Annotated in this window: 53 protein-coding genes, 2 tRNA genes and 1 pseudogene (2 of these 56 only partly in view); 25 read left to right on the top strand and 31 right to left on the bottom strand. The window is 74.1% G+C overall.

All coding sequences use genetic code 11. From position 1 onward, the window contains the following. The 5 genes from KCH_RS18170 to KCH_RS18190 form a co-directional block, all read right to left on the bottom strand. A protein-coding gene (locus KCH_RS18170; RefSeq protein ID WP_035864282.1) for a helix-turn-helix domain-containing protein crosses the window boundary here: on the bottom strand, window positions 1–125 show its 5' portion. 829 nt of this gene lie to the left of the window's left edge; only the first 125 of its 954 coding nucleotides appear in the window; the start codon lies at window positions 123–125; its stop codon lies off the left edge, out of view. After that, window positions 122–1,072: a LuxR C-terminal-related transcriptional regulator gene (locus KCH_RS37425; protein WP_051653187.1), complete on the bottom strand. Its 951-nt coding sequence runs from the start codon at window positions 1,070–1,072 to the stop codon at window positions 122–124. The genes KCH_RS18170 and KCH_RS37425 overlap by 4 nt, the downstream gene beginning before the upstream one ends. After that, window positions 1,065–2,033, bottom strand: a complete 969-nt coding sequence (locus KCH_RS46080; protein ID WP_157032097.1) for a helix-turn-helix domain-containing protein — start codon at window positions 2,031–2,033, stop codon at window positions 1,065–1,067. The genes KCH_RS37425 and KCH_RS46080 overlap by 8 nt, the downstream gene beginning before the upstream one ends. Beyond that, window positions 2,026–3,030 (bottom strand): LuxR C-terminal-related transcriptional regulator, encoded by a 1,005-nt coding sequence (locus KCH_RS18185; protein WP_035864286.1) that lies wholly within the window; start codon window positions 3,028–3,030, stop codon window positions 2,026–2,028. Before KCH_RS18185 ends, KCH_RS46080 begins: the two co-directional genes overlap by 8 nt. A 637-nt stretch (window positions 3,031–3,667) precedes the next feature. Continuing rightward, on the bottom strand, window positions 3,668–4,768 hold the full coding sequence (locus KCH_RS18190) for a TDT family transporter (protein ID WP_035864288.1): 1,101 nt from the start codon (window positions 4,766–4,768) through the stop codon (window positions 3,668–3,670). Window positions 4,769–4,839: 71 nt separating this feature from the next. Here KCH_RS18190 and KCH_RS18195 point away from each other — a divergent pair, with 71 nt between their 5' ends. From KCH_RS18195 to KCH_RS18205, 3 genes are all read left to right on the top strand, one after another. Beyond that, window positions 4,840–5,769: a LysR family transcriptional regulator gene (locus KCH_RS18195; RefSeq protein WP_035864290.1), complete on the top strand. Its 930-nt coding sequence runs from the start codon at window positions 4,840–4,842 to the stop codon at window positions 5,767–5,769. 77 nt (window positions 5,770–5,846) lie between these two features. Next, window positions 5,847–8,450: an ATP-dependent chaperone ClpB gene (gene clpB / locus KCH_RS18200; RefSeq protein WP_035864293.1), complete on the top strand. Its 2,604-nt coding sequence runs from the start codon at window positions 5,847–5,849 to the stop codon at window positions 8,448–8,450. 185 nt (window positions 8,451–8,635) lie between these two features. Beyond that, a complete protein-coding gene (locus KCH_RS18205) occupies window positions 8,636–9,202 on the top strand; it encodes a type III secretion system chaperone family protein (RefSeq protein ID WP_035864296.1) in 567 nt (188 codons plus the stop codon). 76 nt (window positions 9,203–9,278) lie between these two features. Here the strand turns inward: KCH_RS18205 and KCH_RS18210 are convergent, their stop codons facing one another. Together KCH_RS18210 and KCH_RS37430 are read right to left on the bottom strand one after the other, a co-directional pair. Then, entirely contained in the window at window positions 9,279–10,076 is a 798-nt protein-coding gene (locus tag KCH_RS18210; protein ID WP_208865963.1) for a peptidase, read from the bottom strand. 291 nt (window positions 10,077–10,367) lie between these two features. After that, entirely contained in the window at window positions 10,368–10,637 is a 270-nt protein-coding gene (locus KCH_RS37430; RefSeq protein ID WP_051653188.1) for a hypothetical protein, read from the bottom strand. A gap of 439 nt (window positions 10,638–11,076) precedes the next feature. On the opposite strand from KCH_RS37430, the gene KCH_RS18220 reads away from it, so the two are divergent. From KCH_RS18220 to pyrE, 5 genes are all read left to right on the top strand, one after another. Continuing rightward, entirely contained in the window at window positions 11,077–12,237 is a 1,161-nt protein-coding gene (locus KCH_RS18220) for a pyridoxal phosphate-dependent aminotransferase (RefSeq protein ID WP_035864299.1), read from the top strand. A 378-nt stretch (window positions 12,238–12,615) separates the two neighbouring features. Next, window positions 12,616–13,215, top strand: a complete 600-nt coding sequence (locus KCH_RS18225; protein ID WP_051653189.1) for a DUF2617 family protein — start codon at window positions 12,616–12,618, stop codon at window positions 13,213–13,215. 79 nt (window positions 13,216–13,294) lie between these two features. After that, window positions 13,295–13,954 carry a hypothetical protein gene (locus KCH_RS47215; protein ID WP_425268778.1) on the top strand — a complete coding sequence of 220 codons (660 nt, stop codon included), beginning with the start codon at window positions 13,295–13,297 and terminating at the stop codon, window positions 13,952–13,954. Between the two features lie 29 nt (window positions 13,955–13,983). After that, on the top strand, window positions 13,984–15,948 hold the full coding sequence (locus tag KCH_RS44600) for a spermine/spermidine synthase domain-containing protein (protein WP_425268779.1): 1,965 nt from the start codon (window positions 13,984–13,986) through the stop codon (window positions 15,946–15,948). Window positions 15,949–15,979: 31 nt separating this feature from the next. Beyond that, entirely contained in the window at window positions 15,980–16,516 is a 537-nt protein-coding gene (gene pyrE, locus KCH_RS18235) for an orotate phosphoribosyltransferase (protein ID WP_035864301.1), read from the top strand. Between the two features lie 97 nt (window positions 16,517–16,613). Here pyrE and KCH_RS18240 read toward each other — a convergent pair whose 3' ends face one another. After that, the gene (locus KCH_RS18240; RefSeq protein ID WP_035864304.1) at window positions 16,614–17,339 is read right to left on the bottom strand and encodes a DedA family protein; all 726 of its coding nucleotides are present in this window, start codon (window positions 17,337–17,339) and stop codon (window positions 16,614–16,616) included. Between the two features lie 264 nt (window positions 17,340–17,603). Between KCH_RS18240 and fbaA the strand changes: the two genes are divergently transcribed. The 5 genes from fbaA (at window position 17,604) to KCH_RS37440 (ending at window position 21,943) form a co-directional block, all read left to right on the top strand. Continuing rightward, window positions 17,604–18,626, top strand: coding sequence for a class II fructose-bisphosphate aldolase (fbaA, locus tag KCH_RS18245; protein WP_035864307.1), 1,023 nt, complete (start codon window positions 17,604–17,606; stop codon window positions 18,624–18,626). Between the two features lie 104 nt (window positions 18,627–18,730). Then, window positions 18,731–19,150: a DUF3151 domain-containing protein gene (locus tag KCH_RS18250; protein WP_035864309.1), complete on the top strand. Its 420-nt coding sequence runs from the start codon at window positions 18,731–18,733 to the stop codon at window positions 19,148–19,150. A 596-nt stretch (window positions 19,151–19,746) separates the two neighbouring features. Continuing rightward, on the top strand, window positions 19,747–20,313 hold the full coding sequence (locus KCH_RS18255) for a DUF3152 domain-containing protein (protein WP_341865384.1): 567 nt from the start codon (window positions 19,747–19,749) through the stop codon (window positions 20,311–20,313). Between the two features lie 55 nt (window positions 20,314–20,368). Next, window positions 20,369–21,061: an SUKH-4 family immunity protein gene (locus KCH_RS18260; protein ID WP_035864311.1), complete on the top strand. Its 693-nt coding sequence runs from the start codon at window positions 20,369–20,371 to the stop codon at window positions 21,059–21,061. An 18-nt stretch (window positions 21,062–21,079) separates the two neighbouring features. Further along, window positions 21,080–21,943 (top strand): nucleic acid/nucleotide deaminase domain-containing protein, encoded by an 864-nt coding sequence (locus tag KCH_RS37440; RefSeq protein WP_051653191.1) that lies wholly within the window; start codon window positions 21,080–21,082, stop codon window positions 21,941–21,943. A gap of 3 nt (window positions 21,944–21,946) precedes the next feature. Here the strand turns inward: KCH_RS37440 and KCH_RS18270 are convergent, their stop codons facing one another. The 4 genes from KCH_RS18270 to purS form a co-directional block, all read right to left on the bottom strand. Then, window positions 21,947–22,759 (bottom strand): maleylpyruvate isomerase family mycothiol-dependent enzyme, encoded by an 813-nt coding sequence (locus KCH_RS18270; protein WP_035864312.1) that lies wholly within the window; start codon window positions 22,757–22,759, stop codon window positions 21,947–21,949. 74 nt (window positions 22,760–22,833) lie between these two features. Continuing rightward, window positions 22,834–25,089 (bottom strand): phosphoribosylformylglycinamidine synthase subunit PurL, encoded by a 2,256-nt coding sequence (purL, locus tag KCH_RS18275; protein ID WP_035864316.1) that lies wholly within the window; start codon window positions 25,087–25,089, stop codon window positions 22,834–22,836. Then, a complete protein-coding gene (gene purQ / locus KCH_RS18280) occupies window positions 25,089–25,766 on the bottom strand; it encodes a phosphoribosylformylglycinamidine synthase subunit PurQ (RefSeq protein ID WP_035864318.1) in 678 nt (225 codons plus the stop codon). The genes purL and purQ overlap by 1 nt, the downstream gene beginning before the upstream one ends. After that, window positions 25,763–26,017 carry a phosphoribosylformylglycinamidine synthase subunit PurS gene (gene purS, locus KCH_RS18285; RefSeq protein ID WP_033250393.1) on the bottom strand — a complete coding sequence of 85 codons (255 nt, stop codon included), beginning with the start codon at window positions 26,015–26,017 and terminating at the stop codon, window positions 25,763–25,765. Before purS ends, purQ begins: the two co-directional genes overlap by 4 nt. Window positions 26,018–26,429: 412 nt before the next feature. On the opposite strand from purS, the gene KCH_RS18290 reads away from it, so the two are divergent. From KCH_RS18290 to KCH_RS18320, 7 genes are all read left to right on the top strand, one after another. Next, entirely contained in the window at window positions 26,430–26,747 is a 318-nt protein-coding gene (locus tag KCH_RS18290) for a histone-like nucleoid-structuring protein Lsr2 (RefSeq protein WP_035864320.1), read from the top strand. A 154-nt stretch (window positions 26,748–26,901) separates the two neighbouring features. Next, window positions 26,902–26,974: transfer RNA gene (locus KCH_RS18295), tRNA-Gly, on the top strand. A 38-nt stretch (window positions 26,975–27,012) separates the two neighbouring features. Then, window positions 27,013–27,088 (top strand) — tRNA-Gly (locus KCH_RS18300). A 153-nt stretch (window positions 27,089–27,241) separates the two neighbouring features. Further along, window positions 27,242–28,216, top strand: coding sequence for an ABC transporter ATP-binding protein (locus tag KCH_RS18305; RefSeq protein WP_035864323.1), 975 nt, complete (start codon window positions 27,242–27,244; stop codon window positions 28,214–28,216). Further along, window positions 28,213–29,016: an ABC transporter permease gene (locus KCH_RS18310; protein WP_035864324.1), complete on the top strand. Its 804-nt coding sequence runs from the start codon at window positions 28,213–28,215 to the stop codon at window positions 29,014–29,016. The genes KCH_RS18305 and KCH_RS18310 overlap by 4 nt, the downstream gene beginning before the upstream one ends. A gap of 51 nt (window positions 29,017–29,067) precedes the next feature. Continuing rightward, window positions 29,068–30,315: a sensor histidine kinase gene (locus KCH_RS18315; RefSeq protein ID WP_244305362.1), complete on the top strand. Its 1,248-nt coding sequence runs from the start codon at window positions 29,068–29,070 to the stop codon at window positions 30,313–30,315. Beyond that, on the top strand, window positions 30,312–30,926 hold the full coding sequence (locus tag KCH_RS18320) for a response regulator transcription factor (RefSeq protein WP_035864327.1): 615 nt from the start codon (window positions 30,312–30,314) through the stop codon (window positions 30,924–30,926). Before KCH_RS18315 ends, KCH_RS18320 begins: the two co-directional genes overlap by 4 nt. A gap of 30 nt (window positions 30,927–30,956) precedes the next feature. Here the strand turns inward: KCH_RS18320 and KCH_RS18325 are convergent, their stop codons facing one another. The 4 genes from KCH_RS18325 to purD form a co-directional block, all read right to left on the bottom strand. After that, complete coding sequence (locus tag KCH_RS18325; protein ID WP_035864330.1) at window positions 30,957–31,856, bottom strand: phosphoribosylaminoimidazolesuccinocarboxamide synthase; 900 nt, start codon at window positions 31,854–31,856, stop codon at window positions 30,957–30,959. Window positions 31,857–31,916: 60 nt separating this feature from the next. Next, window positions 31,917–33,461: a N,N-dimethylformamidase beta subunit family domain-containing protein gene (locus KCH_RS18330; protein ID WP_035864332.1), complete on the bottom strand. Its 1,545-nt coding sequence runs from the start codon at window positions 33,459–33,461 to the stop codon at window positions 31,917–31,919. Between the two features lie 151 nt (window positions 33,462–33,612). After that, window positions 33,613–35,100, bottom strand: coding sequence for a M48 family metalloprotease (locus KCH_RS18335; RefSeq protein ID WP_051653192.1), 1,488 nt, complete (start codon window positions 35,098–35,100; stop codon window positions 33,613–33,615). A 432-nt stretch (window positions 35,101–35,532) separates the two neighbouring features. Then, a complete protein-coding gene (gene purD / locus KCH_RS18340) occupies window positions 35,533–36,777 on the bottom strand; it encodes a phosphoribosylamine--glycine ligase (protein WP_035864337.1) in 1,245 nt (414 codons plus the stop codon). A gap of 414 nt (window positions 36,778–37,191) precedes the next feature. Here purD and KCH_RS18345 point away from each other — a divergent pair, with 414 nt between their 5' ends. Continuing rightward, window positions 37,192–37,977, top strand: a complete 786-nt coding sequence (locus KCH_RS18345; RefSeq protein ID WP_035864340.1) for an SLATT domain-containing protein — start codon at window positions 37,192–37,194, stop codon at window positions 37,975–37,977. 72 nt (window positions 37,978–38,049) lie between these two features. Here KCH_RS18345 and KCH_RS18350 read toward each other — a convergent pair whose 3' ends face one another. The 3 genes from KCH_RS18350 to KCH_RS18360 form a co-directional block, all read right to left on the bottom strand. Next, on the bottom strand, window positions 38,050–38,700 hold the full coding sequence (locus tag KCH_RS18350; RefSeq protein ID WP_035864342.1) for a hypothetical protein: 651 nt from the start codon (window positions 38,698–38,700) through the stop codon (window positions 38,050–38,052). 45 nt (window positions 38,701–38,745) lie between these two features. Further along, complete coding sequence (locus KCH_RS18355) at window positions 38,746–39,651, bottom strand: GntR family transcriptional regulator (RefSeq protein WP_063750166.1); 906 nt, start codon at window positions 39,649–39,651, stop codon at window positions 38,746–38,748. A 114-nt stretch (window positions 39,652–39,765) separates the two neighbouring features. After that, window positions 39,766–40,563: a carbon-nitrogen family hydrolase gene (locus KCH_RS18360; protein ID WP_035864344.1), complete on the bottom strand. Its 798-nt coding sequence runs from the start codon at window positions 40,561–40,563 to the stop codon at window positions 39,766–39,768. A 155-nt stretch (window positions 40,564–40,718) separates the two neighbouring features. Here KCH_RS18360 and KCH_RS18365 point away from each other — a divergent pair, with 155 nt between their 5' ends. Next, window positions 40,719–41,546, top strand: coding sequence for a maleylpyruvate isomerase family mycothiol-dependent enzyme (locus KCH_RS18365; RefSeq protein ID WP_035864347.1), 828 nt, complete (start codon window positions 40,719–40,721; stop codon window positions 41,544–41,546). A 7-nt stretch (window positions 41,547–41,553) separates the two neighbouring features. Here the strand turns inward: KCH_RS18365 and KCH_RS18370 are convergent, their stop codons facing one another. Genes KCH_RS18370 through KCH_RS18380 form a run of 3 tightly spaced genes read right to left on the bottom strand, consistent with a single transcriptional unit; the run spans window position 41,554 to window position 44,196 of the window. Beyond that, window positions 41,554–42,912: an MFS transporter gene (locus KCH_RS18370; RefSeq protein ID WP_035864349.1), complete on the bottom strand. Its 1,359-nt coding sequence runs from the start codon at window positions 42,910–42,912 to the stop codon at window positions 41,554–41,556. A gap of 58 nt (window positions 42,913–42,970) precedes the next feature. Next, on the bottom strand, window positions 42,971–43,990 hold the full coding sequence (locus tag KCH_RS18375; protein WP_035864351.1) for a M64 family metallopeptidase: 1,020 nt from the start codon (window positions 43,988–43,990) through the stop codon (window positions 42,971–42,973). Beyond that, a complete protein-coding gene (locus KCH_RS18380) occupies window positions 43,987–44,196 on the bottom strand; it encodes a hypothetical protein (RefSeq protein WP_157032098.1) in 210 nt (69 codons plus the stop codon). The genes KCH_RS18375 and KCH_RS18380 overlap by 4 nt, the downstream gene beginning before the upstream one ends. Before the next feature lie 278 nt (window positions 44,197–44,474). On the opposite strand from KCH_RS18380, the gene KCH_RS41420 reads away from it, so the two are divergent. Further along, a complete protein-coding gene (locus KCH_RS41420; protein ID WP_035864354.1) occupies window positions 44,475–44,738 on the top strand; it encodes a helix-turn-helix domain-containing protein in 264 nt (87 codons plus the stop codon). A 62-nt stretch (window positions 44,739–44,800) separates the two neighbouring features. Here the strand turns inward: KCH_RS41420 and KCH_RS18390 are convergent. From KCH_RS18390 to pdhA, 3 genes and pseudogenes are all read right to left on the bottom strand, one after another. After that, window positions 44,801–46,230, bottom strand: a pseudogene (locus tag KCH_RS18390) (dihydrolipoamide acetyltransferase family protein). Between the two features lie 12 nt (window positions 46,231–46,242). Continuing rightward, window positions 46,243–47,217, bottom strand: a complete 975-nt coding sequence (locus tag KCH_RS18395; RefSeq protein WP_035864356.1) for an alpha-ketoacid dehydrogenase subunit beta — start codon at window positions 47,215–47,217, stop codon at window positions 46,243–46,245. After that, a complete protein-coding gene (pdhA, locus tag KCH_RS18400; protein WP_035864359.1) occupies window positions 47,217–48,362 on the bottom strand; it encodes a pyruvate dehydrogenase (acetyl-transferring) E1 component subunit alpha in 1,146 nt (381 codons plus the stop codon). The genes KCH_RS18395 and pdhA overlap by 1 nt, the downstream gene beginning before the upstream one ends. Window positions 48,363–48,671: 309 nt before the next feature. Here pdhA and KCH_RS18405 point away from each other — a divergent pair, with 309 nt between their 5' ends. Together KCH_RS18405 and KCH_RS18410 are read left to right on the top strand one after the other, a co-directional pair. After that, the gene (locus tag KCH_RS18405; protein ID WP_035864363.1) at window positions 48,672–49,331 is read left to right on the top strand and encodes a response regulator; all 660 of its coding nucleotides are present in this window, start codon (window positions 48,672–48,674) and stop codon (window positions 49,329–49,331) included. Window positions 49,332–49,389: 58 nt separating this feature from the next. After that, window positions 49,390–50,478: a phosphotransferase enzyme family protein gene (locus KCH_RS18410; protein ID WP_035864364.1), complete on the top strand. Its 1,089-nt coding sequence runs from the start codon at window positions 49,390–49,392 to the stop codon at window positions 50,476–50,478. 21 nt (window positions 50,479–50,499) lie between these two features. Here the strand turns inward: KCH_RS18410 and KCH_RS18415 are convergent, their stop codons facing one another. From KCH_RS18415 to KCH_RS18435, 6 genes are all read right to left on the bottom strand, one after another. After that, entirely contained in the window at window positions 50,500–52,188 is a 1,689-nt protein-coding gene (locus KCH_RS18415) for a protein kinase domain-containing protein (protein WP_035864367.1), read from the bottom strand. A 110-nt stretch (window positions 52,189–52,298) separates the two neighbouring features. Continuing rightward, window positions 52,299–52,451, bottom strand: coding sequence for a hypothetical protein (locus tag KCH_RS44605; RefSeq protein ID WP_244305363.1), 153 nt, complete (start codon window positions 52,449–52,451; stop codon window positions 52,299–52,301). 2 nt (window positions 52,452–52,453) lie between these two features. Next, the gene (locus KCH_RS47220; protein ID WP_425268781.1) at window positions 52,454–53,704 is read right to left on the bottom strand and encodes a protein kinase domain-containing protein; all 1,251 of its coding nucleotides are present in this window, start codon (window positions 53,702–53,704) and stop codon (window positions 52,454–52,456) included. 113 nt (window positions 53,705–53,817) lie between these two features. After that, complete coding sequence (locus KCH_RS18430; RefSeq protein WP_035864373.1) at window positions 53,818–54,441, bottom strand: bacterial proteasome activator family protein; 624 nt, start codon at window positions 54,439–54,441, stop codon at window positions 53,818–53,820. An 88-nt stretch (window positions 54,442–54,529) separates the two neighbouring features. After that, window positions 54,530–54,682 (bottom strand): hypothetical protein, encoded by a 153-nt coding sequence (locus KCH_RS42585; protein ID WP_167574078.1) that lies wholly within the window; start codon window positions 54,680–54,682, stop codon window positions 54,530–54,532. A gap of 874 nt (window positions 54,683–55,556) precedes the next feature. Beyond that, window positions 55,557–56,439, bottom strand: partial view of an NAD(P)H-quinone oxidoreductase gene (locus KCH_RS18435; RefSeq protein ID WP_035864375.1) — the 3' portion only. The gene runs 86 nt beyond the window's last position; 883 of the gene's 969 nt are visible here — the last part of the coding sequence; its start codon lies beyond the right edge, outside the window — the gene reads right to left on this strand; it ends in the stop codon at window positions 55,557–55,559.

Below are 56,439 nucleotides of genomic sequence, written 5' to 3' on the forward strand. Positions count from 1 at the left end.
CGCGCGGTGGCCGCCGGGTCCTGCTCCATCGCCTCCCGCACCAGGACCTGGCCGCCGGCCCGCAGCACGGCCAGGTACATCGCCTTCTCGGCGTGCGACGGCGGGCCGGGCACCGGAGCGGTCACCGCGCACCGTCCCGCATCAGCCAGCCGAGCTGGAACAGCGTCTCGGCGCCGTAGCGCTCGCGCAGCCGGGCGATGTGGGCGGCGACGGTGCGCTCCGACAGGCCCAGCCGGGTGGCGACGGCGCGCTGGGTCAGGCCGGTGGCGAGCAGTTCGCCGATCCGGCGTGCCGTCTCGGGCAGTTGGCGGCCCGTCAGGTCGTGCCACGGGACGCGGGCGGCGCGGGCGAAGTCGCGCTGGAAGACGGCGACCAGGTGGTCGACGACGACGGGGTCCTCGACGAAGGCGGCGACGGCGTTGTCGGCGGCCGCCGGGATGACCGCGACCCTGCGGTCGAAGATCAGCATCCGGGTGAACGGCTCGTCCAGGACCCGCACCCGCACGCCCCAATCGGTGGCCGCGGCGGCGTAGCAGGCGGTGTGCGCGGTGTCCCGGGAGACCGGCTGGTAGAGGACGTCGGCGGTGACGCCGCGGGCCAGCGCCTTGCGCATCCGGGAGTCGTCGTCGAGGAACTCCGGTGGGCGCGGCCCGGGTTGGGCGGCCAGGCCCTCCTCCCGGTACTCGTCCTCGATCACCAGCAGGCGGTGCTGGATCTGTTCGAGGCTGGCCACGTGGGTGATCCCGGGGCCGGGGCGGGCGCGGCGCTGTGCGGAGTCGTAGGACTCGGCCAGCTCGCCGAGGTCGCCGGCCACCCGGTCGGCCCGGGCGAGCAGGCCGGTGGCGTGCTCGCGCAGGGTGGCGCCGAGCCGGGCGCCGACGGTGCGCGGGTTGACGGCCGCCACCCAGCCGTCCACCTGGTAGTGCACCAGCAGGCCGAGTTCGAGCAGCCGGGCGGCCGCGGCGGCGTCCTGTTCCATCACCTCGCGGAGCGAGACCCGGCCGGCCCGCAGGACGGCGTGGAAGAGGGCCTTCTCGGTCTCGGTCGGCGGGGCGACGTCCGGTTCAGTCACCGCCCTCGCCTCCGCGCATCAGCCAGCCGAGCTGGAACAGCGTCTCGGCGCCGTGCTGGTCGCGCAGCCGGGAGATGTGGGCGGCGACGGTGCGCTCGGACAGGCCGAGGCGGGCGGCGACGGCGCGCTGGGTGAGGCCCTGGGCGAGCAGGCGGCCGATCTGGTCGGCGGCGGCGCGGGTGGGGGCGGTGTCGATCAGCAGGTCCCAGCGGACGCGTTCGGCGCGCGCCCAGTCGCGTTCGAAGCCGGCCACGATCATCGCGACGGTGGCGGGGTCGAGGATCAGCGCGGCCCGGGCGTGGTCCTCGGCGGCCGGGACCACGGCGGTGGTGCGGTCGAAGACCAGGGCGCGCTGGAACGGCTCGTCGAGCAGCCGGACCTCGCCGCCGGCCGCGGTGAGCGCCGCGGAGTAGCGGATCGCGGCGGGCTCGGCGAGCACGCCGGGCCGGTACAGGGTGCGGATCCGGCAGCCGCGCCGCAGCACCGGCAGTTCCTGGTGGAGCGAGGTCTCCAGGGCTGCGGGGGCGAGCGACCCGGGGTGCGCGGTGAGCGCCTCCTCGCGGCAGTCGGCGCCGAGTTGGGCGATCCGCTGGCGGATGTGTTCGAGGCCGACCATCTGGACGTCGCAGCTGACCGGCTCGATCGGCCGGGGGACGCTCTCGTACGCGGTGATCAGCGGTTCGAGGTGGGCGGGCAGCCGCTCGGCGCGGTTGAGCAGGCGGGCGGCCTCGGTGTTCATCTCGGCGCCGAGGGTCTCGGCCACGAAGCGCGGGTCGACGGCCAGGTAGGCGCCGTCGAGGCCGTCGGAGACCAGCAGGCCGGTGCGGAGCAGTTCGGCGAGGGCGGCCTGCCGGTCGGCGACCAGGTCGGCGGCGATCCGGCCGCCGGCCTCCAGGACGTCCAGGTAGAGGCGCTGCGCCGGGTCGTCGACCGGCGCGGGCACGGGGGCGGGGTCAGCCACGTCCGCCGCCTCTCATCAGCCAGCCGAGCTGGAACAGGGTCTGGGCGTTGTGCAGTTCGCGCAGCCGGGAGATGTGGCCGGCGACGGTGCGCTCGGACAGGCCGAGCCGGGTGGCGACGGCGCGCTGGGTGAGGCCCTGGGCGAGCATCCGGCCGACCCGGTGGGTGACGGTGCGGGTGAGGGTGCGGCCGTCCAGGCTGTGCCAGTGGACCTGGTCGGCGCGCGCCCAGTCGCGTTCGAAGCCGGCCACCAGGTAGGCGATGGCCGCGGGGTCCTCGACGAACGCGGCGCGGCTGTGGTCGTCGGCGGCGGGGATCACCGCGATCCGCCGGTCGATGACGATCATGCGCAGGAACGGCTCGTCCAGGACGCGGAGTTGGGCGCCCTGTTCGGCCATCGCGGTGGCGTGCCGGACGGCGCTGTCCTCGGTGAGCGCGACCGGCTGGTAGAGGGTGCGCATGGTGCCGCCCCGACGGAGCATCAACTGGTCCTGGGTGTGCGCGAGTTCGAGCACCCCGGGCGGGCGGAGACCGGGCTGGGCGCTGAGCAGTTCGAGCCGGCAGTCGGAGACCAGCTGGGCGATCCGGAGCCGGATGCTCTCCTGACCGTCCACGTAGACCGCCTGCCGGGCCCGGTCGGCGGGCCGGGGGACGGCGTCGTAGGCGCGGGCCAGCGGGTCGAGGGCGGCGGGCAGCCGGTCGGCGTCCAGCAGCAGGCGGGTGGCCTGGGCGCGCATGTCGGCGCCGAGGCGCTCGGCGACCGCGCGCGGGCTGACCGCGACGTAGCAGCCGTCGATCCGGTTGGGCAGCACCAGTCCGACGGCCACCAGCTGTTCCAGCAGGGCCTGTTGGCGCTCCGGTGCGAGGTCGGTGCCGGGCAGCGCCGGGTTCTCCAGCGGGATCCGGCCGCCGGCGGTCAGGATGGCCAGGTACAGCCTGGCGGCGTCGTCCTCCGGCAGCGTGTCGTCCGGGTCGGACTTCGGGTGGTCCGCAGCCACGTCGAGCTCTCCCTGCCGTGTTCCTCCGTTGCGGACGATGATCTCAGCAGGGCCGTCCGGCTCGACGGCGGGAGCCCCCGCGGACGGGCGTGTCCCCCGGGGCGGACGCCGAAGCGTCCGGCTCCCGGAGGACCCGCTCGTGTCACGCCAAGCGTCAAGGCGCTTTCGGCGAGGCGGAGCAGCAACGCCTCACCGATACCGGGCCCGGCAGCCATCACCACACATGGCGTCCGGGTCGGTGCTCTTCCCCCCGTTGCGCAGATACGAACGCACCTGTCGCCCCCACGCGAAGAGCAAGTCGCCGACTCGGGCTGCGGCGGCCCGGGACGACTTGACGTGTCTACACCTTCACAGCGCGGCGAACGCCGAACAAGTGCTCTCCGACTGCAGGTTCCCGCAAGTGCAGGAACCTGCAGCAAACCGCTCGCCCGAGTGACCGGAATCCCGGATTTCGAAGCATTTCCCCCCTCCCCGAACAGGCATTCGGCACCCGCGGCCGGTAGCGTCGCGGCCTGCCGGAATGTCACTGCCGTCGCCGGGAATTCCGCAATCTTCGCCGAATCCACCGATCCGGAACCGCCCGCCCCGAATCGGCCGGTCCGATTCCGCGCCCGGCGAATGCGGACCGGCGCGCCCGCTACAGCAGCCGCCCCGCCCGCAGTCCGGCCACGGTGTGCGCCGAAGCCACCGCCCAGGCGGTGAACAGCAGCAGCCACAACCCGGCCGCCAGCGCCGTGAATCCGCCGAACCCGGTGTGCCGGGCCAGCGCCGCCGCACCGGTGACCAGGGTGCCGACCGGGAAGGTGAACGCCCACCAGGTCATCGCGAACGGCATCCCGGCACGCAGCGCCCGCCCGTTCGCGACCAGCGCCACCGCCAGCCACAGCAGCGCGAAGCCCATCACCGCCACCCCGTAGACCTCGGCCAGCCCGCGCGCCACCTCCGCACCCGTACGCCCGGCGCCGGGCAGCGCCGACGGCACCGCGTCGGCGAACTGGTGGACGGCGGTGGTGGACTGGCCCAGCGGGCCGAGCACCAGGAACAGCGACGGCGTCAGCACCACCGCGGGCAGCTTGCTGTGCACCAGCCCGCCGAACACCACCGGCAGCAGCACCAGGGTCGCCAGCAGGCTGGCCCCGAACATCGCCGCGCACCCGTACAGCAGCGCCTGCCGGGCCGCCCCCTCCGGCAGGTGCGGCACCAGCGCCGGGCCGAGCGCGGCGGCCACCATCGGGGCCACCACCGGCAGCAGCCAGGTCGGGTTGGCCTCCAGCGCGGACAGCCGGTGCCGGGTGATCATCAGGTACGGCAGCCCGGCGGCCACCACGAGCGCGTACAGCGTCCCGGCGCCCCACAGCACCGCGTACAGCGCCAGGCCGGCCCGCTCGCCGACCACCGGGCCGCCGACCGCCAGCGCGCCGTAGCCGACCGCCAGCAGCGCCATCGGCGGGCAGCCGTAGAACACCGCGGCGGCCGGGTCGTCCAGCAGCGTGCGGCGGGCCTGCTCGCGGTGGCGCAGCAGGTGCACCGCGCGGGCCGCCGACAGCGCGGCGAGCAGCAGCAGCGACAGCGTCCACACCGCCTCGGCGAGGGCGAGCCGGCCCGGCACGTCGACCGGCAGCGCGGCGGCGCCGTTGCCGGTGATCGCGGTGCCCATCACGGCGGCGTACCAGTTGGGGCCGAGCCGGGACAGGTCGAGGGTGCGCAGGCCGGTGCGGGGGGCGAGGAGGGTTGCCATGGTTCCCACCCTCGGCGGGCGGGCGGGACGGCGGTAGCGAGGCGTCCGCTATGAGGACATAGCCTGGGCCTATGGCTCTCTCCCCGCACGTCCCGGAAATCGGCGCCCTGGAGCTGCTGCTCGCGGTGGCCCGGCTGGGCAGCGTCGGCCGGGCCGCGGCCGAACTGGGCGTCAGCCAGCCCGCCGCCAGCGCCCGGATCAAGGGCATGGAACGGCAGATCGGGGTGGCCCTGCTGGAGCGCTCCCCGCGCGGCTCCCGCCCCACCGAGGCGGGCCGGCTGGTGGTCGAGTGGGCCCGGCAGGTGGTGGAGGCCGCGCAGGCGCTGGACGCCGGGATCGACGCGCTGCGCGAACGCCGGGACGCCCGGCTGCGGGTGGTGGCCAGCCTGACCGTCGCCGAGTACCTGATGCCCGGCTGGCTGCTCGCCCTGAACGAGGCCAGCCCGGGCACGGCCGTCACGCTGCGCACCGCGAACTCCGCCGACGTCGCCGCCCGGGTGCTGGCCGGCGAGGCCGACCTCGGCTTCGTCGAGGGCACCTCCACCCCGCCCGGGCTGTCCGGCGCGGTGGTCGCCGCGGACCGGCTGGTGGTGGTGGTCTCCCCCGACCACCGCTGGGCCCGCCGGCGCGCCCCGGTCACCGGCGCCGAGCTGGCCGCCACCCCGCTGGTGCTGCGCGAGGTCGGCTCCGGCACCCGGGAGGTGCTGGAGGAGGCGCTCGCCCCGTACGGCGGGCCGTCCGCGCCCCGGCTGGAGCTGGCCTCCTCGACGGCGCTGAAGGCCGCCGCGATGACCGGCGCCGGCCCGGTCTGCCTCAGCGAGCTGGCGGTCACCGAGGAGCTGGCGACCCGCCGGCTGGTGGCCGTCCCGCTGGCGGGCCTGGAGCTGCAGCGCCCGCTGCGCGCGGTCTGGCCGGCCGGCCAGCGCCCGGCGGGCCCGGCCCGGGTGCTGCTCGGACTGACCCGGGGCAGCACCCCCGCCCAGCCGGTTCGAAAAAGTTGAGCGGAATAGACTCAACTTAGTGCATGCTGTAGTCAGCAGAGTTGAGATGTCCCGAAGACGAGAGGGGTATGCCCGCAGTGGACGCCAGTAAGTTCACCAGCAAGACGCAGGAGGCCCTGTCCTCCGCCATCCGGCAGGCAGGCGCCGCGGGAAACCCGGACGTCAAGCCGGTGCACATCCTGCTGGCCCTGCTCGACCAGCCCGAGGGCCTGGCCCGCCCGCTGCTGAAGGCCGTCGGGGCGGACGCCGCGCCGATCGCCCTCGCCGCCCGCCAGCAATCCGCCGCGCTGCCCGCCGCCCAGGGCTCCACGGTCGCCGCCCCGCAGCTCTCGCGGGACACCCTCGCGGTGCTGGAGGAGGCCGGAAAGCGCGCCGCCGACCTGGACGACCAGTACGTCTCCACCGAGCACCTGCTGGTCGGCCTGGCCGCCGAGGGCGGCCCGGTCGCCGAGCTGCTGAAGCAGCACGGCGCCACCCCGAAGGCCCTGCTCGCCGCGTTCAAGGACGTCCGGGGCAGCGCCCGGGTCACCTCCGCCGACCCGGAGGGCACCTACAAGGCGCTGGAGAAGTACGGCTCCGACCTCACCCAGGCCGCCCGGGACGGCAAGCTCGACCCGGTGATCGGCCGCGACCAGGAGATCCGCCGGGTCGTCCAGGTGCTGTCCCGCCGCACCAAGAACAACCCGGTGCTGATCGGCGAGCCCGGCGTCGGCAAGACCGCCGTCGTCGAGGGCCTGGCCCAGCGCATCGTCGCCGGCGACGTGCCGGAGTCGCTGCGCGGCAAGCGCCTGGTCGCGCTCGACCTGGCGGCGATGGTCGCCGGCGCCAAGTTCCGCGGCGAGTTCGAGGAGCGCCTGAAGGCTGTCCTGAACGACATCAAGGACTCCGACGGCCAGGTCATCACCTTCATCGACGAGCTGCACACCATGGTCGGCGCGGGCGCCGGCGGCGACTCCGCGATGGACGCGGGCAACATGCTCAAGCCGATGCTGGCCCGCGGCGAACTGCGCATGGTAGGCGCCACCACGCTGGACGAGTACCGCGAGCGGATCGAGAAGGACCCGGCCCTGGAGCGCCGCTTCCAGCAGGTGCTGGTCGGCGAGCCCACCGTCGAGGACACCATCGCCATCCTGCGCGGCCTGAAGGGCCGCTACGAGGCGCACCACAAGGTGGAGATCACCGACGCCGCGCTGGTCGCCGCCGCCACGCTGTCCAACCGGTACATCACCTCCCGCTTCCTGCCGGACAAGGCGATCGACCTGGTCGACGAGTCGGCGTCCCGGCTGCGGATGGAGATCGACTCCTCCCCGGTGGAGATCGACGAACTCCAGCGCGCCGTCGACCGGCTGCGGATGGAGGAGCTCGCGCTGGAGAAGGAGTCCGACCCGGCCTCCGTCGAGCGCCTCGGCCGGCTCCGCCGCGACCTCGCCGACAAGCAGGAGCAGCTGAGCACCCTCAACGCCCGCTGGGAGCAGGAGAAGAAGTCCCTGAACCGGGTCGGCGAGCTCAAGGAGCGCCTCGACGACCTGCGCGGCGCGCTGGACCGCGCCCAGCGCGACGGCGACTTCGAGCGCGCCTCCAAGCTGATGTACGCCGAGATCCCGGCCGCCGAGCGCGAACTGACGGAGGCCCAGGACCGCGCGGCGGACGAGCCGAACACCACCATGGTCAAGGAGCAGGTCGGCCCGGACGACGTGGCCGACGTGGTCTCCTCCTGGACGGGCATCCCGGCCGGCCGCCTGCTGGAGGGCGAGAGCGCCAAACTCCTGCGCATGGAGGACGAGTTGGGCAAGCGCCTGATCGGCCAGCGGGAGGCCGTCCAGGCGGTGTCCGACGCGGTGCGCCGCACCCGCTCCGGCATCGCCGACCCGGACCGCCCGACCGGCTCGTTCCTGTTCCTCGGCCCGACCGGCGTCGGCAAGACCGAGCTCGCCAAGGCGCTCGCCGACTTCCTGTTCGACGACGAGCGGGCGATGGTCCGGATCGACATGAGCGAGTACGGCGAGAAGCACTCGGTCTCCCGCCTGGTCGGCGCCCCGCCCGGGTACGTCGGCTACGAGGAGGGCGGCCAGCTCACCGAGGCGGTCCGCCGCCGCCCGTACAGCGTGGTGCTGCTGGACGAGGTGGAGAAGGCCCACCCGGAGGTGTTCGACGTCCTGCTCCAGGTGCTGGACGACGGCCGCCTCACCGACGGCCAGGGCCGCACGGTCGACTTCCGCAACACCATCCTGATCCTCACCTCCAACCTCGGCTCGGCCTTCCTGGTCGACCCGGCCACCCCGGAGGAGCGGAAGAAGGAGCTGGTGCTGGAGACCGTCCGGCAGGCGTTCAAGCCGGAGTTCCTCAACCGGCTCGACGACATCGTGGTGTTCGAGCCGCTGGGCACCGCCGAGCTCAGCCGGATCGTCGATCTCCAGGTCGCCGCGCTGGCCCGCCGCCTGCACGAGCGCCGGCTCACGCTGGACGTCACCCCGGCCGCCCGGGACTGGCTCTCGCTGACCGGCTACGACCCGGCGTACGGCGCCCGCCCGCTGCGCCGCCTGGTGCAGTCCGCGATCGGCGACCAGCTGGCCAAGGAGATCCTCTCCGGCCGGGTCCACGACGGGGACACCGTCCTGGTCGACCGGGACGAGACCGGCGACCGGCTCAGCGTCGGCCCGAAGCCCTCGCTGGTGAAGTGACCTCCCGCCCGGCGGGCGGAGCCCTCGCGGCTCCGCCCGCCGGCGCGCGTGCACACCCGCCGGGACCAGGCGATCACGCCGCGGTGCCGCTCTGTGCCACGGGCCCCGAATGCGGCAGGATGGGGGCAGGAGAAGGCGGCCCCCAATCGGCAGCCGACCTTGTGCACCGTGAAAGGGACACCCCCGTGAGCATCGACCCGTCGTCCATCCCGTCCTTCGGCCTGCCGCAGCCGCCGCAGGGCGGACAGCCCGGTGGCGCTCCGGCCGGGCCGCCGCCGGTGATCGTCCCGGACCAGAACCTGGTCGCCCAGCTGCTCGACCAGATGCAGCTCAAGCACGTGGTGGACGAGGAGGGCGACCTCACCGCCCCCTGGGAGAACTTCCGCGTCTACTACATGTTCCGCGGCGACCACAAGGAGCTGTTCGCGGTCCGCGCCTTCTACGACCGGGCGTTCCCGCTCGAGAAGAAGGGCGAAATCCTCGACCTGATCGACGAGTGGAACCGCGAGACCCTGTGGCCCAAGGTCTACACCCACACCCACGAGGACGGCGTGGTCCGCCTGATCGGCGAGTCCCAGATGATCGTCGGCAACGGCGTCAGCCTGGAGTACTTCGTCGGCACCACCGCCAACTGGACCCAGGCCGCGGTCGGCTTCGAGCAGTGGATGGTCGAGCGCCTGGGCCTGCAGGAGCAGGTCGAGGACGACAAGGACGCCACCGACGGCGAGGACGGCCCGGCCGACGAGGCCTGATCCCCCGTCACCCGTCGCGGAAGGGCCCGTCCACCGATCGGTGGACGGGCCCTTCCGCGTCTCCGCTCCGGCCGGGTCAGCGGCGGCCCCGGCGGCGGCGGATCCTGAGGAACAGCAGGTACCCGGCCGCGAGGGCGAGGGCCGCGAAGCCGGCCACCACCGGGGTCGGACCGTCGTCCGCCCCGGCGGCCGACGCGGTGACCGCCCCCGCCCCGCCGGGAGCCGTCGGGAAGGTGACCGTGGCGCCCGCGGCGTGCTCGACCGAACCGCTCCCGAGCTTCAGCTCCACCGACCACGGACCCTCCGGCAGCCGGGCGTCCAGCGGGACCACCGCCTCCGCCCGCTCGCCCGGGGCCAGCGTGGTGCCGGTCCTGGCCGGGAACGGCCCGGCGCGCAGCCCGCCCGGCCCGTCCGACAGCGACAGCGCCCCGCTGATGTCCAGCGCGCGGCCCCCGGTGTTGTGGATCCGGGCGCGCAGCTCCGCCCGCCCGTCCGCGCCCCGGCCGGGCGTCAGCCGCTCGATCTCGAAGTCCGAGACCGGCTCGCCGCCCGCCCCGACGTCCAGGTACATCCGGACGCCCACCCGGCCCACGATCGCCAGACTGTGCGCCCGGTCCGCCGCCGCGCCGGTCTGCGCCCAGATGACGCCGTACCGCTCGCCGGCCGAGGCGTTCCCCGGCACCCGGATCGTGGTGCGCACCTGCGCCGCCTCGTGCGCCGCCAGGTCGAGGCCGGACGCGTCGAGCGAGGTCCACCCGGTCAGCTCGTTGGGGGTGCGCTCCGCCGCGAAGGCGAACTGCCCCTTGGTGACGGAGGCCGCCGCCGCGTACAGGTCGACGTGCACCGGCGCGGACGACTCGTTGCTGACCTCCACCCGCCGCTCGATGGTCGAGCCGGGCGCGAGGTGGTCGACGATGTACGCCTGCGCCCGGGGGTCGTCCCGGCGGTTCTCCGGGGCGTCGAGCAGCTTGATGCCGATGGACCGCTGCCCGGCGCCCGCCTCCGCGGGGCGCTCCCCGCGCTCCCCGTGCCCGGCTGGCCCGGCGCCGCGCTGCCCGCCGCCGGCGTGGGCATCCCGTCTGCCGCCACCGGCCCCGCCCCGACCGCCTGCACGACGGCCAGCACCAGCAGCGGGACCCAGGAGCGGCGCGCCCTCCTCGTCATGTCAGGCAACGGACTGGGTCAGCGTTCCGGTGTAGACCCCGCCGACGGCGCTCGCGGGCACGTGGACGGTGACGGTCGGATCCCAGGTCGCCGTGTTGTCCCCGACCCCGGCCGAGCCGGTGAGCACCGTCTGCGAGGAGTTGGACAGCGTCACGTCGGTCGGCGTGACGGTGATGACGCCGGTGGTGGTCACCGAGCCCACCGCGTAGTCGGCGTCGGTGGCGGGGATCGTCGACGGGCCGTTGACGAAGTCCGTCTCCGCTGCGGTCACCGTCCAGGACGCCGACAGCAGGGCCCGCGCGTCGACGACGGTGCAGGGACCGATCGGGGCGCCGATCGACGTGCCCGGCGCCCCGAGCCAAGGGCGGCGGCCACCGGCACCGTCATCGTCAGGGCGCCGGAGGTGACGACGAAGGTGACGGTGGTGCTCGGGTCGTCGGCGCCGGCCGCGAGGCCCGGCCCGACGAGGACGAGAGCGGCGGCCGCGGCCGCGACGGAAAGAACTCGAACGCGCACGATGTCTCCTGGAGTAGCCCCCGATACGGACCTGCCGAAGTGATGCACCGTCAGACAATCCAGAGCGGTCCGCCCCCGCAACCCGGCCCGGAACCGGCTCCGCCATCGGGACCACCGCGCTCCGGCCGGGCGGATCCTTGTCCGCGGCCGCGCCCCGTCGGAGGATGGGCCGAACACCACTCGGAGGAGCCGCAATGGGCGCAAGGCCGCTGCTGAACCGCAGCCTGGCAGGCATGGGAACGACGATCTTCGCCGAGATGTCGGCGCTGGCCGCCGCCACCGGTTCGATCAACCTCGGACAGGGCTTCCCGGACACCGACGGCCCGGAGGAGGTCCGCGAGGCGGCGGTGCGGGCGCTGCGCGAGGGCCGCGGCAACCAGTACCCGCCGGGGCCGGGCGTGCCCGAACTGCGGCTGGCGATCGCCGAACACCAGTACCGCTTCTACGGCCTGACGGTCGATCCGGACACCGAGGTGCTGGTCACCGCGGGCGCAACCGAGGCGATCGCCGCCGCGCTGCTCGCGCTGCTGGAGCCCGGCGACGAGGTGATCGCGTTCGAGCCGTTCTACGACTCGTACGCCGCCTGCATCGCGATGGCCGGCGCCGTCCGCGTCCCGCTCACGCTGCGCGCCCCGGCGTTCCGGCCGGACCTGGACGAGCTGCGCTCGCTGATCACCCCGCGCACCCGGCTGCTGCTGATCAACACCCCGCACAACCCGACCGGCACCGTCCTCACCCCCGAGGAACTCGCCGCCATCGCCGAACTCGCTTGCGAGCACGACCTGTTGGTGGTCACCGACGAGGTCTACGAGCACCTGGTGTTCACCGGCGCGCACCACCCGCTGGCCGCCCTGCCGGGCATGCGCGAACGCACCGTGGCGATCTCCTCGGCCGGCAAGACCTTCTCCTTCACCGGCTGGAAGGTCGGCTGGGTCACCGGCGCCCCCGAACTGGTCGCCGCCGTCCGCACCGCCAAGCAGTACCTGACCTACGTCTCGGCCGGCCCGTTCCAGTACGCGGTCGCCGAGGCGCTGCGGCTGCCCGACGCGTACTACGCGGACTTCCGCGCCGACCTGCGGCGCAAGCGCGACCTGCTGACCGAGGGGCTGGCCGAGGCGGGCTTCCGGGTGTTCGAGCCGCAGGGCACGTACTTCGTCACCACCGACATCACGCCGCTCGGCGAGAAGGACGGCGTCGAGTTCTGCCGCGCGCTGCCCGGGCGCTGCGGCGTGGTGGCCATCCCCAACGCGGTCTTCTACGACCGCACCGAGCTCGGCCTCAGCCAGGTGCGGTTCGCCTTCTGCAAGCGGGAGTCGGTGCTGCGGGAGGCCGTCGAGCGGCTGCGCCGCCTGTAGCGGCAGGGGCCGACGGACGCCCGGTGGCAGTGGATCGCTGCCGGGCGTCCCGCCATGTCCGGACGCCGTGCACTCCACGTGCACTCCCGGAGTGCACGGCGCACGATACCGGCGTACGGGCGCTCGACGGACAGAGTGCATCCCGGGACCGATCACACCCAGTCGGACACAGGCCTCAGAACGGTGAATGAGTGCCAAACATGGGTAAATCCCCGACGGACACGGAGAATTCGTGCTTCTCTGCTGCTGAATCTCCAGCCGGAATCCTTCCTTCCACGGTCGGCCGTGCCCTGGATCGGACAGTCTCGAACAACCTCACGCACGAGGAGTGGACTCCGACCGAAGGGGCGCGCACGGAGCTGAAACGCGGAGCCGAGCATGCTCACCACCCTGCAGACCTCCTACACGGACACCCGCGCCGGCGACCTGGCCTGGCAGCTGGGCGGCGAGCCGCTGCCCGCACTTGCCGTCCGTGACCTCAGACTCGACGACGGAACCGGCCGGTCCGGCGCCCTCGGCGGCACCCTCCAACTGCGCCTGCTGGGCGCCTCGCACCAGGTGATCCTGGCCGCCGGCCCGGGCGACTGCCTGGAGACCGTGGCCTGCCTGCCCGGCCGCCGCACCCCGCTGCCCGCCCGGGTCGCCGAGCAGGTGGCCGGCTGGGAGTACGAGTTCGCCGCCCGGATCGAGGAACTGCCGTCCCACGTGTTCGCGGCCCGCGCGCAGGAACTGCTCGCCCTGGTCGAGGGGCACCCGCGGGCGCTGGCCGGGATCTTCCCCGGCGACCCGAGCGCCTTCACCGCGCTGGTCGCCCACTGCGAGGAGCGCCGCGTGCACTGGCGCACCTGGCACGCCTACCCGCAGGAGGGCCGGCTGGTGTGCACCCGCTCCTCCCTCTCGCTGCGCGGCGCCGCCGCCCCGCCCCGCGACGACCGGCCGGGCGGCGACGGGCGGCCGGAACCGCAGGCCGGATGGTGACCGGCCGTCAACCGGGAGCGGCCTGCAGTCCCCCGATTGGGCGCAGCCATTCACCCGGGCTCTCGCCTAGCGTTCATTCATGATCAACCATCCGGTCGGACGGTCCGCGCAGCCGGGTCCGGACGCCCCGCCCCCCGCCCGAACTCCGGCCCACCGCCCCCGCACCGCGGGCCGCGGCGGCGCGGTCCGGGCCGGCGGCGCCATACCGCTGGCCCTGCCCGCGCGTCCGGCCCGGATCCTGGTGCTGCTGGCCGCGTTCGTCTGCGCGGCCTGCGGCCTGGTGTACGAACTCGAACTGGTCGCCCTCGGCGGCTACCTGCTGGGCGACTCCGTGACCCAGACCTCCGTGGTGCTGTCCGTGATGGTCTTCGCGATGGGCATCGGCTCGCTGCTCGCCAAGGGCCTCACCCGCCGCCCCGCCACCTCCTTCGCCCTGGTCGAGTACGCGCTGTCGCTGACCGGAGGCCTCTCCGCGCTCGCCCTGTACTGCGGCTGGGCCTGGCTGCGCCAGCCGCACGCCACGCTGGTCGCGCTGATCGCCGCCACCGTGCTGATCGGGCTGCTGATCGGCGCGGAGATCCCGCTGCTGATGACGCTGATCCAGCGGATCCGGCGGCAGCACGCCGGCCGGGCCGTCGCCGACCTGTTCGCCGCCGACTACGTGGGCGCGCTGATCGGCGGCCTGGCCTTCCCGTTCGTCCTGCTGCCCGCCTTCGGGCAGGCCGCCGGGCGCTGCTGACCGGCGCGGTCAACGCGGTCGCCGGGGCCGTGGTGGTGCTGTGGCTGTTCCGCGCCGAAGCCGCCCCGCGCACCCGCCTGCTGCTGTGGACCGGCTGCGGCCTGGTGCTCACCGTCCTCGCGCTGGCCGCCGCCTGCACCGGCGCGATCGAACGCGCCGCCCGGCACGCCCTGTACGGCGGGCCGATCCGGTTCGCCGCGCAGAGCCGCTACCAGGAGATCGTGCTGGCCGGCGGCCCGGTCGCCGCCGACATCCCCGCGCCGCGCGCCCCGCAGCCGCTGGAACTCTTCCTGGACGGTCGGCTCGCCGTCTGCGGCCCCGACGAGTACCTCGACCACGAGGCGCTGGTGCACCCCGCCCTCGCCGAGGGCCCCAGCGGCCGGGTGCTGCTGCTCGGCGGGGACGGCCTCGCACTGCGCGAGGTGCTGCGCCACCGGGCGGTGCAGAGCGTGCTGGTGGTCGAACGCGACCCCGAGCTCCCCGCCCTGGCCCACCGCGACGCCGCCTACGGCACCCTCGTCGAGCACGCCTGGGACGACCCGCGGGTGCGCCTGGTGACCGCCGAGCCGCTGGGCTGGCTGCGCGGGGACGGCGCCCAGTTCGACGTGATCGTCTCCGACCTGGACGACCAGGCCGCGCACGGCAAGTACCGCTCCCGCGAGTTCTACGGCCTGGCCGCCCGGCGGCTCGCCCCCGGCGGTCGGCTGGCGGTGCGCGGCGGCGCCCCGGACGGCGCGCTGTGGAGCGCCGAGGCCGGCCTCGGCTCGGTCGGGCTGGACGCCGTGCCGTACCAGGGCGGCGCGCCGGCCGTCGAGCACTGCGGGCGGGCCGGGTCCGCCCCGACGTACCTGCTGGCCGCCCGCACCGCCCCGCGCTGGCGCTGGCCCCGGACGCGCCCGCGCCGCGCTCGCTCACCGTCGCCGCGCTGCGCGGCACGGCGTCCCGGCTGTCCGCCCGCCGGCCCTCGCCGACGCCCCGCCGCACTCGCTGATCGGCCCGTGACGGGCCGCCGCCCGGGCCGCCGCGGCGGCGGCGAACCGCCTTCCGCCGTACGCCCGTTCGCGGCACGCCCGGCCCGGCTTGCGGTGCGGGGCTCGGCACGGCGGCAGCCGGTCGGTAGGCTCGCCGGTATGGAGCATGAGGTTGTCGTCCCGGTGCCCGCCGAGGTGGTCCGGGAAGCGCTGGTGGACCGCGAACTGGTGGCCCGCTGCGTGCCGGGGCTGAGCGCGGTCGCGTCCACGTCCGCGCCCTCGGCGGCGGACAGCCGGCTCAGGATCCGGATCGCCGGCTCCACCATCACCTTCGCCGGCCGGCTGTCCGTGGACGGCTGGCAGGACGGCACGCTGGAACTGCGGCTGACCGGCGAGGAGATCCGCGGTGCCGCCCCGGTGACCGCCGCGCTGCGGGTCACCCTGGAGGAGCGCCGGGGCGAGACCGCCCTGCGCTTCGCGACCGAGCTGACCGCCTCCGGCCGGCTCGCGGGCTTCGACGACCCGGTGCTGGAGACGACCGGCCGCCGGCTGATCGACCGCGCGGTGGCGGCCCTGGTGGCCGAGCTGTCCGGTCCCGCCGAGGACGCCGAGGACGACCCGGCGGACGGCGCGACCGTGGTGTTCCTGGACGAGCGCGCCCAGGGCGCCGACCTGGACGACGACCTGTCCGACCTGATCGCGTTCAGCGAGGACGACCTGCCCGAGCCGGTGCCGGTGCCCCGCCCCGAGGCGGCGTACGAGCAGGAGAGCGCGCCGGTGCGGCGCAGCATCGTCGGCCGCTCCGCCGAGGAGGTCGACCACGCCCCGCCGCACGGCCGGTACGCGCCCGCCCCGCCCGCGCACAGCGCCCGGGCCCGGGCCGCCACCCGCTGGGGCGGCGCCGAGCCGGCCCTGCTGCCGGGCGGCGGCGGCGAGCGGAACGCCCTGCCGTGGGTGATCGGCGGCAGCGTGGCGCTGCTCGGCGGCGCGGTGGTGCTGGTCCGGGCGCTGCGGCGGCGCTGAGCCGCCCGGGCGGCCCGTAAAATCGCTGACCATGAGCAACGACCGGGACGCCCTGCTGGCGCAGATCAAGGACAAGGCCGTCGTGCACGGCAAGGTCACCCTCTCCTCGGGCCTGGAGGCCGACTACTACGTCGACCTGCGCCGGATCACCCTGGACGCGGAGGCGGCCCCGCTGGTCGGCAAGGTGATGCTGGACGCGGCGGCGGACCTGGAGTTCGACGCGGTGGGCGGCCTGACCCTGGGCGCCGACCCGGTGGCGGCGGCGATGCTGCACGCGGCGGCGGCCCGCGGCCGCAAGCTGGACGCCTTCGTGGTCCGCAAGGCGGGCAAGGCGCACGGCCTGCAGCGCCGGATCGAGGGCCCGGACGTGAAGGGCCGCCGGGTGCTGGCGGTGGAGGACACCTCGACCACCGGCGGTTCGGTGCTGACCGCGGTGGAGGCGCTGCGCGAGGCTGGTGCCGAGGTGGTCGGCGTCGCGGTGATCGTGGAGCGCGGCGCCGCCCCGGCGATCGCGGAGACCGGCCTGCCGTACATCACCGCGTACACCCTGGACGACCTGGGCCTGTGAGCCCCGGGACCGGTCCGGGAACGGCGCCGGTTCCACGTGGAACAGCGAGAGGCCCCGGCCGCCCGAAGGCGGCCGGAGCCTCTCGCGTCCCGCGGGCTCAGCTCTTGCGGTGGCGACCGCCGGCGACCGGGTCGGCGGCCGGGGCCTCGACGGCGCCGAGGGCGGCGGCGGCCTTCTTCTTCTTCCGCTCGCGCACCACCTCGACGATGATCGGCGAGATCGAGACCAGGATGATCAGCGCCATCGCGGGCAGCAGGAACTTGTCGATCACCGGTGCGAGCTGGGCGCCGGTGAAGTAACCGATCAGCAGCATGGACTCGGTCCAGAGCACGCCGCCGACGACGTTCCAGAGCAGGAAGGTCCTGGCGGGCATCTGCAGGGTGCCGGCGACCGGGTTGAGGAAGGTCCGCACGATCGGGATGAAGCGGGCCAGCACCACGGCCTTGGCCGGACCGAACTTCTCGAAGTACTCCTCGGCCTTCTCCACGTACTCGGGCCGGAAGATCTTCGAGTTCGGCTTGTCGAACATCTTCGGGCCGACCTTCCGGCCGAGCAGGTGTCCGAGCTGGGCCCCGGCGATCGCGCAGAGCGGTGCGCCGATCAGCAGCAGGGCGATGTTCATCTGGGCACCGTCTCCGAGCACCGCGGGGGCGGCACTGGAGGCGGCGACACCGGCCAGGATGAGCATGGAGTCACCGGGGAAGAAGAACCCGACCAGCAGGCCGGTCTCGGCGAAGATGATCGCCAGGATCCCGATGGCGCCGACGGAGGCGACGAGCGATTTGGCGTCAAGGACGTTGACGGCGAGCTGGATGTGTTCCACGCGCGCAGGATAGCCCGACTCCCTTCGCAAAGCCTCAACCGGCGGCCCGCGAACCGTTCGCCGGAGGGCCCGCCGGGGCGGCCGTCCCAAGTGGCGGGCCGCTGGGTGTGTCCGGGGGACGAGTCTGGGAAGATGACCGAGGTGTCCGGCCCGCGGTCGAGCAACCACCCTCGTCGCTCGTATCGCATCCGTCGTGAACCACAGGCGTATCGAGCCTTCGGACAGCGTCGTCCGATCGCCCCACACCGACAGGAGCGGATTCGCATGCCCATCGCAACTCCCGAGGCCTACAACGAGATGCTCGACCGGGCCAAGGCGGGCAAGTTCGCCTACCCGGCCATCAACGTCACCTCGTCGCAAACCCTGCACGCCGCGCTGCGCGGTTTCGCCGAGGCCGAGAGCGACGGCATCATCCAGATCTCCACCGGTGGTGCGGAGTTCCTGGGCGGCCAGCACAACAAGGACATGGTGACCGGCGCCGTCGCGCTGGCCGAGTTCGCGCACATCGTCGCGGCCAAGTACGACATCACCGTCGCCCTGCACACCGACCACTGTCCCAAGGACAAGCTGGACGGCTACGTCCGCCCGCTGCTGGCGGTCTCCGCCGAGCGCGTCGCCCGCGGCGAGAACCCGCTGTTCCAGTCGCACATGTGGGACGGCTCCGCCGAGACCCTGGCCGACAACCTGGCCATCGGCCAGGAGCTGCTGGCCCAGGCCGCCGCCGCCCGGATCATCCTCGAGGTCGAGATCACCCCGACCGGCGGCGAGGAGGACGGCGTCTCGCACGAGATCAACGACGAGCTGTACACCACCGTGAACGACGCGGTGCGCACCGCCGAGGCCCTCGGCCTGGGCGAGAAGGGCCGCTACCTGCTGGCCGCCTCCTTCGGCAACGTGCACGGCGTGTACAAGCCGGGCAACGTCGTGCTCCGCCCCGAGCTGCTCCGCGACCTGCAGGACGAGATCGGCAAGCAGTACGGCAAGAAGGACCCGTTCGACTTCGTCTTCCACGGCGGCTCCGGCTCCACCGCGGAGGAGATCGCCACCGCGCTGGAGAACGGCGTCGTGAAGATGAACCTCGACACCGACACCCAGTACGCCTTCACCCGCCCCGTCGTGGACCACATGTTCCGCAACTACGACGGCGTGCTGAAGGTCGACGGCGAGGTCGGCAAGAAGAACACCTACGACCCCCGCACCTGGGGCAAGCTGGCCGAGGCCGGCATGGCCGCCCGCGTGCTGGAGGCCGCGCAGCAGCTGCGCTCGGCCGGCAAGCGCATGAAGTAACGGCGCTCCGCACGGCGCCCCCGTACCCCGCCCGGGTACGGGGGCGCCGTCGTTCTCCCCGGGGACCGGGGACCGCGGCCGTCCGGGTGGCAGACTGGCACACCATGGAGATGCACAAGAACCTGCTCGACGGACCGGAGCCGACCCTCCTGCCCGAGGAGGAGCAGCCGTACCGGATGCTGGCCGAGGAGTCCGCCTCCCCGACCCAGGTGGCGGCCGAGTACCCGGCGTTCTGCCTGGCCTGGGCGATGCTCGCGGACGACTCCTTCGCGGCCGGCCGCACGGTCGAGTCGTACGCCTACGCCCGCACCGGCTACCACCGCGGCCTGGACGCACTGCGCCGCAGCGGCTGGCGCGGCCACGGCCCGGTGCCGTGGGAGCACCGCGGCAACCGCGGCTTCCTGCGCTGCCTGGCCGCGCTGGCCCGGGCCGCCGGCTCGATCGGCGAGACCGAGGAGGAGTCCCGCTGCTGGCAGTTCCTGAAGGACAGCAGCGCCGAGGCGTACGCCGAACTCAAGCAGTGACCACCGGGCCGCCCGCGCCTCCCCCGGCGCGGGCGGCCACCCGAAGGACCACCGACCTCCCTGCGGGGCACGCCCACGGCCCGGCGCGCCGTCCGCACTCGGCCAGTCCCGGCCGCCTGCTCGGACGAGGAGGGCCCCGGCCCCGCCGGGCACAGTACCGGGGCGTCTTCGCGTCCGGACCCGCCGCTCGCGGAACCATTCGGGGCCATACCGCGTATGTTCACGGTGCAGCACATTCGTGCGAACCGGGCCGCCCGGCGTCGCACGGAACGCCATGTCGCCGTCCCGAGGGAACACCACATGCCCCCAGCCCGCAGGTCCACCGGCAGGTCCGCCCGGCGCCGCGCCAGGCTGCGCCGCCGACGGCTGGCCCTGACGCTGGGCGGCACCGCGGCCGTGGCCGTGCTCGCGGTGGCCGGGCTCACCCGCATCGACCTGGGCGGCGCGCAGCCGCAGGACGCCGGCGCCACCACCCAGGCCCGGATCGTCCCCCCGATCTCCGACTCCCCACCCCCGACACCGGGTCTGACACCCCGGTCGCCCCGCCCGCGAGCAGCGCGCCGCCGCAGACCGCCCCGCCGGCCGCCGCGCAGATCGTGCAGCGCGGCAGCGGCACCTTCACCACCGCCGGCGCCTCCGGCGGCGCGGTCGGCACCGGCGGCACCCTGCGCCGCTACCGGGTCGAGGTGGAGAACGGCATCGGCATCGACCCGAAGGACGCCGCCGCCGCGGTCCAGGCCGTGCTGGCCGACAAGCGCAGCTGGACCGCCGACAAGCGCGACAGCTTCCAGCTGGTCTCCTCCGGCGCCTACGACTTCACCGTCAAGATCGCCTCCCCCGACACCACCGACCGGCTCTGCGGCGCGGGCGGGCTGAACACCCAGGGCGAGGTGAACTGCGACGTCGGCAAGCAGGTGGTGGTCAACTCCAAGCGCTGGCTGACCGGTTCGCCGCAGTTCGACGGCACCCTGGACGACTACCGGGCACTGATCGTCAACCACGAGGTCGGCCACCGCATAGGCCACGGCCACGAGGGCTGCCCGGGCCCCGGCAAGCCCGCGCCCGCGATGATGCAGCAGATCTACGGCCTCAAGGGCTGCACCGCCAACGCCTGGCCGTACGACGCCGACGGCAGCTACCTGAGCGGCCCGTCCGTCCCCTGATTCCCGATGGCAGGCGGTCCCGGACTCCCCTCTTCTCCCGGCTAGGCTGAACGACATGGCCCCCGCAGCACCGCAGTCGCCGCTCCACCGGGTCGGCCGCACCGAGTTGGAGCAGGTCTACGGGCCGGACCGCCTCCTCCGGGTGCCCGCCGCCGACCTGCCCGGCACGGTCACCGACCCCGCCGCCCGCGCCTTCCTCACCGGCACCGGCCTGCCCGACGCCCCCAGCGCCTTCATCGGCCCCGCGAAACCGCCGCTGCCGCCGCTGACCTCGCAGTACCCCGACGCCGCCGCGCTCTGGCCCGACCTGCCGGACGGCGGCGCCGCACTGGTCGTGCTCGGCTCCTGGGGCACGGTGTTCGCCCTGGACGGCGCCACCGGCGAGGTGTACGCCCTGCTGCCCCACCAGCCGGCCACCGTCGACGGCCGGCCCGCGCACCGCGACCTGCACTCCCTGATCCGCTGCCAACTCGCCTTCGGCGCAGCCGAACTGAACCTGCTCGGCGACCTGATGGACCCGGACACCGCCGACTGGTGCCGCGAGCACGTCCCCGGCTTCGCCGAACTGTTCCCCGTCGAGGATCCGGACGAGGACGGGTACCCGGCCGACGACGAGCCGGACTCCGATGCACCGGACCCCGACCAGGTGCTCGCCCACCTCTCCGACAAGCTGCGGCGGATCGAGCCCGAGCTGCTGCGCCACCCGGGCTGGGAGTCGATCCTCCAGCACTTCCGCTACGGCTACTGAACCGACCGACGGAGCACCATGACCACCGAACTCACCCAGCGCCTGCACGACCGCTTCGGCCCGGCCGGCCTGTACCGCCCCGACCCGGCCGCCCTCTCCGGCACCGCGGCCCCCGCCCGGACGGCGGCGCTGCTCGCCGCCGCCGGCCTGCCGCTGCAGGTCGGCCCGTACTTCGCCGCCAACCCCGGGCAGCCGCTCCGGCTCGCCGACTGGGCCCGCACGGCCGGGCTGTCCGCCGACGGCCGGCCCGAGGCCGGCTGGCTGCGGCTGGGCAGCGACCGCGGCGCCGAACTGTGCGTGGACGGAGACGGCCGGGTCCGCGCGGTGTACCTCGCCTTCCGCGGGCCGTCCGTCCCGGTCGACGACTCGCTCGACGCGTTCCTCGACAACCTGTGCACGCTGGACGAGAACCTGCGGGCGCTGGCCGCCGCCGAGCAGCCGGACGAGGTGTTCCGGCTGTTCTCGGCGGCGGAGAGCCGGATGCGCGGCACCGACCTGCGCGCCTTCGAGAGCGACGAGCAGTGGTGGCCCCGGGTGCTGGAGGACGTCCGGCACACCCGGGGCGTGCCGGGCTACGCGGCGTTCAAGATCCGCGGCCGGGACGGCGAGCCGCAGATCCTCACCGCCGACGGCTCGCTCGCCCTGCACCCCGAGGAGGCGCTCCGGGAGCGCCTGTCGGCGGCGGGCCTCGACCCGGACGAGGTGGTCGAGGTCTACACCGAACTGCAGGCCTGCACCATGCCCGGTCACTACTGCGCGCTGTGGATGGCCCGGGCGTTCCCGAACGCCGAGTTCACCCACAGCCACGACTACGGCGACACGGCGGCCGAACGCGACGCGGGCATCCGGGAGTTGGCCGCCGCGCTGGCCGCCGGCGAGTGACCCTCAGCCCAGCACCGGCAGGTAACCGGACAGGTCGCTGCGCTCGCCGCTCGCGGTGAGCGCGGCGTCCACCGCGTCGGCCCAGGCGAGCCGGCCGGTGGCCAGCCGGATCCAGGTCAGCGGGTCGGTCTCGACCACGTTCGGCGGGGTGCCCCGGGTGTGCCGCGGACCCTCCACGGCCTGCACCACCGCGTACGGCGGGATCCGCAACTCGACGGCGCCGCCCGGCACTTGGGCGGCGAAGGCGTCGGCCAGCAGCCGTGCGGCGGAGGCCAGCGCGAACGTGTCGTGCGGGAAGTCGGCGAGGCCCAGCGCGTCGGCCAGGTCGTCGGCGTGCACGACGGTCTCCACCAGCCGGGTGACCAGGAAGTCGGCCAGCAGCATCGGCCCGAAGCGCATCGGGAGCACGGCGCCCGGCCGCTGCCCGGCCTCGCTGTCCAGGGCGCGCCACAACTCGCCGATCTGGCGGTCGAGTTCGCCGGACACCTGGGCGGCGTCCCCGGCGAACTGCTCGGCCACCAGCTCCACCGCGGTGGAGTTGATCGCGGCGGCCGCGGTGCGGGTCTTCGAGGCCCAGTACAGCGGCGTGATCGGGGCCTGCGGCGGCAGCGGGTCGTGCAGGTGCAGCGGCACCCAGCTGGCCACCATGCCGAGGTGGGCGACGAGTTCGCGCACCCGCCAGCCCCCCAGCCGGGTCGGCAGGGCGAGCTGCTCGTCGTCCAGCGAGCGGACGGCGGCGGAGATCGCGTCGAGCTGCCCGGTGAGCGCGGTACGCACCTTCACCGGGTCGTAGGTTCGGGTCTTCGCGGTGGGCATGCCCGCAGCGTACAAAAGCCGGCGGGCGGCCGGTCCGGAAACTCCGAACCGACCGCCCGCCGGGTGAGGCCGCGTCAGGCGAGCAGCGCCTCGATGACGCCGGTGTGGGCGTCGCGCAGCTCGGCCAGGGTGACGGTGAACTGGCCCTGGACCTCCAGCGCGTCGCCGTCGACGACGCCGATGCGGGTGGCGGGCAGGCCGCGGGCGCCGCACATGTCGTTGAACCGGAGCTCCTCGCTGCGCGGGACGGCCACCACGGCGCGACCGGCGGACTCGGAGAACAGGAACACGAACGGGTCGAGGCCCTCGGGGACGACCACGCGGGCGCCGTTGCCGCCCTTGAGGCAGCTCTCCACCAGGGCCTGCGCGAGGCCGCCGTCGGAGAGGTCGTGGGCGGCGTCGATCATGCCGTCGCGGGAGGCGGCGATCAGGATGTCGCCCAGCAGCTTCTCGCGCTGCAGGTCCACCTTGGGCGGCAGGCCGCCGAGGTGGTCGTGCACGACCTGCGACCAGGCGGAGCCGCCCAGCTCGTCGGCGGTGTCGCCGAGCAGGTAGAGCAGCTGGCCCTCTTCGGCGAACGCGACCGGGGTGCGCCGGGTGACGTCGTCGATGACGCCGAGCACCGCGACCACGGGGGTCGGGTGGATGGCGACCTCGCCGGTCTGGTTGTACAGCGAGACGTTGCCGCCGGTGACCGGGGTGCCGAGCACCTGGCAGGCGTCGGCCAGGCCGCGGGTGGCCTCGGCGAACTGCCACATCACGTCCGGGTCCTCGGGGGAGCCGAAGTTGAGGCAGTCGGAGACCGCGAGCGGCTTGGCGCCGCCGGCCGCGACGTTCCGGTAGGCCTCGGCCAGGGCCAGCTGGGCGCCGGTGTACGGGTCCAGCTTGGCGTAGCGGCCGTTGCCGTCGGTGGCGACCGAGACGCCGAGGTTGGTCTCCTCGTCGATCCGGATCATGCCGGAGTCCTCGGGGCTGGCGAGCACCGTGTTGCCCAGCACGTAGCGGTCGTACTGGTCGGTGATCCACGCCTTGGAGGCCTGGTTCGGCGAGCCGGCGACCTTCAGCAGCGCGTCCTTCAGCTCGGCGCCGGTGGCCGGGCGGGCGAGCCGCTCGGCGGTCGGGGCGTCGGCCTGCAGGGCGTCCTGCCAGGACGGGCGGGCGTACGGGCGCTGGTAGGTCGGGCCCTCGTGGGCGACGGTGCGCGGCGGCACGTCGACCACCAGCTCGCCGTGCCAGAAGATCTCCAGGCGCTCGCCGTCGGTCACCTCACCGATGACGGTGGCGATGACGTCCCACTTCTCGCAGATCTCGAGGAAGCGCTCGACCTTGCCGGGCTCGACGATGGCGCACATGCGCTCCTGCGACTCGCTCATGAGGATTTCCTCGGGCGAGAGCGTGTGGTCGCGCAGCGGGACGGTGTCCAGCTCGATCTTCATGCCGCCGGTGCCGGCCGAGGCCAGCTCCGAGGTGGCGCAGGACAGGCCGGCGCCGCCGAGGTCCTGGATGCCCGCGACGAGGTCTTCCTTGAAGATCTCCAGGGTGCACTCGATGAGGAGCTTCTCCTGGAACGGGTCGCCGACCTGGACGGCGGGGCGCTTGGCCGGGCCGGTCGCGTCGAAGGTCTCCGAGGCGAGCACGGAGACGCCGCCGATGCCGTCGCCGCCGGTGCGGGCGCCGTACAGGATGACCTTGTTGCCGGGGCCGGAGGCCTTCGCGAGGTGGATGTCCTCGTGCTTCATCACGCCGACGCACAGCGCGTTGACCAGCGGGTTGCCCTGGTAGCAGGAGTCGAAGACGACCTCGCCGCCGATGTTCGGCAGGCCCAGGCAGTTGCCGTAGCCGCCGATGCCCGCGACGATCCCGGGCAGCACGCGCCGGGTGTCGGGGTGGTCGGCCGCACCGAAGCGCAGCGGGTCCATCACGGCGACCGGGCGGGCGCCCATCGCCAGGATGTCGCGCACGATGCCGCCGATGCCGGTGGCCGCGCCCTGGTAGGGCTCGATGTACGACGGGTGGTTGTGCGACTCGACCTTGAAGGTGACCGCGTAGCCCTGGCCGACGTCGACCACACCGGCGTTCTCGCCGATGCCGACGAGCATCGCGTCGTTCTTCGGGGCCTTCTCGCCGAACTGCTTGAGGTGGATCTTGGAGCTCTTGTACGAGCAGTGCTCCGACCACATCACCGAGTACATGGCGAGCTCGGCGCCGGTCGGGCGGCGGCCGAGGATCTCCCGGATCCGGGCGTACTCGTCCTCCTTGAGGCCGAGTTCGGCCCAGGGCTGGGCGGCGTCCGGGGTCTGCTCGGCGTTCTTGACGGTGTCGAGGCTCATCAGGCGTTCACCAGCTGCTTCAGGACGGAAGTGAAGAAGCCCAGGCCCTCGGTGGTCGGACCGGTGAGCGGCTCCACGGCGTGCTCCGGGTGCGGCATCAGGCCGACGACATTGCCGGCGGCGTTGGTGATGCCGGCGATGTCGCGGTACGAACCGTTCGGGTTCACATCGAGGTAGCGGGCCACGATGCGGCCCTCGCCCTCGAGTTCGTCCAGGACGTGCTCGTCGGCCACGAACCGGCCTTCGCCGTTCTTCAGCGGAACGACGATTTCCTGGCCGGCCGAGTAATCCCGGGTCCAGGCGGTGTCGGCGTTCTCGATGCGGAGCTTCTGGTCGCGGCAGATGAAGTGCAGCGAGTCGTTCCGGGTGAGCGCGCCGGGCAGCAGGTGCGATTCGCACAGCACCTGGAAGCCGTTGCAGATACCGAGGACCGGCATTCCGAGCTTCGCCTGCTCGATGATGGTGTCCATCACCGGCGAGAAGCGGGAGATGGCACCGCAGCGCAGATAGTCGCCGTAAGAGAATCCGCCCGGCAGGACGACGGCGTCGACCTGGTGGAGATCCTTGTCACGGTGCCAGAGGGCGACCGGCTCGGCGCCGGCCAGGCGGACCGCGCGCTGGGCGTCGCGGTCGTCGAGGGAACCGGGGAAAGTGACGACGCCGACTCGGGTGGTCACTTCCCCTCCTCCTCGACGCGGACGGTGAAGTCCTCGATCACGGTGTTGGCGAGGAAGGTCTCGGCGGCCTCGCGGATGCGGGCGAGCGCGGCGTCGTCGACCGGCCCCTCCAGCTCCAGCTCGAAACGCTTGCCCTGGCGGACGTCGGCGATCCCGGCGAATCCGAGACGTGGCAGTGCACGCTGCACCGCCTGTCCCTGCGGGTCGAGGATCTCCGGCTTGAGCATGACGTCGACTACGACGCGTGCCACTGGCACTCCCGGTGGTGATTGCGTGAAGGCGGGGGACCTTCAGCCTACCTGTGCCGGAAGGCCTTCTTGCGGCCCACCTGCGGCAACGCGCGTAGACCCATGCCCCTTACGCAACAAGGGTTCCGGGCCCCCGCGGCCGGGCCCCCGGCATCCGATTTCGTCGGTTTAATCCCGTCTGTAACGAGGCGGTATCGGCATCGGAGGGAACCCCGTGAATATCCGGAAAAAAGGAATCCCGAACTCTTCGATTTCGACTGCTTCCGGGTGCAGAATAGGGCGACCGGCAGCCGAACGCGCCGCATCTCGGCGTGGGCTCTCCCTGCCCGCCGACGGATGCCGTGATCCCGGCCCAGCGGACCGACGGGGCATCCGAGACCCCTGCCGGCCGAATTGCCCGAGAGGATTGACACCCATGGCTCAGCGTGTAGTCGTCACGCTCTCCGACGACCTGGACGGCGGCGCCGCCGCGGAAACCGTCCACTTCGGCGTGGACGGGAAGTCGTACGAGATCGACCTGTCCGCCGACAACGCGGAAAAGCTTCGGGAGGCCCTCGCGCCGTTCGTCGCCGCCGGCCGCCGGCAGAGCCGCAGCGGAAAGTCCTTCCGCCGCACCGCACTCACCCCCGACCCGGCCGCGGTGCGCGCCTGGGCGCAGTCGAACGGCATGGAGCTGCCCGCCCGCGGCCGCATCCCCAAGCACGTCTACGAGGCGTTCTCCGAGAGCAACTGACGCTCCCCGGCGGCCCGTTGCGGGCCGCCCACCCTTCCCCGGCCACGCCGCCGGGGAAGGGTGGGGCGAGCAGGCCGATTGATGTTGTAGAGTATTTCTCGTCGCCGCAACCGGGGGAACAACCCGAGCGGGGCGGCCGGTGCGCAAGCACCGTGCGGACGTGGCTCAGTTGGTAGAGCATCACCTTGCCAAGGTGAGGGTCGCGAGTTCGAATCTCGTCGTCCGCTCGCAGCTAGCGTTAACAGCTGTCACAACTCAATATCATGCGGACGTGGCTCAGTTGGTAGAGCATCACCTTGCCAAGGTGAGGGTCGCGAGTTCGAATCTCGTCGTCCGCTCCAGTTCCGAAGGCCCCCTCGACCGAGGGGGCCTTCGGCGTTTCCGGCCCCGCCCGGCCGCCGATGACATTTGTCACCGCCGACCCGTGGAACTCCACCGGCGCCCGATGACGGCCCGCACTACTGGACGGCCCGGCCCGGCGGAAGGCTGGAGCCATGACCGACACCAGCCGTTCCCACCCCGCCGTCGAGGCCCGCGGCCTGCACCGCCGCTACGGACCGTCCGGCCCGTCCGGCTTCGAGGCCGTGCGCGGCCTGGACCTGACCGTCGCCCGCGGCGAGCTGTTCGCGCTGCTGGGCACCAACGGCGCCGGCAAGACCTCCACCCTGGAGGTGCTGGAGGGCCTGGCCGCGCCCACCGCCGGCGAGGTCCGGGTGCTCGGTCTGGACCCGGCCCGCGACCGGGCCGCGCTCCGGCCGCGGATCGGCATCATGCTCCAGGAGGGCGGCTTCCCCGGCGAACTGACCCTCGCCGAGACCGGCCGCTGCTGGGCCGGCCTGACCAGCGACGCCCGCACCGTCGACGAGGCCCTCGACCTGGTCGGCCTGCTGCCCAAGCGCACCGTCCGGGTCAAGCAGCTCTCCGGCGGCGAGCGCCGCCGCCTCGACCTGGCGATGGCCCTGCTCGGCCGCCCCGAGGTGCTGTTCCTCGACGAGCCGTCCACCGGCCTGGACCCGGAGGCCCGTGCCTCGGTGTGGCGGCTGATCCGCGACCTGCGCGCGGCCGGCACCACCGTGCTGCTCACCACGCACTACCTGGAGGAGGCCGAGGAGCTCGCCGACCGGCTCGCCATCATGCACGGCGGCCGGGTGGTGGCCGGCGGCACCGTCGACGAGGTGCTCGCCGACCACCCCGCCCGGATCAGCTTCGAACTGCCCGAGCGCACCGGCCCGCACGCCGCGCTCGACCTGCCCGCGCTGCCCGGCGCCGACCCGCGGATCGACGGCCGCCGGATCACCCTGCGCACCTCCGACCTGCAGGGCACCCTCACCGAACTGCTCGGCTGGGCCGCCCGCCACCGGGTCGCGCTGGGCCGGCTGGACGCCCGCAGCGCCTCCCTCGAAGAGGCCTTCCTCGCCATCGCCGCGTCCGACGCGGCCACCCTGCCGCAGATCGGACGTGCCGCATGACCGCCGCGACCACCCCCGCCGGGCGCCTGCTCGCCCTCGGCCGCGCCGAGGCCACCCTGCTGCGCCGCAACCGCACCGCGATGTTCATGGCGCTGGCCCTGCCGCTGGTGCTGGTCGGCGCCCTCAGCTCGATCCTCGACCAGGCCGCCGAACGCACCCCGGGCCTGGACGTGGACGCCAACCTGATCGCCGGCTCGATGGGCGTGGTGCTGCTGATCGTCGTCTACTGCAACCTGACCACCGCCTACACCGCCCGGCGCAGCGAACTGGTGCTGAAGCGGCTGCGCACCGGCGAGGCCACCGACACCGAGATCCTGATCGGCACCGCCGCCCCGTCGATCGCGCTGGCCCTCGTCCAGTGCCTGCTGCTGGGCGTCGGCGGCGCGCTGCTGCTCGACCTGCCGGTGCCGGTCAACCCGCTGCTGATGCTGCTGGGCGTGGTCCTGACGACGGCTCTGCTGGCCGCGCTGGCCGCCGTGTCCAGCGCCGTCACCAAGACCGTGGAGAGCGCCGGCATCACCACCCTGCCGCTGCTGCTCGTCGCCCAGCTCGGCTCCGGCCTGATGGTCCCGCTGGAGTCGCTGCCGGACTCGGTGGCGGACGTCTGCCGGCTGCTGCCGACCACCCCGGCGCTGCAGCTGCTGCGGATCGGCTGGTTCGGCACCGACGGCTCCGCCCCGTCCGAGGGCTTCGCCGGGACGTGGGGCCAGGGCGCGGTGCCGCTGCTGCTGGCCGCGGTGTGGACGGCCGTCGCGGTCTGGGCCGCCCGCCGTTGGTTCCGCTGGGAGCCGCGCCGATAGATTCGGCGACGTCGTCGAGAAGCTCGGGAAAGAGGGAACCACGCCGTGCGGGTGAGCAGGCCACGACCGATCCGCCGCTGGCAGGCGATGTCCAAACCGCAGCGCATCGAGCTGTACGTGCGGTGGTCGCTGTACATCGTGGCGGTGGCCCAGCCGCTGCTGGCGCTCGGCTCGGTGGCCGCCGCCGCCCAGCAGGACGAACTGCCGGCCGGCTTCCGGCTGGTGGTGCTCGGCATGCTGGTGGCGGGCGCGCTGAACATCGTGCTGTTCCGCACCGGCCTGGCCGCGTACCTCGGCCGCCGCCCGCACCCGTACGGCTGGGCGGCGCTGTCGGCGGCGCTGTCGGTGGGCCTGACGCTGGCCGCGGTGCTGATGGGCCCCCCGAACGCGCCGGACGCCCCGGCCGCCGCGGCCGCCCCCGGCGTCATGGCCACCATGTCGGCGACCTGCTGGATCACCGCCGCGGCGATCGCCCTGCCGACCCGGTACGCGCTGTCCGGCGGGGTCGCGCTGGTGGCCGCGCTGACGGTGCTGCCGACCCTGGCGGGCTCCCCGGCGGCGGCGGTGGTCGGCATCGCCGTCGGCAGCGTGGTCGGCTCGGCGATGGCCGCGGCCGCCGCCCGCTGCTCGGCCTGGATGGCGAAGGTCGTCTGGGAACTGGACCGGGCCCGGGAGGCGCAGGCCCGGCTCGCGGTCGCCGAGGAGCGGCTGCGGTTCTCCCGCGACCTGCACGACGTGCTCGGCCGCAACCTCGCCACCATCGCGCTGAAGAGCGAGCTGGCGGTGCAGCTGGCGCGCCGTCAGCGCCCGGAGGCGGTCGACCAGATGACCGAGGTCCAGCGGATCGCGCAGGACTCGCAGCGCGAGGTCCGCGAGGTGGTGCGCGGCTACCGCACCGTCGAGCTGCACACCGAACTGATCGGCGCGGCCTCGGTGCTGCGCGCCGCGAACGTCGACTGCCGGACCGAGCTGTCCGGCGCCGACGCGCTGCCCGCCGAGGCGCAGTCGGTGCTCGGCTGGGTGGTGCGGGAGGCCGCGACCAACGTGCTGCGGCACTCCGAGGCCGCCAACTGCACGTTCCGGCTGCGGGTGTCCGGCGGCGCCGCGGTGCTGGAGGTGGAGAACGACGGGGTGCCCGCCGTCCCGCCGGCCCGCACCGAGGGCGCGGGCAGCGGCCTGCGCGGCCTGCGCGAGCGACTCGCCGCCCACGGCGGCACCCTGACGGCGGCCGGTCCCGGCCCCGGGCGGTTCCGGGTGACCGCCGAACTACCGATGGCAGCAAGGGAGTCAGTGGCGTGACGGACCGGGTGCGGGTACTGCTCGCCGACGACGAGCATCTGATCCGGGGGGCGCTGGCCGCGCTGCTCGCCCTGGAGGACGACCTGACGGTGGTCGCCGAGGCGGCGTCCGGCCCGGAGGCGCTGGCGATGGCCGCCGCGCACCGCCCGGACGTGGCGGTGCTGGACCTGCAGATGCCGGGCCTGGACGGCCTGGAGGTGGCCGCCGAACTGCGGCACCGGCTGCCGGACTGCCGGGTGATGATCGTGACCGGCCACGGCCGGCCCGGCTACCTGAAGCGGGCCCTGGAGGTCGGGGTGCGCGGCTTCCTGCCGAAGACGGTGTCGGCCTCCGACCTGGCCGGGATCATCCGCACCGTCCGGGCCGGCGGCCGCTACGTGGACCCGGAGCTCGCCGCAGAGGCGATCAGCGCCGGCGACTCCCCGCTGACCCCGCGCGAGACGGACGTGCTGGAACTCGCCGCGGACGGCTCCTCGATCGCGGAGATAGCCGACCGGGCCTCGCTGTCCCAGGGCACCGTGCGCAACTACCTGTCCTCGGCGGCGGGCAAGCTCGGCGCGGAGAACCGCCACGCGGCGGTGCGGATCGCCCGCGAGCACGGCTGGCTGTGACGGCCCGTCACAGCCGGCCGCGGCGCGGCGTCACTTCCAGGCGAGACCGGTGAGCTTCTCGTACGCGTCGATGTAGCGCTGCCGGGTGTGCTCGACGATCTCGGCGGGCAGCGGCGGCGGCGGGTTCTCGCTCTTGCGGTCCCAGCCGGAGGCGGGCGAGGTCAGCCAGTCGCGGATGATCTGCTTGTCGAAGGACGGCTGGTCGCGGCCGGGCTGCCACTCGTCGGCCGGCCAGTAGCGGGACGAGTCGGGGGTCAGCACCTCGTCGCCGATGACCAGTTCGCCGTCCAGCAGGCCGAACTCGAACTTGGTGTCGGCGAGGATCAGGCCGCGCTCGCGGGCGATCTCGCGGGCCCGGGTGTACACGGCGAGGGTGGTCTGGCGCAGCGTCGCGGCGAGCTCGGCGCCGATCCGGCGGGCGGTCTCCTCGTAGGGGACGTTCTCGTCGTGCTCGCCGACCTCGGCCTTCAGCGCCGGGGTGTAGATCGGCGCGGGCAGCTCGGAGCCGTTGTCCAGGCCCTCCGGCAGCGCGATGCCGCACACCGTGCGGGCCGCCCGGTACTCCTCCAGGCCGGAGCCGGCCAGGTAGCCGCGGGCCACGCACTCCACCGGCGCCATCTCCAGGCTGCGGCAGATCAGGGTGCGGCCGGCCCAGTCGGCGGGGGCGCCCTCGGGCAGCTCGGTGGAGATCACGTGGTTGGGCACCAGGTCCGCGATCCGCTCGAACCACCACAGCGACAGCTGGGTGAGGATCCGGCCCTTGTCGGGGATCTCGTTGGGCAGCACCCAGTCGTAGGCGGAGGTCCGGTCGCTGGCCACCATCACCAGGTTGCCGTTGCCGTCCCGGTACAGGTCGCGCACCTTGCCGGTGTGCAGGTGGACCAGGCCGGGCACCTGGACCGGCTCGGGCTTGGTGACGAATCCGCTCACGGTCGTAACGTCCTCACAGCTGGGGGGCTCTGCTGCGGGGAGTCTTTCACGAGCCGCCGGTCAGGGGCCGGTGCGCCCCTCCTTGCACAGCTGGTCGAGCAGGTTGGCGGTGGCCCGCTGGATCCGCTCGTCGGTGTGCCCGGGCCGGTCCAGCGCGGGCGACCAGGCGAACGTCCCGGCCGCGAACACGTACGCGCCGCTGGGCGCCCGGTACAGCGAGGTCTCCTGGTGGGTGAGCCGGCCCAGGGCGTCCCGGTACGGCGAGTGCGCCAGCAGGGTGCGCTCGGTGTGGACCGGCAGCGCAACCTTCGGGTAGTAGCGGTCGGCCTCGCCGGCCACCAGGCCGGGCAGTTCCTCGCCCTCGGCGAGGCCCGTCCCCTGCCACAGCCAGTGCGCGGTGTTCCGGGCCACCAGCGGCACCGGCGCGGGCACGCTGCCCGCGTACTGGATGCCCAGCAGGTGCTGCTCCGGCTCCCCCGCGTCCCGCCACAGCGCGCTGGCCGCGCCCGGCACCCCGGCGGCCGGGTGGTCGGCGGCGACCTTCTGCCGCTTGCGGCAGTTCAGCATCCGGGACGGCTCGCCGTTCGCCCCGGCGGTCAGCTCGACCCGCCAGTACAGCGAGTTCGCGGACAGGAACACCAGCGAGGTGCCGCCGTCCCGGGCCCGCTCCACGGCCCGCCGCATCGGCTCCGACCAGTACTCGTCGTGCCCGGGGAACACCAGCGCCTTGTACTTCGCCGAGTCGACCAGCCCGGCGTGCAGGTCGGTCGCGGTGGCGTAGCCCAGGTCGTAGCCGTACCGCTCGGCCCACCGGATGAAGTCGTACGCGTGCCCGACGTGCAGCGGCAGCCCGGCCCCGGCGTGCGGCCGGTCGAAGGAGACGGTGACCGCCGCCTCCTCCTCGCCGACCAGCCGCCCCGCCGCGTCCCACGCGTGGTACAGGCTGGCCCCGACGTGCCCGTCCTCCGGGAACAGGTTGTACGCCTGCCAGGTCACGTCCGGCAGCACCAGCAGCAGGTCCGCCGGGTCGAAGCCCCGGACGGTGAACGGGATGTGGCTGCGGTGGCCGCCGTCGGCGGTGGTCAGCACCGCCACGTACGCGCCGGGCCGCCAGTCGTTCGGGATCTGCAGCCGCCAGGACTGCCACCAGTGGTGGCAGGAGACGGTCCGGTCGGCGACCATCGGGGCGGCCTGGGCGAGCCCGGCGATCAGCGGACTGGAGGAGACCTGGCGGGCGCCGTCGCCGCCGTCGTGGCCGATCCGGTACACGTCGACCTGGAACTCCTGCGGCGGGTGGACGGTCACCCGGAAGTCCACCGACCCGCCGGGCCGCACGACGCCGCCCGAGGCGAACCCCTTGATCTGCCGGCGCACGTCGTCGGCGTTGCTCGGCCCGCTCACCTCGGGCCGCGGCGGCCGTGCCGCCCCTTCCAGCGGCTGCTGCCCGGGCGCGTCCACGCTGACGTACCAGGGCACCGCGCCCTCGCCGTCCGCCAGGTAGTGGTCCGGGCTGCGCAGCCACGGCAGCGGGCCCTGGCCGAACGGGTCCGCTGCCCCGTGCGCCAGCGTGCCGGACTCCCACCGGCGGTTGGATTCCGTCCCCACACGCCCTCCCCACCCGAGCCCATCCGCCGAGCCTGGCATTTGCCATGCGGATGTGCGTGCAAGCCAGCACACCACAGTCTGCTGGCGCAGTGTGACCCCACCGTAGCAATTGGTACCGGAGAAACCGGGTTTCCCGGGATCTTTCGGAAATTCAGCCGGAAAGCCGCACCGGGCGTTCCAGCCGCGCGCCCGCCCGTTCCAGCCAGGCCCGCAGCGGGCCGTCCTGCCCGGCCTCGGCGGCCGCCGCCACCGCCGGGGCCAGCTCCGCGCGGGGCGCCGCGCGGGACAGCAGGACCGGGCCGTCCAGCCAGTCCAGGCCGGGGCTCGCGGTGCCCGCGTCCACCGCGGCGCAGCAGACGGTGGCCGTGAGGTGCTCGACCAGCAGGTCGCGTCCGCCGCGCACTGGGGGCAGAGGGGGCGCGACCTCGGCGGCGCGCGCCACCCTCCCCGCCAGGGCGGCCGCCAGGGCCTCCGCCTCCCCCGCCGCCAGCCTGGCCAGCAGCTTGTCCAGCGCCGGGCCGGTGTGCGGGCGGTCGTCGCCGAGGGCGGCCTGCAGGGCGGCGGCGCTCTCCCGCCAGCCCCGGTCGACCACCTGCTCCGGGTAGTCCTCCCAGTCCAGCTGCTGCCAGCCGCCGGCCGGCTCCTCGTGCAGCAGCTCGGCGGCCAGCAGCGACACCCGGGTGTCGATCAGGCCGGGCTCCTCCAGCAGGTCGCAGGCGGGACGGTCGCCCAGCCGGTTCTCGTAGCCGTCGGCCAGCCGGTCGCGGCGGGAGAGCTCGGTGAGCGCGGCGACCACGCCCGCGTTCAGGTGCGAGGGGTGCCGGCCGAGCCGCCAGGCGGGCAGCGCGACCCGGGTGAGCAGCCGGTCCCAGCCGGCGTAGGCCAGGCCGACCTGCTGCTGGGCGGCGATCCGCAGCCCGTAGTCGACGGCCTTGGCCTGCTCGGAGGCCCACGCGGCGACGGCGTGCTCCAGCTCCGCCGAGTGCTCCCGGCAGCCGCCGAGCAGCCGCCGGTTGACCCGGTCGACCAGCGCGGCGGGGCCGCGGTGCCGGTCGCCGAGCGCCGCGTCCAGGGTGCGGATCCAGCGGCGGGCGGCGGCGATCTCCGGATCGGCCGCGGCCGCGGTGCCGGCCACCACGGGGGCCAGCAGGGCGCGCAGTTCACCGGCGCGCATCCACCACAGGAACGGGGAGCCGATCACCAGCACCGGCGCGCCGGGCTCGGCGCGCCCGCGGCGGTGCGGCTCCTCCAGCCAGCTGTCGCAGTCCGGCGTGAGCGCGATCGCGGCGGGCGCCGGGACCTCCAGCCGGTCGGCGAGCTCCTCGATCAGGCGGTACAGCTCCGGCGCGTCCGCCCTGGTCAGCGGCACGGCGGGGGTGACGGGCGGGACGGCCCGGCGGTGCGAGCGGGCCACCAGCGCGGCCAGCAGCAGCGTCAGCGCGGCGACCGCGCCGACCGCCCAGCGGATGCCGTCCCAGAGCGGGGCGTCCGGTGACCCGGCGGCGCCTATCCGTCCGGTGAACCGCCCGACCAGCAGCACCGCCGCACAGGCGGCGGGCAGCGCGGCGGCGGCCACGGCCCGCCCGCGAAGACGCAGGACGGCCCGGGCTCGTGCGCGTGCGGTGTCCACTGCAGCCATCGCCGCGGCACCCCCTTCGCAGCCGACTCGACTCGATCAATTCCGGTACGGGAAGCGGCGGGTGCCGAACCCGGTGGTGCGACTCGCGTGGCGCTTTCCTGCCAGTCTCGACGCCCCGGTACGGGCGGGTGTTCCGGAACCCCGGGGATTCCACCCGTCCTGGTGACACCGCGGCGGGCGCGCCTCCGCAGCCAGCATCCCCCGGGCGCGTCGGTGGCGACGAGCCGCGCCCGCGCCGGCGCCCCCGCCCCTGCACGATGCAGCGCACCCTACGGCGCGGGCTCGCGCCCCGTCAGCAGGATGACCAACAGATCACCCGAAGGACTGGTTTTCCGACCTACCGCCCCCGCAGCCGCGACCTCGGGAAACGCCACGGGGCGCTGCGTCCGGACGGGTCGGTCCGGTCGCAGCGCCCCGTGGGGACGCGGTCCGCTACTGCGCGGCCTTCGCGGCGATGTCGGTGCGGTGCTGGGCGCCCTTGAAGGAGATCTTCGCGACGCCCGCGTACGCCTTGCTCCGGGCCTCGGCGAGGTCCGCGCCGGTGGCGGTGACGGACAGCACCCGGCCGCCCGCGGTCAGCACCTCGCCGTCCGCGCCCTCCTTGGTGCCGGCGTGCAGCACGAACGCGGTGCCGTCGGCCTCCGCCGCGTCCAGGCCGTCGATCGGGTCGCCGGTGCGCGGGTTCGCCGGGTAGCCCTCGGAGGCCATCACCACGGTGACCGCGGCCTGCTCGGACCAGCGCAGCGGCTCCAGCTCGGCCAGCGTGCCGTTGGCGGCGGCCAGCAGGACGCCGGCCAGCGGGGTCAGCAGGCGGGCCAGCACGACCTGGGTCTCCGGGTCGCCGAACCGGGCGTTGAACTCGATCACCCGGGTGCCGCGCGAGGTCAGCGCCAGGCCCGCGTACAGCAGGCCGGAGAACGGGGTGCCGCGGCGGCGCAGCTCGTCGACGGTCGGCTGCAGGACGGTGGCCAGCACCTCGTCGACCAGGCCCTCGGGGGCCCACGGCAGCGGGGTGTAGGCGCCCATGCCGCCGGTGTTGGGGCCCTGGTCGCCGTCCAGCGCACGCTTGAAGTCCTGCGCGGGGACCAGCGGCAGCACCGTGGTGCCGTCGGTGATCGCGAACAGCGACACCTCCGGGCCGTCCAGGTACTCCTCGATCACCACCCGCTCGCACGCCTTGGCGTGCTCCAGCGCGACGGCGCGGTCCTCGGTGACCACCACGCCCTTGCCGGCCGCCAGGCCGTCGTCCTTCACCACGTAAGGGGCGCCGAACGCGTCGAGCGCCTCGGCGGCCTCCTGCTCGCCGGTGCACACGTAGGACCGCGCGGTCGGGACGCCGGCCGCGGCCATCACGTCCTTCGCGAAGGCCTTGGAGCCCTCCAGCTGCGCGGCCTCCACCCCGGGGCCGAACACCGGGAAGCCGGCCGCCCGCAGCGGCTCGGCGACGCCGGCCACCAGCGGGGCCTCCGGGCCGACCACGACCAGGTCGGCGGCCAGTTCCCGGGCCAGCGCGGTGACCGCCGCGCCGTCCAACTGGTCGACCGGGTGCAGGGCGGCCACCCGCGCGATCCCGGCGTTGCCCGGGGCGCAGTGCAGCTCGGTGACAGCGGGATCTTGGGACAGGGAGCGGCACAGGGCGTGTTCGCGGGCGCCGCCGCCGATGACGAGGACCTTCACGACCGGCAGCCTAGTCGGTGGCCGCTCCCGGACCGTCGGCGGCTCCGTGCGAAGCTCCAGGCGCCGGGCCGATCCGGGGCCCCCGTTCATGGGAATGCACAGGGCCTTTCCCGGCCGTCCGCGCGGTCATGCCGACCGCCCCTGTGCACTTCGCTCGGACGGGTGAAATCCGGCCGGGCGGGGCAACCCTTCCCACCTCGGCTTCCGGAGGTGAAATCACATAACGATCACTGCGGAAGCGCCCCCACGGTCAGCCATTTGGCGGTAAGAAGTGCTGTTGGACAAGGACCCGGCCGCTCGCCGGGCACGGCAGCATGGGCGGCTCCGCCCCGCCCGCACCGACCGAAGTCCGTACCGTCAGTCCCGGTACCCCGCCGGGCCTCCGCAGTCACCCCGCCACAGGGAGCGCCACAGGTGAGCCAGCCGGAAATGCAGCCCGAGGAGAGTCCTTGGGGCAAAGAGGTCGCCGATGACGACCAGCCCGTCCCCGGCTCCGGCGGGCGGATCCACACCCGCCGCCGCACCGACCTGAGCGCCCGTCAATTCCCGCTCGGCGACTGGGGAGAGCCCGCCGAACGCCTCGAAGAGCTCTACCGCTGGTCGGAGGAGCGCGCCGTCGAGGCCATCGAGTGGTACCGCCGCGACCGGGTCTGGAAGCGCCGCTGGGCCCGCCTGCTCCGGTTCACCGCCGGCGTGTTCGCCGTCGGCGGCGCCACCGCCCCGATCGTCTCCCTCACCGACCTGCTCCCGCACGCCCTGGAATGGGGTTACGCCGGACTCGCCCTGGCCGCCGCCTCGCTCGTCGCCGACCGCGCCTTCGGGCTCACCTCCGGCTGGATGCGCGACGTCTCCACCTCGCAGGCGCTCCAACGCCGCCTGGAGGCCTTCCAGTTCGACTGGGCCTCGGAGTGCGTCCGGGAGGTCCTGGGCCCCACCGAGGGCACCGCCGGCGAGGCCGCCGAACGCTGCCTCGGCGTGCTGCGGCGCTTCTGCGAGGACGTCTCCGACCTGGTCCGCGCCGAGACCTCCGAGTGGATGCTCGAGTTCCGCGCCGGGATGAGCCAACTCCCCACCCAGGCACCGGGGATCTGGGGCGGCCGCAGCGAGGGCGGCACCGGGGCGCAGGTCCGCATCCTCCCCCCGCCGGGGACGCGGCCGACCATGCCGCGCCAGCGTCCCCCGGAGGGCCCGCTGCGCTGAGGGCCCGCGCGAACAGGGGCGCGTGGAGGGCGCCTCCCGGCCCGCTCCCCGCGCCCCCGGCGGCAGCTCCCGCTACGCGAAGACGATCATCGAGCTCTGGGTGACGCTGCGGGTGGCCGCCGAGTAGAGGCCGGCCCAGGCGTGGCGCTCCCTCGCGTAGGGGTGCTGGAAGTCGTCGATCGGGGGACCGAAGGGCTGTTCCAGCGGGGTGGGGCCGAGCGGGCGGGTGGGGGCGGGCGGGTTGAGCGGGTCGATGCCCAACAGCGGTGCCACCGCCTGGAGTTCGCGGAGCAGGCCCTGCGAGGAGCCCAACGGCCCGCCCGCGGCGAGCAGTTCGTCGGCGACCAGCGGCACCGCGAAGTCCACCGGCACGTAGGCCCCGGCGTGGTCGAAGTGCCAGACCAGGTGCGACTGTTCGGCGGTGGCCTCGAACATCTCCAGGAGCTGTTCGTAGTCGCTGCCGAGCGCGTCCACCGGCGTCACCTCGAAGCCGGTGAGGCCCAACAGGTAGGCGCGGCGCAGGAAGTGGAGCGAGTCGTAGTCGAACGCGGCTATCGTCTCGACGTCGCCGGAGAAGCCGGGGACGTAGGGGTTGACCGGGACGGGCGGCAGCCCGTACTGGGCGAGCACCCCGTTGTAGCGGTCGAGGTCGTCCCGGAACGGGTTCTCGGGGCTGTGGGCGAGCACGTCCACGAGCGGGACGAGCCAGAGGTCGCAGGCCATGGGCCGGCTCATCCTCTCGGGTGGGCGGGGCAACGGGCCCCAACCCTACCGGCCCGTGGCGGGCTCCCCGCGCCCCGGCCGGAACGACCGGGTGAAGCGGCCGGGCGGCACGAACCTGGGCAGCGGCACCCGTCCCAACCCGACGGCGGCGGGCTGCTGTTGGGCCGCGCCCCGGTCGGCGGGCGCGGGGGGACCGGCCGACGGTGCGTCAGGTTCGGGCTGGTCCTCGCGCAGCAGTCGCAGGATGGAGAGCCCGTCGAGGGAACGGCCGAGCAGGCCGGCGAGGAGCTCGACGGTGAACAGGTTGTAGTGGTTGACGACCCGTCGGGCGCCGTCGTGGTCGCGGGCCTCGATCCGGTCGACGAGTTCGCCGTGCCGGTCCCAGCAGGTGCCGCCGAGTTCGCCGGCGGCCCGCAGGTGCGGGGCGGCGAACATCCAGGACTGGACGCGCAGCCAGCCGAGGTAGTCGGCGATCCGCTCGTTGCACAGGATGGCCGCGGCCTCCTGCCAGAACCGCAGGTCGCAGCCGACCAGCACGTCGAGGTGCCCGGCCCGGGCGGCGCGGGTGGCGGCGTCGCCGCGGCGGCGCAGCGAGGCCGTCCGGGACCAGTCGTACGGGTGGACCCGGTTGCCGAGGTGCCGCAGCGCGTTGTCGGTGAGCAGGGCCCGGGCCTCGAAGATCTCCAGGAAGTCGTCCCAGGTGAACTCGGGGACGGTGAAGCCGCGGTGGGGTTCGCTGACCAGCAGGCCCTGGGCGGCGAGGTCGACCAGGGCCTCCCGGGCGGGGGTGGCGGAGACGCCGTAGATCTCGGCGATCTCCTTGACGGTGAAGTTGCGGCCGGCGGGCAGCCGGCCGGCCATCATCTCGTCGCGCAGGGCGTCGGAGATCTGTTCGCGGAGGCTGTTGCGGCGGATCAGGGCGCGCCCGCTCCCGGCTCCCGCAGCGTTCATCGCCGCCCCCCTCTCCGGGCCGTGCCGTTGTCGGCCGGTCCCAGCTCCCGAAACGCGCACAGAGTACCCCGGAATGGTCAATCCGGACCAAGGTACGGCGAGGTCGGCCAAATGTCAGCGCTGGACCGGTGCCGGGATGCCCAGCAGCCGGTCCCGGTGGACCGGGAACTCGGCCCGGCACTTGGCGACCTCGGCCGGGTCGAACTCGACGGTGAGCACCTGCTCGTCCGGCCCGGCCTCGGCGAGCACCCGCCCCCACGGGTCGACGACCAGGCTGCGGCCGGCCTGCTCCACCCCGCCGTGGGTGCCGGCGGTGTTGCAGGCCAGCACGAACGCCTGCTCCTCGACGGCGCGGGCGCGGGCCAGCAGGTTCCAGTGCTCGGCCCGCCGGGCCGGCCAGGCGGCCGGGACAACCAGCAGTTCGGCGCCGGCGTCCAGCAGGGCCCGGAACAGCTCGGGGAAGCGCAGGTCGTAGCAGGTGGCCAGGCCCAGGGTGGCGGAGCCGGCGTCTGCGGTGACGATCTCCTGGCCGGCGCCCATCACGACGGCCTCGCCGGTGTCGAAGCCGAAGCGGTGGATCTTCCGGTAGGTGCGGACGAGTTCGCCGTCGGGCGCGAACAGCAGCGAGGTGTTGTAGATCGGCCCGTCGGGATCGCGTTCGACGATCGAACCGGCGTGCAGCCAGCAGCCGACCGCGCGGGCGGCGGCCGACATCGTCTCGGCGGTCGGCCCGTCGAGCGGTTCGGCGCCGTCCGACCAGGCGTCGTAGGCGAAGCCGCCGACCGGCCACAGCTCGGGCAGCACCACCAGGTCGGCGCCGTTCTGGGCGCGGACCAGCGCCGCGGCCCTGGCCCGCCGCTCGGCGGCCGGCTCGGAGTCCGAGACCGCGAGTTGGATCAATGAAGCGCGCACAGTACCACCGTCCACGACAAGAGTCCTACGATCGTCACCCGAAAGCGCTGCCCTGCTCTCACCCGGCAGCGTAACGTGCCGTATGCGCGTCCGTGCGGAGGTCTTGGCAGCTCGGGCGGCGTGGGACGCAAGCTGACGGAGGGCCGGAGATACCCGTGACGGACAACCAGACCGTGCAGGCGTACACCGATGCGTGGACGCAGTCGATCGAGTCCATATCCGAGCTGCTCGCCCCGTTGCCGACCGACGCGTGGAACCGGGCCACCGAGTGCCCGGGCTGGTCGGTGCGCGACGTGGTGTCGCACATCATCGGCGTCGAGTCGGAGCTGCTGGGCGACCCCCGGCCGATCCACGCCCTGCCGCGCGACCTGCGGCACGTCACCAACGAGTTCACCCGGTACATGGAACTGCCGGTGGACAAGCGCCGCTGCCACACCCCGATCGAGCTGACCAGCGAGCTGGAGTACACGGTCATCCGGCGCTCCCGGGCGCTGCGCAACGCCCGCTACGGCCCGACCGACCTGGTGCGCTGGCCGGCCGGCCCGCTCTCCCGGGAGGTCCCGTACGCCACACTGCTGCTGCTCCGGGCCTTCGACGTCTGGGTGCACGAGCAGGACCTGCGGCGGGCGCTGCAGGAGCCGGGCAACCTGGACTCGCCGGCCGCGGTGGTGACCAGGGACTGGCTGATCAAGTCGCTGCCGCAGCAGGTCGCCAAGGAGGCGGGCGCGCCGATCGGCAGCACCGTGGTGTTCGACGTGTCCGGCGCGCTGCCGTTCGAGCGCACCGTCCGGATCGGCGCGGACGGCACCGGCAGCATGGACGAGTCGGCGGCGGCGGACCCGGACGTGAAGCTGTCGATGGACTGGCAGACCTTCGTCCGGCTGTGCTGCGGCCGGGTCCACCCGGAGACCGCGCTGGTGAACGTGGTCGGCGACCAGGAGCTCGGCCTCCGGGTGCTCGCCCACCTGTCCAGCACCCCCTGACGCCCCGTCAGCCGCCGGCCGCGGCCACCTTCCGCCGCAGCCGGAGGATCATCGCCGTCCCGAGCAGCAGCGGCAGCAACTGGAAGCAGAACGCCAACTGGTAGGCGTGCGCGCCGTAGCTGTCGCTGCCCGGGTCGGCCAGCGCGTCCAGCAGGACGCCGATGCCGAGCAGGGTGATCATCGCGCCGATGAAGCCGCCCATGTTGGCGATGCCGGACGCGGTGCCCATCCGCTCGGCCGGGTTGTGGGCACGGGCGTAGTCGAGGCCGATCAGCGAGGCCGGGCCGTTGCTGCCCATCACCAGCACCAGCACCACCAGCAGCCACAGCGGCGGACGGCCCTGCGGCCAGGCCAGGGTGACGGTCCAGCAGAGCGCGGTGGCGGCCAGCACGGTGAAGGTGACCGGCAGCCGCAGCGCGGCCGAGCGGGAGATCAGCCGGCCGAACAGCAGGCCGAACGCCATGCTGCTGAGCACCAGCAGGCTGAGCAGCCCGCCCGCGCCGGCCCGGGACATGCCCTGGCCCTCGACCAGGTAGGGCAGCCCCCACAGCAGTCCGAACGCGGACGCCGGGAACGCCGTGGTGAAGTGCACCCACATGCCGAGCCGGGTGCCGGGCTCGGACCAGGCGGCGCGGATCTGCCGCCCCACCGGCAGCCGGCCGCCCTGCGGCGGCACCGGCACGGACGCGGGCGCCCCGGGCGGGGCCTCCCGCAGCAGCGCCAGCACGGCGACGAACACCAGCACGCCGGTGGCCGCGATGGCGCCGAAGGTGGTGCTCCACCCGGCCGTGTGCAGGGCCTGCGCGAGGACCACGGTGGTGAACAGGTTGCCGCCGGTGCCGACCAGGCCGGTGAGCTGGGCGACGAACGGGTTGCGGGCGGCCGGGAACCAGCGGGCGGCGATCCGCAGCACGCTGATGAAGGTCATCGCGTCGCCGCAGCCGAGCACCGCCCGGGACGCCAGCGCGGGCGCGAACGCGGTGGAGAACGCGAACGCCAGCTGCCCCGCGCTCATCAGGGCCACGCCCAGCAGCAGCACCCGGCGCGGGCCGATCCGGTCGACCAGCAGGCCGACCGGGATCTGCATCCCGGCGTACACCAGGACCTGCAGGATCGAGAAGGTGGACAGCGCGGACGCGCCGATCCCGAACCGGGCGGCGGCGTCCAGCCCGGCCACCCCGAGGCTGGTGCGGTGCACCACGGCGAGGACGTAGACGCTGACGCCGACCGCCCAGGCGAACCAGGCGGCCCGCCCGCCGGGCGGGTGCGGGACGGCGGCCCGGAGCTCGGCGGTGCGGAGCCCGGCGGCGGCGCGGGGAGCGGGTACGGACAGGGACGGTGCTGCGGGGGCGGGGTCCACGCTCATAGTGGAACCAGGCTAGTCATCCCATGACCTGATCTTTCCGCCAGGGTGCCGGACCGCCTCAGCCGCTGATCGTCCAGCTCGCCGTCCGGGTCATGTACTGGGCCCGGAAGGCCTCGTCGCGCACCCAGTCGGTGGTGTCCTGGACGGTCGCGGTCACGGTGTGCCGGCGGCCGGGCGCCAGCGCGAGCGCGGCGGTGTCCAGCCAGGTGCCGTCCGCGGTGCCGGCCTCCACCGGCCGGCCGTCCACCGTCCACTCGATCCGCAGCTGGCGCGCCCCGGTCAGCGCCAGCGGGCGCACGTGCAGCTTGGGCCGGCCCGCCACCTGCCCGGGAGCCGGCTCGGGCTCGTCCGCGGGCCTCACCTGGCGGTACAGCTGCTCGACGATCGCCTCCCGGGACGGCAGGTTGTACGTCCCGCCGAGGGTCCGCATCACCGAGTCCTCGGTCGGCCGGTACAGCCCGTTGGCGCTGCGGTACGCGCCCACCGGGCCGCCGCCGTCCGGGGAGACGGCGCCCAGCCAGCGCCACCACTTGACCTTGTCCCGCGCCATCTCCTCGGCGTCCACCGCGGACAGGTTCGGGTAGTCCGGGTCGCCGGGGGCGCTGTCGTACTCGTCGCCGAGCGCGCCCACGGTGTGGCCGATCTCGTGCTGGATGATCCGCCCGGCGTCCGGGCTGCCGCCGGCCAGCGTGGTCACCCCGGTGCCGCCGGCCCCGCCGTACTCGGTCGAGTTGGCCAGCGCGATCAGGTACTGCGGGCCCTCGCCCTGCCCGGCCCAGCGGGCGGTGGCGGCCTCGTCCGCGCACAGCAGGCGGGCGGTGCCCTCGCACCAGAAGTGCATGCCCAGCGGGGTGGAGAGCGACCGGCCGGCGCTCTCGCTCTCGGCGATCCCCGGCACCGGGGAGACCACGTCCACCCGCCGTATGTTGAACAGCCCCTGGTAGGTGCGGAACGGCTCGATCTCCAGCAGCGCGTGCCAGGCCCGGTCCGCCTGCTCCCGGAACAGCTGCTGCTGGTCGGCGGTGTAGCCGTCGCCCAGCAGCACCAGGGTGATCCGGTTGGCCGGGTCGCCGGTCATCCGCAGGTCGACGGCGGGCGCCCCGGGGCCCGCAGGTCCGGCCGGGAGGCGGGCGGCGCGGCCCGGTCCGGCCCCGGCAGCGGCGGTCCTATCGCGGTGGACGGCGAGGGCGAGGCCAGCTCCACCACGGCGGGCAGCACGGCGGCGGCGGCCAGCAGCAGAGCGGCCGCGGAGCGCATCACGGGGCCGGGAGCACCAGGCGGCATACGCGGGGTCCTCGCTGCGACGACACCCGGCCTGGCTGCGCGGGTGGCTGGTCGCACAGACGTACCCATCGCCGTCCCGGGAGCGGCGGGGCCGGCCCGAAACTCCCTCGGGCGGCGCAATGCGCGGCGCGCCCGCCGAAGGCGTCGACAATCACCGGCCCGGACCGACCGGCGCTGCCAATTCCGAATGCCCGCAATGCAGTTGGAACGGCGAACGGGCCGCCGCCCGGCGGGATACCCTGCCGGACGTGAATCACCAGGGGGGAAAGGCGGCTGACATGGAGAACGGGCCGGAGACGGACCCGCGCAGGGCATTCGGACAGGCCCTGCGAACACTGCGGCAGGGGGCCCGGCTGACCCAGCAGGAACTCGCCCACAAGGCGGGCCTGGGCATCCGCACGCTGTCCGACCTGGAACGCGGCACGGCCGGCCCGCGCCCGGCCACCGCCGCACTGCTGGCCGGCGCGCTCGGCCTGGACCGGCCCGGCACCGAGGGCTTCCACGCCCTGGCCCACGCCGCCTGGCGGACCGCCCGCGGCTGACCCGTCGCGGGAACGCGCCGGGCCCGCTCCGCGGAGGAGCGGGCCCGGCGGGCCGGGGCCGGTCAGCCCCAGGTGATCAGGCGCTTCGGGAACTCCAGGATCGCGGCGACGTCCGCCAGCACCTTGGAGCCGAGCTCGCCGTCGACCAGCCGGTGGTCGAAGGACAGCGCCAGCGTGGTGACCTGCCGCGGCACCACCTTGCCCTTGTGCACCCAGGGCAGCTCCCGCACCGCGCCGAAGGCCAGGATGGCGGCCTCGCCGGGGTTGAGGATCGGGGTGCCGGTGTCGACGCCGAACACGCCGACGTTGGTGATGGTGACGCTGCCGCCGGACATGTCCGCCGGGGAGGTCTTGCCCTGCCGCGCGGTCTCCACCAGCTCGCCGAGCGAGACGGCCAGCTGGGAGAGCGTCTTGGAGCCGGCGTCCTTGATGTTCGGGACGATCAGCCCGCGCGGGGTGGCCGCGGCGATGCCGAGGTTCACCGCGCCCCTGATGACGATCTCCTGGGCGCCCTCGTCCCAGCTCGCGTTGATCTCCGGGTGCCGCTTGATCGCGGTCAGCAGCGCCTTGGCGACCAGCAGCAGCGGGCTGACCCGCACCCCGGCGCCCAGTTCGCCGCTCTCCTTGAGCTTGCGCACCAGCTTCATCGTCCGGGTCACGTCGACCTGGACGAACTCGGTGACGTGCGGCGCGGTGAACGCCGAGGCCACCATCGCCTGCGCGGTGGCCTTCCGGACGCCCTTGACCGGCACCCGGACGTCCCCGGCCGCGGTCGTCGCCGGCAGCGCGGGCTGCTCGGCCACCGGGGCGGCGGCCTGCGGGGCGACCGGCGCGGCGGCCGGCTCGACGACGGCCTCGGCGGCGGTGGCCGCCGCGGCGTGCACGTCCTCGCGGGTGATCACGCCGTTCGGGCCGGTCGGCAGCACGGTGCGCAGGTCGATGCCGAGGTCCTTGGCGAGCTTGCGCACCGGCGGCTTGGCCAGCGGGCGCTCCCCCTCCGCGACGACGACCGGCGCGGCCTGGGCGACCGGAGCGACCGGAGCGGGCTGGGCGACCGGCGCGGCGGGCGCGACCGGGGCCGCCGGGCCGCGCCGTTGGTGCGGCGGGCCCGGCGCTGCACCGAGCCGGTGCGCGGGCCGTAGCCGACCAGCACCTCGCGGCGCTCCGGCTCGGTCTCCGCCGCGGCGGGCGCGGCCGCCGGAGCGGCGGCCGGGGCCGGGGCGGCCTCGGCCGGCGCGGCGCCCTCGACGGCCACCGCGATGATCGCGGTGCCCACGTCGACGGTGGTGCCCGCCGGGAAGTGCAGCGCCTCGACCACGCCGGTGAACGGGATCGGCAGCTCGACCGCGGCCTTGGCGGTCTCCACCTCGCAGACCACCTGCCCGTCGGTGACGGTGTCGCCCGGCTTGACGTACCAGGTGAGGATCTCGGCCTCGGTGAGTCCCTCGCCCACGTCGGGCATCTTGAACTCGCGGAGCGTTCCGTTGCTCATGTTCGTCCCCGCTCAGTACGCGAGCGCGCGGTCGACAGCGTCGAGCACACGGTCGAGGTCGGGCAGGTAGGTCTCCTCGACCCGCGACGGCGGGTACGGGGCGTGGTAGCCGCCGACCCGCAGGATCGGCGCCTCCAGGTGGTAGAAGCAGCGCTCGGTGAGCCGGGCGGCGAGCTCCGCGCCCAGGCCGAGGAAGACCGGGGCCTCGTGCACCACGATGCCGCGGCCGGTGCGCTTGACGGACTCCTCCAGGGTGATGAAGTCGATCGGCGACAGCGAGCGCAGGTCGACCACCTCCAGCCGGCGGCCGTCCTCCTCGGCGGCCTTGGCGGCCTCCTGGCAGACCTTCACCATCGGCCCGTAGGCGATCAGCGTGGCGTCGGTGCCGGGCCGGACGATGCGCGCCGAGTGCAGCGGCAGCATCGGGTCCTCGCCGACCTCGCCCTTGTCCCAGTAGCGGCGCTTGGGCTCCAGGAAGATCACCGGGTCGTCCGACTCGATGGCCTGGCGCAGCATCCAGTGCGCGTCGTGCGCGTTGGACGGGCTGACCACCCGCAGGCCGGCGGTGTGCGCGAAGTACGCCTCGTGCGACTCGCTGTGGTGCTCCACCGCGCCGATGCCGCCGCCGAACGGGATGCGGACGGTGACCGGCATCTTGACGTGGCCGAGCGCGCGGGCGTGCATCTTGGCGAGCTGGGAGACGATCTGGTCGAAGGCCGGGTACACGAAGCCGTCGAACTGGATCTCCACCACCGGGCGGTAGCCGCGCAGCGCGAGGCCGATCGCGGTGCCCATGATGCCGGACTCGGCGAGCGGGGTGTCGATGACCCGGTCGTCGCCGAAGTCCTTCTGAAGGCCGTCGGTGATCCGGAAGACGCCGCCGAGCTTGCCGATGTCCTCGCCCATCAGGACGGTCTTCGGGTCGTTCTCCAGCGACTTGCGCAGCGCTTCGTTGAGCGCCTTGGCGATGCTGAGCTGGCCGGCCATCAGTGCTGCTCCCCCTCGAAGGAGGCGGCGTACGCCTCGTACTCGGCGCGTTCCTCGTCCACCAGCGGGTGCGGCTCGGTGTAGACGTGGTCGAAGATCAGGGTCGGGTCGGGGTCGGGCATCGACCGGACGCCCTCGCGGACGCGCAGGCCCAGCTTCTCGCTCTCGGCCTCGACCTCGGCGAAGAACGCCTCGTCGGCGAGGCCCTCCTTCTCCAGGTGCGCCTTCAGCCGCAGGATCGGGTCCTTGGCCTTCCAGGCCTCGGTCTCCTCGGTCTGCCGGTAGCGGGTCGGGTCGTCGGAGGTGGTGTGCGCGCCCATCCGGTAGGTGAACGCCTCCACCAGCACCGGGCCCTGGCCGGTACGGGCGTGGTCCAGCGCCCAGCGGGTGACCGCGAGGCAGGCCAGCACGTCGTTGCCGTCGACCCGGACGCCGGGGAAGCCGAAGCCGGAGGCGCGGCGGAACAGCGGGATGCGGGTCTGGACGGTGGTGGGCTCGGAGATCGCCCACTGGTTGTTCTGGCAGAAGAACACCACCGGCGAGTTGTAGACCGAGGCGAAGGTGAAGGCCTCGTTGACGTCGCCCTGGCTGGAGGCGCCGTCGCCGAAGTAGGCGATCACCGCGTCGTCCGCGCCGTCCTTGGTGATGCCCATCGCGTAGCCGGTGGCGTGCAGGGTCTGCGCGCCGATCACGATGGTGTAGAGGTGGAAGTTCTTCTCGTTCGGGTCCCAGCCGCCGTTGTTCACGCCGCGGAACATGCCGAGCAGGTTCAGCGGGTCGACGTCACGGCACCAGGCGACGCCGTGCTCGCGGTAGGTGGGGAAGGCGTAGTCGCCCGGGCGCATCGCCCGGCCGGAGCCGACCTGGGCGGCCTCCTGGCCCAGCAGCGAGGCCCACAGGCCGAGTTCGCCCTGACGCTGGAGAGACGTGGCCTCCGCGTCGAAGCGGCGGACCAGCACCAGGTCGCGGTAGAGCGCGCGCAGCTCCTCGGGCGTCACGGTGAGCGGGAAGTCCGGGTGCTCGACCCGGTCGCCCTCCGGAGTGAGCAGCTGTACGAGCTCCGGCGCGGCGGAGCCGGCGCTGGTTTTGTCAGGGACGCCGGGGGCGGCCTTCTTGCGCGCCCTCGTCGTGCTTTTGACGGTCACGTTCACTCCTCGGTCTGTCCGGCCGCCCGGGGTCGCCGGTGGCCGGTCCGGTCGCCTCCCGGCTCGCGCGCGTGGGTGTGCGCGCCAGTCGCGGCAGGCGGTGTTCCCTTTCCGACGGCGTCCCTCACGAGAACGTTACCCAGCGACACCCCTTGGCGCTCTTGCGCTAGGACGTCCTAGTTGTTCTCCGGTGGGGAAACCGACGATGTGACGCGGCTTACCTTCCCGTCAGGACACCAGCGCACGGTATCCGGGCGCGGCCCGCTGCGAAAGGGGGTAACGCCCATCGATTTGTGCGAGGCTTTGCAAATGACAGATAACGGACATATCCGGGTGTTTCTCCTCGATGATCACGAAGTGGTCCGTCGGGGCGTGCACGACCTGCTCTCGACGGAGGGCGACATCGAGGTGGTCGGAGAGGCCGGAACGGCCGCCGAGGCACTGACCCGGATCCCCGCGGTCCACCCGGACGTGGCGGTGCTGGACGTCCGACTGCCCGACGGGAACGGGGTCGAGGTGTGCCGGGAGATCCGCTCCCACCACCCGTCGGTGAAATGCCTGATGCTCACCTCCTTCTCGGACGACGAGGCGCTGTTCGACTCGATCATGGCGGGGGCCTCCGGATATGTCCTGAAAGCGATCCGCGGCACCGACCTGCTCTCCGCGGTGCGCGACGTCGCCGCCGGTAAATCGCTGCTCGACCCGGTCGCCACCAGTCGGGTGCTCGCACGGCTGCGCGACGGGGGCGAGAAGGAGGACGAGCGGATCGCGGAGTTGACGAAACAGGAGCGCCGCATCCTCGATCTGATCGGCGAGGGGATGACGAATCGGCAGATCGGCAATGAGCTGCACCTGGCTGAAAAAACCGTAAAAAACTACGTCAGCAGCCTGTTGGCGAAGATGGGAATGGCGCGCCGGACCCAGGTCGCCGCGTACGTGGCCCGCCGTCAGGCCGACCAGCATCACTGAGATCACCTCGGGCACGCTCTGTCAAGTCACCATCACGCCGAGTAATACGCTCTGCTCCGTGACGGACGGTCAGACCATCTCCCTCGCGCCGGCCCGCCCGGACGCCACCGCTCCCCCCGTAGGCACCCTCAGCCCCCCGGTCGCGCACGCCGCCGTGGCCGGGGTGCTGCGCGCGTACCGCACCGCACCGCCCGACGAGGTGGTGCCGGTCGCCGAAGGGCTGCTCAACCGCGGCTACCGGATCGCCGCCTCCGACGGCGCCAGGTACTTCCTGAAGTGCTACGTCGACCCGGCCACCGCCAACCGGTCGGCGATCCTGCGGCAGCACCGCGCGACCGCCGCGCTGGCCGGCCTCGGCCTGCCGGTGCCGCCGCCGATCGCCGACCGGGACGGCCGGACGGTCACCGCGTACGGCGGCCGACTGTTCGCGCTGTACCCGTGGGTGCCCGGAAGCCACCGGCACGGCACCGAGCTCGACCCCGCCCGGTGCGGCGAACTCGGCACCCTGCTGGGGTCATTGCACGGCGCGCTCCGCGAAGTGTGCGCCCCGCTGCGGCAGCCGGACGGGGTGCTCAGCGCCGAGGTCGAGGAGACCGGGCGGATCGTCGCCGAACTCCGCGCCCGGGCCCGCGCGCACCGCCCCTACGGGCCGTTCGACCGGCTCGCCGAGCAGCGCCTGACCGAGCGGCTGGACCTGCTCGCCGCGCACCGCCACCGCCGCCCCGGCCCGGCCGACGCCCCGCCGACCGGCTGGACCCACGGCGACTTCCACGGCCTGAACGTGCTCTACCGGGGCGAGGCCGTCAGCGCCGTCCTGGACTGGGACAAGCTCGCCCCGCACCCGGTCGCCGAGGAGGCCGTACGGGCCGCCACGCTGCTGTTCAACGACCGCACCAGCGGTGTCCTGGACCTGGTCCGGGTCCGGCACTGGGCGCGCGCCTACCGGGCCACCGGAGCCGCGAGCGCCGAGCAGGTCGCCGCCGCCGTGCACCGGGTGTGGTGGGAGCGGCTGAACGACCTGTGGATGCTCCAGTGGCACTACCAGCGCCACGACCACCGGGCCGACCCGCTGTTCCCGGCCTCCGCCGGGCAGCTCACCTGGTGGTGCCAGGACTACGAGCAGGTCATGGACGCGTTCGCCAACTGACCTGCCCGTAGCCCCCGGAGCTCAGTGGCCCGCCGGCGGCGCCACCGCGTCGCCGCTGGGCGTCGGCGGCTTGGTCGCCCCGCCGCTGGCGTTGTCCGACGGGGTGGGCTTCGTCGGGCTCTTCTCGCCGGTCGGACTGGCCGGGGCGGACGGCTTCGCCGAGCGCGAGGCGCTGGCCGAGGCGGACGCGGACGGGCTGGCGGAGGCGGACGCGCTGGGCGAGGGCGTCCAGTTCGGCGCCTCGGTCTGATGGTTGGTGCTCTGGCTGCGCGAGGGCGCGGCGCTGGTGGGCCGCTCCTCCTCCGGGCCGGCGCTCGGGCTGCCGGTGCTGTGCACCGGCGCCTTCGGGTGCGGGTCGTTGGTCTTGTGGTCCTGGTTGGCCGTCAGCGCCAGCGCCACGCCGACCGTGGCGGCCAGCACCAGCGCGACCGCGCCCAGCACCCAGCCCCACGGGTTGCGGCGCGGCCGCTCCTCCGGGTCCTCTCCGTCGTCGCCGCCCTCCCCGCCGACGCCCGGGTAGGGGCGGGCGGGCGTCTGGTAGCCCGAAGCCATCGGGTACGGCAGGGCCTCGGTCCGGCCGGTCCCGTCGGCGACCGCGCCCAGCGGCTCGGTCAGCGCGGTGGAGCCGCTCGCCGGGCCGCCCTCCCAGCCGCCGGCCGCGCCGGCCGCCAGGCCCGCGACCGCGGCCGGGTGGCCCGCGCCGACCGCGCCGTGCATCTGCCGCAGCGCGTGCTGCACGTGGGCGCGGAACTCGTCGGCGCTCTGGAACCGGTCGTCCGGGTTCTTCTCCAGCGCCCGCAGCACCAGCGCGTCCAGCTGCGGCGGCACCCGGTCGTTCACCTGCGACGGCGGCACCGGCGCGTCCTGCACGTGCTGGTACACCACGGCGAGCGGGGTCTCGCCGACGAACGGCGGCCGCAGGGTGAGCAGTTCGTACAGCATGCAGCCGGCCGCGTACAGGTCGGAGCGGTGGTCGACGGCCTTGCCGAGGGCCTGCTCCGGCGACAGGTACTGCGGGGTGCCCATCACCATGCCGGTCTGCGTCATGGTGGTGGCCGCGCCGGTCAGCGCCCGGGCGATGCCGAAGTCCATCACCTTGACCGCGCCGCCGTTGGTGATGATCACGTTGGCGGGCTTGATGTCCCGGTGCACGATCCCGTGCTGGTGGCTGTAGGCCAGCGCCTCCAGCACCCCGGCGGTGATGATCAGCGCCTGGTCGACCGGCGGCGCCTCCTCGTCCACCAGCAGCTCGCGCACCGTCCGGCCCTCGACCAGCTCCATGACGATGTACGGGGTGGACTCCGCGCCGTGCTGCTCCTCGCCGGTGTCGTAGACCGCGACGATCGAGTGGTGGTTGAGCGCCGCGACCGAGTGCGCCTCGCGGGTGAAGCGCAGCCTGGCGGTGTCGTCCTCGGCGAGCTCGGAGCGCAGCAGCTTGACCGCCACGGTGCGGCCCAGCCGGATGTCCTGGGCGGCGAAGACCTCGGCCATGCCGCCGCGGCCCAGCCGGCCGGTCAGCCGGTACCGGCCGTCGCCGATGGTGGGGAAGGGAACCGCGCTGCCCCGCCCGGGAGTTGCCGCCCCGACCGGGAGCACCTCGGTGGGCCCGGTGACCTCGGGGGTCCGGCCGTCGTCCTCGTTCCGGCCGTGCTGCGCGGGTACGTCCCGCTGGTCCGCCCCGCCGTCGTCCGGTCGTTCGCTCTGACCCATCGCTCCTCGCCCCGGGCATTCGCTCGGCGCGCGTTCGCCCTGTCGGTTCCGTCGTCAGAACGCTACCGTCTCGCGCCCTCGGACGTGGCACGGGACGGCGCGCGTGGGGCTCACAGCGAGCTCTGCGAGCCTGCCCCGTGGCCGAGTTCGAGCACGGACTGCAGGACCGGGGCCCCGTAGGACGAGCTCGAGGTCGAGCCGACCGCCGCGATGGCCACGATGATGATCGCAAGAATGATCACACCGGCGATCACGCCGAACACGATCAGCGCGGTCGAACAGCCGTTGCCGCTGCTGGCCGGCGCCGGCGAGTACGCCATCGTCGGCGGCCCCGGCATCGGCGGGTGCGGCTGCTGCGGGAACGGCGGCGGCGTGCTCTGCGGGAAGCCCTGCTGCTGGAACTGCGGCTGCGGGAACGGCTGCGGGGTCTGCGGCGCCTGCGGGAACGGCGGCGGCGTCTGCGCGTACGGCGGCGGGGTCTGCGGCCCCGGGCCGGCGGGTACGGCTGCGGCTGCACCTGCGGCGGCGGGGTGCCCAGGGTGCCGCTCACCGGCGGGAAGTTGGTCAGCGACGGCGCGGCGTGCACCGAGCGCGGCCCCTCGCCGATCACCAGCGGGGTGGACGCCTGCAGCGGAGTGTTGCCCTGCTCCCCCGCCGCGACCCGCTCGACCTCCTCGCGCATCGCCTCCGCGGTCGGGAACCGGTGCGCCGGGTCCTTGCGCAGCGCCTGCGCCACCAGCGCGTCCACCGCCGGGGTGACCGCCGCGTTCAGCGTGGACGGCGCCGGCGGGGTCTCCTGCACGTGCTTGTACGCGATCGAGAACGCCGAGTCGCCGTCGAACGGCAGCTGTCCGCTGAGCAGTTCGAACAGCATGCAGCCCACCGAGTACAGGTCGGACCGGGCGTCGACGCTCTTGCCGAGCGCCTGCTCCGGCGACAGGTACTGCGGGGTGCCGACCACCATGCCGGTCTGCGTCATCGAGGTCACCCCGGACTGCAGGGCCCGCGCGATGCCGAAGTCCATCACCTTGACGACGCCCTTGGTGGACACCATCACGTTGGCCGGCTTGATGTCGCGGTGCACCAGCCCCTGGTCGTGCGAGGCCTCCAGCGCCGACAGCACCGCGGCGGTGATCTTCAGCGCCTGCTCGGTCGGCATCGCGCCGCGGGTGGTCACCTGCTCGTCCAGCACGTCCTTCAGCGAACGGCCCTCGACGAACTCCATGACGATGTACGGCGTCGCCGTCCCGTCCGGCCCGACGTCCTCGCCGGAGTCGAACACCGAGACGATGTTGGTGTGCTGCAGCCGGGCCACCGCCTGCGCCTCGCGCCGGAACCGCTCCTTGAACGAGGCCTCCCGGCCCAGCTCGGTGTGCAGCGTCTTCACCGCGACCTGACGGTCCAGCACCGTGTCGTACGCCAGGTGGACGGCCGCCATCCCGCCCTGCCCCAGCAGCCGCTGCAGCACGTACCGGCCGTGGCCCAGCGAGTGGCCCTCGGTGGTGCCCTCTGTCATGGTCCCAGCTCCCCCTCGGCGCGCGGTACTTCCGGACAGGGGTCAGGGTAGCGGTTCGGGGCCGCGCCGCAGCGCGGCCCCCGCGGCACCGTCCGGGGACCGGTCGGGCCGGACTACAGGTACGGTCCGGACCGCAGGCCGCGGCCCGGACCCGGCTCCTCCGCGTCGCCCTCCATGCCGTGCAGGCCCGGGGGCAGCGCCCGCCGCATCTGCTCCAGCTGCGCCCGCGCCGCCATCTGCTGCGCGAACAGCGCGGTCTGGATGCCGTGGAACAGGCCCTCCAGCCAGCCCACCAACTGCGCCTGCGCGATCCGCAGTTCGGCCTCGGTCGGGATCACGTCCTCGGCGAACGGCAGCGACAGCCGCTCCAGCTCCTCGACCAGCTCGGGCGCCAGGCCCAGCTCCAGCTCCTTGATCGAACTGGCGTGGATCTCCTTCAACCGGGCCCGGCTGGCCTCGTCCAGAGGCGCCGCCCGCACTTCCTCCAGCAGCTGCTTGATCATGCTGCCGATCCGCATCACCTTGGCCGGCTGCTCGACCATCTCGGTCACCGGCAGCTCGCGCGGCTCGTCGCCGTCGTCCGCGCCGCGGCCGAGCCCGCCGACCGGGGCGGTGCCCACCGCCATCCCGTCCGGTCCGACGATCAGCACCTTCGGGCTGTCCTCGCCCTTCCCGCTCGACGCCTGTGACGCCTGGAAAGGCTCCTGCTGCGACCGCTCGTTCATCGGGTTGGTCATAGCTCCTTCATATGCTTCGTCCACCGCGGAGGTCAACGAACCTGGTACCCGGATCGTCCCACCCCGCGGCTACCCGCATCCTGCGGTCTCACCGCCGGCGGAGCTTCATTCCGACCAGGCCGAGGCCCAGTCCGATCATGCCCAGTCCGACGCCCAACGGCAGCTGCATCGCCGACGGGTCGTCCAGGTGCAGCGGCCCCGCCGGCAGCACCGGGCCGGCCACCGGCACGCCCGCCGCCACCGTCGAGTCGTCCTGGTCCGGCGCGGGCTCGACCGCGTCCTCGTCGCCCCCGGCCTCCGGTACCGCCGCGTCCGGCGCCGACTGCTGCCCGCCGTGGCGGCCGCCGGTGTCCGCCGACGGCGCGGCCGGGCCGGGGCGGGCGGCACCACCGGCTGCTGCTGGTGGTGCGGACGCGGGTGCGCGGGCCGGTCCTGCGCCCCCGACGGTCCGCCGCTCGGGGACGCCGAGGCCTCGGCGGACGGCGACGGCCCCGCGGTGACGACGGCCCCGGCGGACGGCGCGGCCGAGGCGGCGGGCGAGGCGGACGGCGAAGGGGAGGGCGTCGGTGTGCCGGACGGCGAGGGCCCGCCGACCGGGGAGGCGCTCGGGAAGACGGAGGCCCCGGCCGCGCTCGGCGAGGCGGGCACGGGCACCGGCACCGGCACCGGCACCGGGACGGCCGCGGGAACGGTCGGGGTGGCCCGGGCGCTCGCGGATATCGCGCCGTCGGTCGGCAGGGCCGCCGCCGCGCCGGCGAACAGCTCGGCCGCCCGCTCGCGCGCCGCGTCGATCTCCTGCTGCGCCTGCTGCCGGGCGGCGTCCAGCTGCGCCTGGGCCTGCTGGCGGGCCCCGGACGCCGGATCGACGGCGAAGACGGGGGCGGTCAGCAGCAGCGGCAGCGCCACACCGGCCAGCGCGGCCCTGCGGAGCAGCGCGGACGGGTGGGCGGTGGAGGTGCGGCGCGGGGCCGGGGCACGGGGCGGCGGCGAGCGTCCATGGAAAGCAGGTCCTCCCGACGGCCGTCCGCACCAGGTGCGGACGGAGGCGGAACAGCTTGTGACCAGCCTCACATACCCGGACACTCCGGGCATTTCCGCCGCCCGGCGCCCACCCCTCAGACCTCCAGGACGACCTTCCCGACCTGGGCCCCGGCCTCGACCACCCGGTGCGCCTCGGCGGCGTCCGCGAGCGGCAGCACCCGGTCGACCACCGGCCGGACCACCCCGGCCTCGACCAGCGGCCACACGTGCTCGCGCACCGCGGCGACGATCGCGGCCTTCTCCGCGAGCGGTCGCCCGCGCAGGTTGGTGGCGACCAGCGCGGCACGCTTGGTGAGCAGCGTGGCCAGGTTGAGCTCCGCCTTGCTGCCGCCCTGCATGCCGATCACCACCAGCCGGCCGTTGACCGCGAGGGCGTCCACGTTCCGCTGCAGGTACTTGGCGCCGACGATGTCGAGGATGACGTCCGCCCCGCCGAGCGCGGCGACCTCGGTGACGAAGTCCTGCTGCCGGTAGTCGATCAGCACGTCCGCGCCGAGCTCGGCGCAGCGGGCGAGCTTCTCCGGGCTGCCCGCGGTGACCACCACCCGGGCGCCGACCGCCTTCGCCAGCTGGATCGCCATGGTCCCGATGCCGCTCGCCCCGCCGTGCAGCAGCACCGTCTCGCCGGGGTGCAGGTGCGCGACCTGGAAGACGTTCGACCACACCGTGCACGCCACCTCGGGCAGCGCCGCCGCCTGGGCCGGTGTCAGCCCCTTCGGCACCGGGAGCAGTTGCCCGGCCGGCACGGCGACCCGCTCGGCGTAGCCGCCGCCCGCGAGCAGCGCGCACACCTCGTCGCCCACCGCCCAGCCCGCCACGCCCGGGCCGAGCGCGACGATCCGGCCCGCGCACTCCAGACCGGGATAGGGCGAACTGCCGGGCGGCGGGTCGTAGAAGCCCTGACGCTGGAGCAGATCGGCGCGGTTGACCGCGGTCGCGGCGACCTCGACCAGCACT

Origin of the sequence: Kitasatospora cheerisanensis KCTC 2395, assembly GCF_000696185.1 — a bacterium.
GTDB classification, from domain to species: Bacteria; Actinomycetota; Actinomycetes; order Streptomycetales; family Streptomycetaceae; genus Kitasatospora; species Kitasatospora cheerisanensis.

Bases quoted from the DNA above. Each gene is read 5' to 3' on its own strand.
- KCH_RS18190 (WP_035864288.1), bottom strand. From the start codon at position 4,768: ATGGCAACCCTCCTCGCCCCCCGCACCGGCCTGCGCACCCTCGACCTG.
- KCH_RS18195 (WP_035864290.1), top strand. From the start codon at position 4,840: ATGGCTCTCTCCCCGCACGTCCCGGAAATCGGCGCCCTGGAGCTGCTG.
- KCH_RS18220 (WP_035864299.1), top strand. From the start codon at position 11,077: ATGGGCGCAAGGCCGCTGCTGAACCGCAGCCTGGCAGGCATGGGAACG.
- KCH_RS18225 (WP_051653189.1), top strand. From the start codon at position 12,616: ATGCTCACCACCCTGCAGACCTCCTACACGGACACCCGCGCCGGCGAC.
- KCH_RS47215 (WP_425268778.1), top strand. From the start codon at position 13,295: ATGATCAACCATCCGGTCGGACGGTCCGCGCAGCCGGGTCCGGACGCC.
- pyrE (WP_035864301.1), top strand. From the start codon at position 15,980: ATGAGCAACGACCGGGACGCCCTGCTGGCGCAGATCAAGGACAAGGCC.
- fbaA (WP_035864307.1), top strand. From the start codon at position 17,604: ATGCCCATCGCAACTCCCGAGGCCTACAACGAGATGCTCGACCGGGCC.
- KCH_RS18250 (WP_035864309.1), top strand. From the start codon at position 18,731: ATGGAGATGCACAAGAACCTGCTCGACGGACCGGAGCCGACCCTCCTG.
- KCH_RS18260 (WP_035864311.1), top strand. From the start codon at position 20,369: ATGGCCCCCGCAGCACCGCAGTCGCCGCTCCACCGGGTCGGCCGCACC.
- KCH_RS37440 (WP_051653191.1), top strand. From the start codon at position 21,080: ATGACCACCGAACTCACCCAGCGCCTGCACGACCGCTTCGGCCCGGCC.
- KCH_RS18270 (WP_035864312.1), bottom strand. From the start codon at position 22,759: ATGCCCACCGCGAAGACCCGAACCTACGACCCGGTGAAGGTGCGTACC.
- purL (WP_035864316.1), bottom strand. From the start codon at position 25,089: ATGAGCCTCGACACCGTCAAGAACGCCGAGCAGACCCCGGACGCCGCC.
- KCH_RS18290 (WP_035864320.1), top strand. From the start codon at position 26,430: ATGGCTCAGCGTGTAGTCGTCACGCTCTCCGACGACCTGGACGGCGGC.
- KCH_RS18305 (WP_035864323.1), top strand. From the start codon at position 27,242: ATGACCGACACCAGCCGTTCCCACCCCGCCGTCGAGGCCCGCGGCCTG.
- KCH_RS18310 (WP_035864324.1), top strand. From the start codon at position 28,213: ATGACCGCCGCGACCACCCCCGCCGGGCGCCTGCTCGCCCTCGGCCGC.
- KCH_RS18335 (WP_051653192.1), bottom strand. From the start codon at position 35,100: ATGGCTGCAGTGGACACCGCACGCGCACGAGCCCGGGCCGTCCTGCGT.
- KCH_RS18350 (WP_035864342.1), bottom strand. From the start codon at position 38,700: ATGGCCTGCGACCTCTGGCTCGTCCCGCTCGTGGACGTGCTCGCCCAC.
- KCH_RS18355 (WP_063750166.1), bottom strand. From the start codon at position 39,651: ATGAACGCTGCGGGAGCCGGGAGCGGGCGCGCCCTGATCCGCCGCAAC.
- KCH_RS18370 (WP_035864349.1), bottom strand. From the start codon at position 42,912: ATGAGCGTGGACCCCGCCCCCGCAGCACCGTCCCTGTCCGTACCCGCT.
- KCH_RS18375 (WP_035864351.1), bottom strand. From the start codon at position 43,990: ATGACCGGCGACCCGGCCAACCGGATCACCCTGGTGCTGCTGGGCGAC.
- KCH_RS18380 (WP_157032098.1), bottom strand. From the start codon at position 44,196: ATGCCGCCTGGTGCTCCCGGCCCCGTGATGCGCTCCGCGGCCGCTCTG.
- KCH_RS41420 (WP_035864354.1), top strand. From the start codon at position 44,475: ATGGAGAACGGGCCGGAGACGGACCCGCGCAGGGCATTCGGACAGGCC.
- KCH_RS18395 (WP_035864356.1), bottom strand. From the start codon at position 47,217: ATGGCCGGCCAGCTCAGCATCGCCAAGGCGCTCAACGAAGCGCTGCGC.
- KCH_RS18405 (WP_035864363.1), top strand. From the start codon at position 48,672: ATGACAGATAACGGACATATCCGGGTGTTTCTCCTCGATGATCACGAA.
- KCH_RS18415 (WP_035864367.1), bottom strand. From the start codon at position 52,188: ATGGGTCAGAGCGAACGACCGGACGACGGCGGGGCGGACCAGCGGGAC.
- KCH_RS47220 (WP_425268781.1), bottom strand. From the start codon at position 53,704: ATGACAGAGGGCACCACCGAGGGCCACTCGCTGGGCCACGGCCGGTAC.
- KCH_RS18430 (WP_035864373.1), bottom strand. From the start codon at position 54,441: ATGACCAACCCGATGAACGAGCGGTCGCAGCAGGAGCCTTTCCAGGCG.